The following is a 57,671-nucleotide window of genomic DNA, read 5'->3' as shown; positions in this document are numbered from 1 at the left end:
ATCTTTACGCAAGCCAATAGCGGCACCCGCATCGAATAATTCAGGATCCTGCAATGCGCCCCCCACAAAGGTAAAATCCTTACCCTGAGGTTTTTTAAGGAAACTGTATTCTGCCATTACGCCAGAAAGCACAGCGCCATCAATACGCCCGGATTCTAAATCCCGCACGACCATATCAGCGCCCTGATAAGAGACAACATTCACACCCGCACTGCGCCAGTTTTTGTTGGCGAAGGTTTCCTGGGCTGAACCTTGTTCCACACCTATCGTTTTGCCCTTCAGTTGCTCAACATTTGGCTTAATCTCAGTTTTTTTATTTGCAACGAGGAATACCGGACCATTATAAATCTTATCCGTAAAGGCAATTTGCTCTTTGCGTTTTTCCGTCATATACATTCCGGATAAAATAGCATCAAACTTTCTCGCCTGTAGCGCAGGAATAATTGCATCAAAGTTATTTTCAACCCAAATACATTTAGCCTGAAGTTTCTCGCAAATAGCATTGCCTAAATCAATATCAAAACCGACAACATTCCCATTGGCATCTTTCGATTCAAATGGAGCAAATGTTGGGTCAACACCAAAACGGATCTCTTTAATATTATTTGCCAATGCCGAACTTGTCGCCAGCAGAGCAATTAACGGCAGTAGATATTTTTTCATATTAGCTCCAGTGAATTAACGACAATAAGCCTGAACTAAACGGGAAAAGAATGATGCGCCGGTTGAAATAATATCATCATTAAAATCATAACCCGGGTTATGCACCATACAACCACCTTTATCGCCCTTTTCTCCATTACCTAATAAGAAATAACTGCCCGGTCTTTCTTGCAGCATAAACGCAAAATCTTCGCTGCCCGTTGAAGGGAGAACTTTATCGAGCACCGCATCTTTACCGAAGAAATCGATAGCCAGCTCGCGGGCAAAGGTAGTTTGTTCATCATCGTTAATCAGCACTGGATAAGAATCGTAAACTTCCACATCACAACTTGCGCCAAAGCTTTTCGTCGTAAGATCGGCTAATTCTTCAATTCTTTTAATTAATAAATCACGGATTTCTGGTTTCATGGCGCGCACGGTTAATTCCATCACTGCGCTATCCGGGATAACGTTCGATGCAATACCGGACTGGAAAGTCCCCACGGTCACAATGGCGGTTTCACCCGGTGTCACATTGCGGGAAACAATGGTTTGCAGCGCGGTAATTAATGCAGCGCCCGTCACGATAGGGTCAACGGTACGTTGCGGGTAAGCACCATGGCCGCCGTAACCTTTAATGGTTATTTTCACCGTATCCGCCGAGGCCATGAAATTACCTGCATAAAATCCTAATTTACCTACAGGTAAACCCGGCATGTTGTGCAGACCAAAAATGCGATCGCATGGGAAGCGTTCAAATAGCCCCTCTTTAATCATTAAGTCCGCACCGCCAATGGCTTCTTCGGCTGGCTGGAAAATGAGGTGCACTGTACCGTTGAACTCACAGGCTGGTGAGGCAATATATTTTGCGGCGGCTAATAGAATGGTGGTGTGTCCATCATGACCGCAGGCATGCATTTTTCCGGGAACGGTACTGGCCCACGGTAAATTGGTTTCTTCAAAGATGGGCAGTGCATCCATGTCAGCACGCAGGCCGATAGATTTAGTTGAGTCCCCTTTTTTAAACGTCCCGACAACACCTGTGGTGCCAATACCACGAGTGACTTTATAGCCCCAAGTTTCAAGCTGTTGAGCCACTAAGTCGCTGGTTTTAAACTCCTCCAGGCTTAATTCTGGATTCGCATGTAGATAATGCCGTATTGCTATCATCTCATCTTCAGATGCTTTTATTTCTGGAATAAGGAAATCCGTCATGCTGTTCTCCAGTGGAGTTTTATTGTGTTTGCACAAAATAACTTAGCTGGATAATGTTTTAATGCAAGTGGGATTACTTATGGCAGAATGAAATACATTCAGATTGCTAATAGGATCACCGTTTTTGGATATAAAAAAACCCCGCATGAGCGAGGTTTTTAATAACGTTTTATTCCAAATATCAGAATGGAATATCGTCGTCAAAGTCCATTGGTGGTTCATTGTTAGAGGGTGCTGGTGCACTCTGCTGCGGACGAGATTGCGCGCCGCCGCTGAACTGGTTTCCACCCTGCTGCGGTTGCTGAGGCTGGCCCCAACCACCTTGCTGCTGACCTGGATTACCGCCACCTGCTGGAGCACCGCCTGCTGCACGGCCACCCAACATTTGCATGGTACCGCCAACGTTAACCACGACTTCGGTGGTGTATTTTTCAACGCCAGCCTGGTCAGTCCATTTACGCGTCTGCAATGCACCTTCGATATAAACCTGGGAGCCTTTACGCAGGTATTCACCCGCCACTTCTGCCAGTTTGCCAAACAGCACTACACGGTGCCATTCAGTCTTTTCTTTGGTTTCGCCGGTTTGCTTATCGCGCCAGGACTCTGACGTGGCCAGAGTAATGTTGGCAACTGCGCCACCATTTGGCATGTAGCGTACTTCCGGGTCTTGACCCAGATTCCCGACGAGAATCACCTTGTTTACGCCTCTGCTGGCCATGATCGTGTCTCCTGAAACGTTGTATGAATAGTGTAAACCCTCGATTCTACCATGCCACCCCTAATCTTTATAGCTGCGGAATGCATTCCAGAATCTCGTCAATGTATACATTGTTGCATTAAAACACTGGATATTCATTCAGGTTTTATTGTGTCATAATTAGCCGTTTGTGATCGTCGGCGGCCTCCTGTGCGGCCTGGCAAAAAGCGTTTAAACCGGGAAAGGTGAATGGATAAGATCGAAGTTCGGGGCGCCCGCACCCACAATCTCAAAAATATTAACCTCGTGATCCCACGCGACAAGCTGATTGTCGTGACTGGGCTTTCGGGTTCTGGCAAATCCTCACTGGCTTTCGACACCTTATACGCCGAGGGGCAGCGTCGTTACGTTGAGTCCCTCTCCGCCTATGCGCGTCAGTTCCTCTCTTTGATGGAAAAGCCGGATGTCGACCACATTGAAGGTTTGTCGCCTGCCATTTCTATCGAGCAGAAATCCACGTCCCACAACCCGCGTTCAACAGTCGGTACTATCACTGAAATTCACGACTACCTGCGCCTGCTGTATGCCCGCGTGGGTGAGCCTCGTTGCCCAGACCACGATGTGACACTGGCGGCACAAACGGTTAGCCAGATGGTCGATAACGTTTTAGCGCAACCTGAAGGCAAGCGCCTGATGCTGCTCGCTCCCATCATTAAAGATAGAAAAGGCGAGCACACCAAAACGCTGGAAAACCTTGCAAGCCAGGGTTATATCCGCGCAAGGATCGACGGAGAAGTGTGCGATCTCTCCGATCCGCCAAAGCTAGAATTACAGAAAAAACATACCATTGAAGTGGTGGTTGACCGTTTCAAAGTGCGTGAAGATTTAGCACAGCGCCTGGCTGAGTCGTTTGAGACAGCGCTGGATTTATCCGGTGGTTCTGCGGTTGTTGCCGATATGGACGACGAAAAAGCCGAAGAGTTGCTGTTCTCTGCTAACTTCGCCTGCCCAATCTGCGGCTACAGCATGCGCGAACTAGAACCGCGCCTGTTTTCGTTCAACAACCCGGCCGGTGCTTGCCCAACCTGTGATGGGCTTGGTGTGCAGCAGTATTTCGACCCAGAGCGTGTGGTACAAAACGGCGAGCTTTCACTGGCTGGCGGTGCGATTCGCGGCTGGGATCGCCGTAACTTCTATTACTTCACGATGATGCGTTCGCTGGCCGAGCATTATAAATTCGATATCGAAACGCCGTGGAATGAACTGAGTGCCAGCGTGAAAAACGTGGTGCTCAACGGTTCGGGTAAAGAAAGCATTGAATTTAAATATATAAATGATCGTGGCGATACGTCAGTGCGCCGCCATCCATTTGAAGGCGTTTTGCATAATATGGAGCGCCGCTATAAAGAGACAGAATCTTCTGCAGTGCGCGAAGAGCTGGCGAAATTTATCAGCAACCGTTCATGTTCAAGCTGCGAAGGTACACGCCTGCGTCGTGAAGCACGTCATGTGTATGTCGAAAATACGCCGCTGCCGACCATCTCAGATATGAGCATCGGCCATGCGATGGAATTCTTCCAGAACATGAAGCTCAGCGGCCAGCGTGCGCAAATCGCTGAGAAAGTACTGAAAGAGATTGGCGATCGCCTGAAGTTCCTGGTTAACGTCGGTCTGAACTACCTGTCACTTTCGCGTTCCGCTGAAACCCTTTCCGGTGGTGAAGCGCAGCGTATTCGTCTGGCGAGCCAGATTGGTGCGGGTCTTGTCGGCGTGATGTACGTGCTGGATGAACCGTCTATCGGTCTGCATCAGCGTGATAACGAACGCCTGCTGGAAACCCTGATTCACCTGCGTGACCTCGGTAACACCGTGATTGTGGTTGAGCACGACGAAGATGCTATTCGCGCCGCAGACCATATTATTGATATCGGCCCTGGTGCCGGTGTTCACGGCGGCCAGGTGGTGGCGGAAGGCTCCATGCAGGACATCATGGATGTTCCTGAATCGCTGACCGGGCAGTTCCTCAGCGGCAAGCGTGAAATCGCCGTACCGAAGCAGCGTGTGCCAGCCGACCCTGAGAAAGTGTTGAAACTGGTGGGCGCGAAAGGTAACAACCTGAAAGACGTAACCCTGACGCTGCCGGTAGGTTTGTTCACTTGCGTCACCGGAGTTTCTGGTTCTGGCAAATCAACGCTGATTAACGACACGTTATTCCCCATCGCTCAGCGCCAGCTTAACGGCGCGACGATTGCTGAACCTGCGCCATACCGCGATGTTCATGGCCTCGAGCATTTCGACAAAGTGATTGATATCGACCAAAGCCCGATTGGCCGTACACCACGCTCAAACCCTGCAACCTACACCGGTGTGTTCACGCCAGTGCGTGAACTGTTTGCCGGTGTGCCTGAATCACGTGCGCGTGGTTATACGCCAGGCCGTTTCAGCTTTAACGTGCGTGGCGGGCGCTGCGAAGCGTGCCAGGGCGACGGTGTTATCAAAGTCGAGATGCACTTCTTGCCGGATATTTATGTGCCGTGCGACCAGTGCAAAGGCAAGCGCTACAACCGCGAAACGCTGGAAATTAAGTACAAAGGTAAAAGTATCCACGAAGTGCTGGATATGACCATTGAAGATGCTCGCGAGTTCTTTGATGCTGTTCCTGCGCTGGCGCGTAAGCTGCAAACGTTAATCGACGTAGGCCTGTCTTATATTCGCCTTGGGCAATCGGCTACAACACTTTCCGGTGGTGAAGCACAGCGTGTGAAACTGGCGCGTGAGCTTTCTAAGCGCGGCACCGGCCAGACGTTGTATATCCTTGATGAGCCAACCACTGGCCTGCACTTTGCCGATATCCAGCAATTGCTGGAAGTTCTGCATCAGTTGCGCGATCAGGGCAATACCATTGTGGTAATCGAGCACAATCTTGACGTGATTAAAACCGCAGACTGGATTGTCGACCTTGGCCCAGAAGGCGGCAGCGGCGGCGGGGAAATTCTCGTTTCCGGCACGCCAGAAACCGTCGCGGAATGCGAAGCCTCGCATACTGCGCGCTTCCTCAAGCCATTACTTAAATAATCAATCAAGTAATCAGTTAGAAAGCTGCTGCCGGGTCTGATCTGGCAGCAGCGATAATGCCTGCTGATAAGAGGCATCCACCAGATAGTAAATCTGCGAATCGGGTAGTGACCCATCTAAATAAACCGTGCTCCAGTGTGCTTTATTCAGATGCGCACTAGGATAAACATCGCTGTGTTGCTCACGTAATAAATCAGCAAGTGCCGGGCTGGCTTTCAATGACACCGCCGGGCGAGCTTCCACATCATGCACCATCGCATACATCACATCTGCCACTTTGATTTGTGTTGCCTTCCAGTCGCTATGAACAGTTTGTTCCGCTCCGGGTTTGTTCATGCAGTACTGCAATAGCTCCGAGTTGGTCATTTTTATTCCCCTTATGGCAACAAGATGAGTAATTTTCGCTCATCTAAGTGTGCTCGCTACTCGCCAAAAGGTAAAACCCCACAGGGGAATTTTGATGAAAAAAACGGCGATCTGCTTTCGCACATCGCCGTTTTTAGAAGTGATATTTAATTAATATTCAGAGTTAACAATAACTTCCTCACCAAAGGCTCCGGCTTTTGGCAAAGGCTGATAACTTGAGTTCGAAGCGCGTAACAGGCGAATACCGCGCGCGCCGACATCCTGAGCGGCGGTAATATCACCGTCAGAATCACCGTAATACACTTTGATTTTCTTATCTTTCAGCCACTGGGTTTTCGTGTTTTGTCCCGGCTGGTCACCCGCAAAAATAACCGGATTCATGTTAGCTTGTGGGATCAGGAAATCGTTTTTCAGCGTTTGGGTTACGGTTTCCGTTTTCGTTGGGCTACGGCCAGTAATAAAATAAATGCTGTCGCCGCGTTTGAGGTGCATGGCAATCAGACTCTTCGCGACCTCTTTCGGCATGCTGAAATCATCCCAGCCGTTGTTCATTTTTTCCCAGAAGGCAGGATTTTTCAGGTAATCCTGTTTACCCGGTGAGTACTCTTTTTGCCCGCGATAGAAGCCAGGGCTTGAAAAAAGCACCGTATCGTCAATATCGAACCCCACAGCGATAGGCGCTCGACCCAACAGGCTATTCTCAATTTGCGCGACAGAAACCCAGTGAACCGGAACTTGCTGCGCCAGTTGAGCAACGTTGACGCCAGGATTCAGTGGAGCGGGTGCAGATTCCTTCGCAATAACAGACTGATTCAACCCTAATAACAAACACGCGGCACTGAGTGCCAGGGTAATTTTACGCATCGTTTTCCCTTTAATAATCATTAGTTTTTATCGTTAGAAAGTAGACTGACTGGTCAAAAACCTACCCGACCATACTCGCAGCAGTCTTGTATTAAAAGGAGTTTCTCAGGGAATGTCATAGAAAAAGGCGATGATCACAGAATGGGAAATTGGTGGAAAACCACCCTCATCCCAACCTTCTCCCTGAGGGAGAAGGAGAAAAACCGGCCTGGATTACCTCCTTCATCTAGGGAGAAGGAGAAAACCGAACTGTTCCCTCTCCCTGAGGGAGAGGGTTAGGGTGAGGGCCCCTCAATGTTAGTAAGCACTTACATTACTGCGGCAAATGCCTGCGCCACGCGCTGTACGTTATTGCTGTTCAGCCCGGCGACACACATACGGCCGCTGGCAATCAGGTAAACACCAAACTCGTCACGCAGACGGTCAACCTGCTCAGCACTCAAACCGGTGTAGCTGAACATCCCGCGTTGTTTCAGCAGGTAGTCAAAATTACGCTCTGGCATTTCGGCCTTTAATACGGACACCAACGCCTGGCGCATATCGAGAATACGGCGACGCATGGTTTCCACTTCGCCCAGCCAGCTGGTTTTCAGCTGTTCATCATTCAAAACCGCTGCGACAACCTGCGCACCGAAGTTTGGCGGGCTGGAGTAGTTGCGGCGAACAGTGGCTTTTAGTTGGCCCAATACACGGCCTGCTGCATCGGCATCATCACAGACAATCGACAATCCGCCGACACGTTCGCCATACATTGAAAAAATCTTCGAGAACGAGTTGCTGACTAATGCAGGCAGACCCGCACTCGCAATCGCGCGAATCGCGTAGGCATCTTCTTCCATACCCGCGCCGAAGCCCTGATAGGCAATGTCGAGGAATGGAATCAGATCGCGGGCTTTCAGGATTTCGACGACGGCATCCCACTGAGCATCCGTCAGGTCAGAGCCTGTCGGGTTATGGCAGCACGGATGCAGCAACACGATACTTTGCGCAGGCAGTGTATTCAGGGTTTCCAGTAACGCTTCGAAGCGCACACCGTTGGTTTCACTATCAAACCACGGGTAGGTATTCACTTTAAAACCAGCGCCACCAAAGATTGCGACATGGTTTTCCCAGGTCGGATCGCTGACCCATACCTGCGAACTCGGGAACCAGGTTTTCAGGAAATCTGCGCCCACTTTTAGCGCGCCGGAGCCGCCAAGGGTTTGAATTGTCGCGATACGACCTTCAAGCAGTGCCGGATGATTCGCGCCAAACAGCAAAGGCGCAATTGCGCTGCGGTAGCTGTTCAGCCCTTCCATCGGAAGATAAAGCGATGCGCCATGCGGTTGAGAATTCAAACGTTCTTCAGCTTGAGCAACAGCCTGTAACTGCGGGATTACCCCATCTTCGTTGTAATAGAGACCGATGCTGAGGTTTACCTTGTCACTGCGCGGATCGACTTTGAAACGTTCCATAAGGGAGAGGATTGGGTCGCCAGCATAGGCGTCAACTTTTTGAAACACGGTGAGGTTCTCCTGGTTTACAGTGTGGCGAATGACCAATGTAAACCAGGGAAGGACAACTAGTCCAGATACTCCATCGCCACCCTTGAGGTCAGGCGTGTGATAAGTTCGTAAGCACTCACTTTTGTAATTTCAGCGATGCGCTCAACCGGAAGCTTGTCGCCCCACATCACCACGCTGTCACCGACTTTCTCCCCGGCATCGGGGCCGAGATCGACACAAATCATGTCCATCGCGACGCGCCCAACAATCGGCACTTCCCGGCCATTCACCAACACAGGTGTACCTGAAGGTGCCGCGCGCGGGTAGCCATCACCATACCCAATCGCCACCACGCCCAGGCGAGTATCGCGCTCAGCAACCCAGGTGCCGCCGTAACCTACCGCTTCACCGGCTTTGTGTTCACGAACCGCAATCAGGCTGGAGGTCAGCGACATGACCGGCTGGAAACCGAAGTCGACACCCCAGGGTTTTTGCTCCAGAGGAGAAACACCGTAAAGAATAATACCAGGGCGAACCCAGTCCATATGCGAGTCGGGCCACAGCAGGATGCCGCCAGATGCGCCAATAGAACGCATCCCCGGTTTGCCTGCGGTAAATGAATTGAAAATATCGAGCTGACGCACTGTCGCGTCGGACTCTGGCTCATCAGCACGAGCAAAATGGCTGACGATATTCACTGGCTGTGTGACATTTTTGCAGCGTGAAAGACGTTGATAGAACGCTTCCGCTTCCTGCGGCAAGATACCCAACCGGTGCATGCCGGTATCGAGCTTCATCCACACGGTAATAGGCTGGTTAAGTTCCGCTTGTTCCAGCGCTTCGAGCTGCTCGATGCAGTGAACCGCGGTCTGGAAGTTCTGTTCGGCAATAGTCGGGAGATCGCTTGCGTTGAAGAAGCCTTCGAGCAGCAGAATGGGCTGAGTGATCCCTCCCGCACGCAAGCGAACACCTTCTTCAAGTCGGGCCACGCCAAATGCATCTGCGTCAGTCAATGTTTGGGCTGTCTCCAGCAGACCATGCCCGTATGCGTTTGCTTTCACAACCGCGACCATGCGGCTGGCAGGAGCCAGTTCACGCAGGCGTTGGAGATTGTGTCGCAGAGCGCGGCGGTTAATTTTTACGGTTGCCGCTTGCATGTTCGTTCCTTGCAAAAAGTTGTTTATTCTCAGTAATCCTCTAAATCATTCGTGTCACAGCAAGGCGGCAAGGGAACTCATCCCGATGAGCTGACTAAAGTCAGTGATTCGGGTGAGTGAGTGCAGCCAACGCCGCTGTGGCGTGAAGGATGAAGAGGATTTAGTCTTCGTCGTATTGAGGGCCAGCATAATTATCAAAACGCGAGAATTGACCGTTAAACGTCAGGCGCACGGTGCCGATTGGGCCGTTACGCTGTTTACCGAGGATGATCTGCGCGATGCCTTTTTCGTCACTGTTATCGTTATAAACTTCGTCACGATAGATGAACATGATTAAGTCGGCATCCTGCTCGATGGAGCCGGACTCACGCAAATCCGAGTTAACTGGGCGTTTATCGGCACGTTGTTCCAGGGAGCGGTTAAGCTGCGAGAGCGCCACAACAGGGACCTGTAGCTCTTTGGCCAGCGCTTTTAGCGAGCGTGAAATCTCCGCGATTTCCAGCGTACGGTTGTCAGACAATGAAGGCACGCGCATCAACTGCAGGTAGTCGATCATGATCAGGCTCAGGCCGCCATGTTCGCGGTAGATACGACGGGCGCGAGAACGGACTTCCGTTGGCGTCAGGCCGGATGAGTCATCGATGTACATGTTGCGTTTTTCAAGCAAAATGCCCATGGTGCTCGAAATACGCGCCCAGTCTTCATCATCCAGTTGGCCAGTACGGATTTTGGTTTGATCGACGCGCGACAATGACGCCAGCATACGCATCATAATCTGCTCGCCGGGCATCTCGAGGCTGAAAATCAGCACCGGTTTTTCCTGCAACATCGCGGCGTTTTCGCACAAGTTCATGGCAAACGTGGTTTTACCCATCGACGGACGCGCCGCCACGATAATCAGGTCTGATTTCTGCAGACCGGCGGTTTTCTTGTTCAAATCCTGGTAGCCAGTATCCACACCCGTAACACCATCGTGAGGGGTCTGGAAGAGCGTTTCTATACGCGAGACAGTGGCTTCGAGAATTTGGTCGATACTTTTTGGCCCTTCGTCTTTATTCGCGCGGCTCTCAGCAATCTGGAACACGCGTGACTCGGCGAGGTCGAGTAAATCTTCACTGGTACGCCCTTGCGGGTCATAACCGGCATCGGCAATTTCATTCGCCACGGCAATCATTTCACGAACAACGGCGCGTTCACGCACGATGTCGGCATAAGCACTGATGTTCGCAGCACTTGGCGTATTCTTAGATAATTCGGCCAGATAGGCGAAACCACCCACGCTTTCCAGGTTGCCCTGTAATTCCAGAGATTCAGAAAGGGTGATCAGGTCGATTGGCTTGCTCATTTCGAGCAAACGCTGCATTTCGGTGAAGATCATGCGGTGTGGACGGCTGAAAAAATCGTTAGCCACGACGCGCTCGGAAACGTTATCCCAGCGTTCGTTGTCCAGCATTAAACCGCCCAACACCGACTGCTCCGCTTCCAGAGAATGTGGCGGCATTTTCAGCCCTTCCATCTGACGGTCGCGGTGTTCGTTCGGTTTGTTGAAGGGTTTATTTCCTGCCATAGTGAGGGAGTTACCAAAATTCAGATAAGAGAGACGAGAGTTTACTCTATCCCTCCGCGGAAACAGAAGGAGTTCTCATGGCAACACGCATTGAATTTAGTCAGCACGGTGGGCCAGAAGTCTTAAAAGTTGTCGATTTTACCCCGTCAGCCCCCGCAGAACATGAAGTGCAAGTTGAAAACAAAGCCATTGGTATCAACTACATTGATACCTACATTCGTAGCGGTTTGTATCCGCCGCCGATGTTGCCAAGTGGCCTCGGAACCGAAGCCGCAGGGGTGGTGAGTAAAGTGGGCAGCGCAGTCACGCATCTTAAAGTTGGCGATCGTGTTGTCTACGCACAATCCGGGCTTGGGGCATACAGCAGCGTTCATAACGTGCCGGCGGATAAAGCGGCAAAACTGCCCAACGCCATCTCATTTGAGCAAGCCGCTGCGTCATTCCTTAAAGGTCTGACGGTCTATTATTTATTGCGTAAAACCTACAATATCAAAGCCAACGAAGTTTTCTTGTTCCATGCCGCCGCCGGCGGTGTTGGGCTTATCGCTTGCCAATGGGCCAAGGCGCTGGGTGCAAAACTGATTGGTACGGTAGGGTCGGCGCAAAAAGCCGAAAGCGCCAAAAAGGCGGGAGCCTGGCAGACCATCAACTATCGCGAAGAGAATCTTGCTGAACGCGTCAAAGAACTGACCGCGGGCAAAAAAGTCGCGGTGGTTTATGACTCGGTAGGGAAAGATACCTGGGAGGCGTCATTAGATTGCCTACAACGCCAGGGATTGATGGTGAGTTTTGGTAACTCATCTGGTCCTGTGACGGGTGTGAATCTGGGGATCTTAAACCAGAAGGGCTCGCTATATGTTACGCGTCCGTCATTAAATGGTTATGTGACCACGCGTGAAGAGCTGGAAGAAGCCTGCAATGAGCTGTTCTCCCTAATTGCCAGTGGGGTTATCAAAGTGGATGTGGCTGAAAGCCAGAAGTTTGCCCTGAGCGATGCCGCTCTGGCACATCAAACGCTGGAGAGCCGAAGCACGTTAGGCTCTAGCTTACTGATTCCATAAAAGAATTTGGGCTTCCCAAGGGAAGCCCATTCTTTTTTTTGTTCGCGCTGTGTGTAGGGTACAGCACGATGAATTCTTTTTTCGCAACACGGTAATAATGTCAGGTTTGGTAAATAATTGATATGCCACACCCTGCAAACTTAGCCAGAAAGATGCGAGGTTGTGATCAACTCCGCAATACCCGAGCAATATGCCGGGTTATTACAAACGAAACCTAGCGTTTGTCGGCAACCAATGACAGAGCATGTTCCACAACATCAATTCCGGCACCCGCTTTATGCGCGTTTTCACTCAGATAACGTCGCCATTGACGCGCACCAGGGATCCCCTGGAATAAGCCCAGCATGTGGCGAGTAACATGGCCCAGGTAGGTCCCGTTAGCCAACTCGCGCTCGATGTATGGATACATGGCACGAACCGCAGCAACCGTATCGACTTCCGGCGTATTGATGCCAAAAATCTCTCGGTCAACTGCCGTCAGCAGGCCTGGATTTTGATAGGCTTCGCGCCCAACCATTACACCATCCATGTGTTCCAGATGGGCTTTTGCCTCTTCCAGTGATTTGATGCCACCGTTGATGGCCATCGTCAGATTCGGGAAATCACGCTTAAGTTGATACACGCGTGGATAATCCAGCGGCGGAATTTCACGGTTTTCTTTCGGGCTTAAACCCGAAAGCCAGGCTTTACGAGCATGGATGATAAACATCTCACATTCGCCCTTCCCGGCGACCGTGCCGATAAAATCACACAGGAATTCGTAGCTGTCCTGGTCATCAATGCCGATACGCGTTTTGACAGTAACAGGAATAGAAACCACATCGCGCATCGCTTTGATGCAATCGGCCACGCGCTGCGCATCAGCCATCAAACACGCGCCGAACATACCGTTTTGTACGCGATCGGACGGACAACCCACATTGAGGTTTATTTCATCATAGCCGCGCGCTTCAGCCAGTTTCGCGCACTGCGCCAAAGCCGCCGGATCGCTACCACCCAATTGCAACGCAACAGGATGCTCGTCTTCGCTGTAAGCCAGATAGTCCCCTTTGCCATGAATGATCGCACCGGTTGTCACCATTTCGGTGTACAGCAGTGTCTGGCTTGATAACTGGCGCAAAAAATAGCGGCAGTGGCGGTCAGTCCAGTCAAGCATCGGCGCAATGGAAAAACGATGTGGCTGGAAGGGAGTCTGGTTTATTTGTGAGGACATAGGCACTGGCGTTTTCGGGCTACGGTTAAAAAAGGGTCGCTACTATAGCATAAACCAGCGGCCAGCATGTGTTGCCCGACCGCCGGATAAAATCAGAAGGTCATACCCACCTGAACACCCGCTCCCCAGGTTTCGTCCTGGCCATACAAGCCCATGAGATCAACATGAACCAGGTCGAGCGGGGCGAAACCTACACCGCCAGTAAAGACATTACTTTCAGTGGAGCGCATATCCGCACGATAACCTGCACGCACCGCAAGCCAGGGAAGCGGCGTAATTTCCGCGCCGATGCCCGCAAATTGCGAATTATCTTCACTCTTGAAGTTTTTGGTTTCGGTGAGATCAACATCAGTGGTCAACACCAGCAAATCGCTGTGCCAGGCAACACCGGTGGTGACCAATGGGCGAATTTGCCAGGTATCTTTAAAACCATCAACCACTTTCGTATCGATATCACGAGACACCAGATTTTGCCCGCTTAACCCTACGGTCCAGGAATCACCAAAGTCTGCCGCCAACCCTGCATCGATGTTAAAACCCGTATTGGAATTGCGATAACGGCTGTCAGTGAAATCATCTTTCTTGTACTGATAAACAGAGGTGCTGTAGTTGTACAACGAGGTATATTGCAGCTTCGGCGTCACACCAACAGAGACAGGCACCCCGCCTACATCAAATTTGTGCGCCACTGCGACACCGTAATCCGAGACCATTGCCGCACGACCAAAGCCTTTTGAGGTGAGGTTTTGCAGGTCATTGGGGTTAGGGATAACAGTCCCGTTGGCGATCCCATCAAGATAATCGAGGTCGTGCTGAGTGATATCTGACGTAACTCTGGCGGTCCCATACACTTTCGCCACAAACGCAAAAGGCAAAACGCCATTCGGGATACTTACCGCCAGGGCACCACCTGCTTTTGCCCGAGCCTCTTCCCCTTTAACATCTCGCAATTGCCCGGCAAGATCGGCCGCATCATTTTGCAACTGACGGTACAACGAAGGGTTGCGGATAAGTTGTCGTAACGGAATATCCGTGTATTTCAGATAATCCTCAGCCGAGTTGCTGATGTCGTCAATATTATCCTGGAGGTTGTCGGGGTCCGTCATTTGCACACCCAACGAAGGAATGATGAGTCCGGCGTTATCACCCTCCTGGCTACTGGTGAGTAACGCTGGGTTAATCAGTACTGCACTGCTCCACCGGGATGATGCAACACCGGTGCCGCCCATCGCATCATTGCGTGATTCCGTCCATGTCCCTGCCGCATTAGCAGTATTTGCCATAAAGAAAAAGGCGACGTTTACCGCCACCAAAGTTCTGGTTTTTATCATTCACAACCCGCCCGTCTTACTTCCGATTTATAATTCACTTCTTGCCAGAACTGAGCTGACAAGAAGTGGTTAATGCCGTGAAGAAAAACTCAATCGCGGGTAGTTTCACCCAATTAAAATCCCGTACTAATCCAATGGGTTATATTATTTAATTCCTGTACCTATATTTATAGTTTACCGCTTGGTTTCCGTGAAGGATGACCGTCATGTGGGCCGAAAAATTGCGGGGGATGATCAATCCAGCGGTCCTGACGTTGTGCGGCGTAGCTCGCGTTTAGCGGGTAATAAATTCGATTTTCAGCTTTGTTGGCCTCCCCCACAATCAGCAACCTGACTTCATGCTCTGTATTGTTGATGAAAGTATGGCAAATGCCGGTTCCGGCCGGAAAGCCAACGCTATCGCCCGGCTCAAGCGGGTAAAGATGACCATTGATCCATACCTGCGGATGCCCTTCCAGAACATAAGCATATTCTTCCTCACTACTTTCCGCATGCGGATAGGACGTCCGGCGACCGGGCAGCAGGCGCTCATGATGGATCCCCAGGCGTGTTAGCCCGAGTTTGCGAGCCAGTGGCGCGCCAATAGAAAACAGTTCAGCGCTGTCTGGATAAGTTGAATCATCTTCACCTTCCAGCTCTTTCCAGTGGCGTATGCAATCAGGTTTATTCATAACAAACTCCGGGATAGTCATCTCAAAAGGATGCAGCCAGAATGGTGCACCACTCGGCGTTTTTTGCGCGTTGTGATAGAGTGTAGGGCTAATCTACAGGGGAATGCTGATGGACATCACGACTTCACAAAACGTGTTAGCGCAGGCTGAAAAACTATGCGAGCAGCGTAATGTGCGCCTGACGCCACAACGCCTGGAAGTGCTGCGTTTACTGACGCAACAAGCGGGTGCAATCAGCGCTTATGATTTGCTGGATTTATTGCGTGCCAGTGAACCACAAGCAAAACCTCCGACGGTGTATCGTGCGCTCGATTTTCTACTTGAACAAGGCTTTGTGCATCGCGTTGAGTCAACCAACAGCTATGTTTTGTGCCATCTGTTTGATCAGCCAACGCACTCGTCAGCGATGTTTATTTGCGACAGATGTGGTGCGGTGAAAGAGCATGGCGCGCAAGGCGTTGAAGATATCATGCATCAATTGGCTGCCCAGTTAGGATTTGCTCTGCATCATAATGTCATTGAGGCACATGGTTTATGCAGCGCTTGCGCAGAAGTTGAAGCCTGTAGCCACCCCGAAGCATGCGGGCATGACCACACTATTCAATCGAAGAAAAAATCACGTTGATTTGAAATCATTACCCGAAATATTTCGAGTTGCATCGCGGCGACACCAGAGCACATCTTGATGAGCTTGCTCAGCTAAGTGAAGTGAATGTAGCCAATAAACAGGCAACTTGAAGTATGAAGGGTTAGGTACATCCTTGTACCTGGGCAGGGTAGCCATTGAGAGTTAACACATCTGAGGGATGAGATTACCAGCGGTAATCGTTACGTTTTTCCCAATCAACGACTTCTTTCTCTGCCTGCTCCTGGGCGTATCCATAACGTTCCTGGATTTTACCGACTAGCTGATCGCGCTTCCCTTCAATGACGGTCATGTCATCGTCAGTCAGTTTGCCCCATTTCTCTTTTACTGTGCCTTTGAACTGTTTCCAGTTACCGCCGATTTCGTCTTTATTCATAATGATATCCTCATCGTTCGGTGAAAAACTGCTAAATGAACATCGTCCGTATGTTGCCGTTTGGCTGACATACTGTTTCTGCTGGACGTGAAAATAATTTTAGTCAAGGATATGGCAGCGAGGAGAAAACTAAGAATATTGAACCACAAGGGGAATAGAAATGATGCTGACCTGCCCCACAATTAAGTGGCAAATCAGCATACTGGGGGATGATTAAAAACGTGTCAGGAGTTGTAACTAGCTATGAGTTCCAGCGGGGAACCACGTATTGTCACGCCAGTGGCGATGCCAAATCCAACCTAAAGACAGCCCGCGCAGAGACAGAAAAACCGCCACAGATAACCACAGGCCATGATTCCCAAGATAAGGTACGGTGAAAAGCGTTAGCCCGAAGCCCAGTGCTGCAACTGCCATGCTGTTTCGCATTTCTGCACCACGCGTTGCGCCAATAAACATGCCATCAAGCAAATAGCACCAGACGCCCACCACCGGTAAAACAATCTGCCAGTGCAAATAGCGATCGGCCTGTAGCTGCAATTCAGGGATTGATGTCAGGAGCGAAACAATGTTCTCGCCAAACAGTGCGTACACTATGGCAAAAATTAACGCGACCAAACCTGCCTGGCGACAGGCTGCTCCCCACACGTCCAGCAATTGGCCTCGATTCTTCGCACCAAATGCCTGCCCCGAATGGGCTTCAACAGCGTAAGCAAACCCATCAAGTGCGTAGGCGGTGAAGGTCAGTAACGTCATCAGCACCGCGTTTACCGCAACGATTTCGCTGCCTAACCGTGCGCCGAAAATCGTCACTGAAGCAAAACACACCTGCAGCAACAGAGAGCGCAACATAATGTCCCGGTTAAGCGCCAGTAAACGCCGAACGTTTCCGCGCCAGGCTTTCATCAGCATCTCTACGCTGATTCCACGCAGACCCATCACCTTTTTCACCATCAGCAACCCGATGATAAATGTCGCATATTCTGCAGTGACCGTCGCTAACGCCGCCCCCTGCACATTCATATGCAACCCCATCACCAGCCATACATCGAGCACGATATTCAGCACGTTTCCGACGACCAGTAAGATAACCGGTGCACGCGCATACTGTACGCCTAACAGCCAACCAAGTAAGACCAGGTTAGCCAGTGAAGCCGGGGCGCTTAGCCAGCGGATCTCAAGAAAACGTTGCGCCTGCCAAAGCACATCCTGGTTACCACCAACAATGTGTAATGCCAGTGAAATTAGGGGGGCACGCAGCGCGACAATCACAACGCCTGCACCCAGCGCCAGCAATAAAGGCTGTACCAGTGCACGAGCTAACGCCGAGGGATTATTTGCGCCAAACGCTTGGGCGGTTAAGCCCGTGGTACTCATGCGCAGGAATAACAAAAGCATGAACAGGAAACTGGTTGCCGTAGCGCCAATAGCGACTCCGCCAAGATAGACAGGGCTGTCCAGATGACCAATTACTGCCGTATCGACCAGACCCAGCAAGGGGACGGTGATGTTGGAGAAGATCATGGGTAAGGCGAGGCGCCAGAGTGCTTTGTCAGCCGTTGAGAAAAATCGCATTCTACCCTTCATACTTCAAGCTGCATCTTTGTTGGCCGCGTTCACTCACCCGAATCACTTACTCAAGTAAGCTCATCGGGACTCGTTCTCTTGCCGCCTCAATGCAACTTGAATTATTTGGGTTTACAGTTTTAAGAAACTTTACAGCCAGTCGCCGTTGCGAATCACCCCAACCGCCAACCCTTCAATGGAGAAGTTATGTTCGCGCAGGTCAACCACAATAGGTTCAAACTCGCTATTTTCTGGAAGAAGATGAACAACGTTGCCCTGCTGTTTTAAGCGCTTAACGGTAACTTCATCATCAATACGCGCAACCACAACCTGGCCGTTACGCACATCCTGAGTTTTATGCACCGCGAGCAGATCACCGTCCATAATGCCGATGTCTTTCATAGACATACCGCTGACGCGCAGCAAGAAATCGGCATTAGGTTTAAACAGCGATGGATCAACCTGGTAATGGCCTTCGATATGCTGCTGTGCTAAAAGTGGCTCACCTGCAGCAACACGCCCAACCAGCGGAATACCGGTAACTTCTTCCACCAGCAAGCGGATACCGCGCGACGCACCAGAGACAATCTCAATGACGCCTTTACGAGCCAGTGCTTTTAGGTGCTCTTCAGCGGCGTTTGGAGAACGGAACCCCAGACGTTGAGCAATCTCGGCACGAGTCGGTGGCATGCCGGTCTGGCTGATATGATCCCGAATAAGATCAAACACCTCTTGCTGCCTGGTAGTTAACGCTTTCATTCCGCCCCCTGGGTGTTTATACAGTTATGCTGTGAGTATATACAGTCAAAGGCGAATTTGGAACCACAAATTAAGCAAAAAACCAGCCACTTAACTATTCTGGAAAGATCATCGCAAATGTTGCCAAAGCAGTGTGACCCAGGTAATCACTGCGAGGATAATGGCGATTAACACGGCAGCTGATCCCATGTCCTTGGCGCGTCCTGAAAGCTCGTGATAATCCGTACCCACGCGGTCGACAAGGGATTCAATCGCGCTGTTGAGGATCTCGACAATCATAACCAGCACGACAGAACCAATCAGTAGAATACGGGTGATGGGGTCGATATCTAAATAACAGGCAATGGCAATAGCGATTACGGCACAAACGCCTTCCTGACGGAACGCAGCTTCGTTGATCCAGGCTGCTTTGAGCCCTTTCCATGAATAGCCAGCGGCTTTGATGATACGGGTAAATCCGGTGACGTTACTCGCCATTTTTGGAAACCTTTTCAAATTATTTGCGTCAATTCTTATCTATACCCGTCATTCTTCAAATTGCAGCCAACACTGCTACAACTTGAAGAATGACGGGTATAAAGCGCAACGCCACAGAAATCTGAGTGAGATTCTGATATTCTTGCGGCGAAATTGCATTATTAACCTGAGGCTTTACATCGTTTATGTCAGGCTGGCCAAGAATCTACTACAAATTACTTAATTTACCATTAGGCGTTCTGGTAAAAAGCAAGTCCATTCCGGCAGATCCACAAGCCGAACTGGGCTTAGATCCCACACGCCCGATAATGTATGTGCTGCCGTATAACTCTAAGGCGGACTTATTAACGCTGCGCGCGCAATGTCTCGCGCATGGCTTACCCGATCCGCTTCAGCCGTTAGAGATTGACGGAGCGGTACTCCCGCGTTACGTCTTTATCCACGGCGGCCCACGTGTATTCACTTATTACACGCCGAAAGAAGAGTCGATCAAGTTGTTCCACGATTACCTCGACTTGCACCGCAGCAATCCAAATCTGGATGTGCAGATGGTGCCGGTTTCGGTGATGTTTGGCCGCTCTCCGGGGCGCGAAAAAGGCGAAGTTAATCCGCCATTAAAGATGCTGAACGGCATCCAGAAGTTTTTCGCCGTTACCTGGCTTGGTCGCGACAGTTTCGTGCGTTTTTCACCACCTGTCTCACTGCGCAACATGGCAACCGAGCACGGTACGGATAAAAAGATCGCTCAGAAATTGGCTCGCGTTGCGCGTATGCACTTTGCTCGCCAGCGTTTAGCGACCATCGGGCCACGTTTGCCGGTACGTCAGGATCTGTTTAATAAGCTTCTGGCATCGAAAGCTATCGCTCGCGCCGTCGAAGATGAAGCACGCAGCAAGAAAATCTCCCATGAAAAAGCACAGCAAAACGCTGTGGCGCTGATGGAAGAGATTGCCGCTAACTTCTCTTATGAAGCGATTCGGGTGAGTGACCGCGTGCTAAGTCTGACGTGGAACCGCTTGTACCAGGGGATAAACGTTCACAATGCAGAACGCGTACGCCAGTTGGCTCACGATGGTCATGAGATTGTTTATGTCCCTTGCCATCGCAGCCACATGGATTACATGCTGCTGTCCTACGTGCTTTATCACCAGGGGCTGGTTCCTCCGCACATCGCGGCGGGTATCAACCTGAACTTCTGGCCAGCGGGCCCGATTTTCCGCCGCCTCGGTGCGTTCTTTATCCGTCGTACCTTTAAAGGCAGCAAACTCTACTCCACCGTGTTCCGTGAATATCTTGGCGAGCTGTTTAGCCGTGGCTATTCCGTTGAATATTTCGTGGAAGGTGGTCGTTCTCGTACCGGGCGTTTGCTCGATCCGAAAACTGGCACCTTGTCGATGACCATTCAGGCAATGCTGCGCGGCGGTACTCGCCCTATTACATTGGTGCCGATTTACATTGGCTACGAGCATGTAATGGAAGTGGGGACTTACGCAAAAGAGTTGCGTGGTGCGACCAAAGAGAAAGAGAGTTTCATGCAGATGGTTCGTGGCCTGAGTAAGCTGCGTAACCTCGGTCAGGGCTATGTGAACTTTGGCGAACCGATGCCATTGATGGCATTCCTGAACCAGCGTGTTCCTGAGTGGCGCGACTCCATCGACCCAATCGAAGCGATCCGTCCTGCGTGGCTGACGCCGACGGTCAATGAAATTGCCACCGAACTGATGGTGCGAATTAACAACGCAGGTGCGGCGAACGCCATGAACCTGTGCTGTACCGCGCTGTTAGCCTCACGTCAGCGTTCACTCACCCGTGAGCAACTGACAGAGCAGCTCAACTGTTACCTGAGCCTGTTGCGTAATGTGCCGTATTCACCGGACGCGACCACACCAGACCAGCCAGCAGAAGCGCTGATTGAACACGCGTTGCAGATGAACAAGTTTGAAGTAGAGAAAGACACTATCGGTGACATCATCATTCTGCCGCGTGAGCAGGCGGTTCTGATGACGTATTACCGTAACAACATCCTGCATATGCTGGTGTTGCCTTCTCTGCTGGCAGCGATCATTACTCAACATCGCCGCATTGACCGTAGTGAACTGCTGCGTCAGGTCACGTTACTTTACCCGATGCTGAAGACAGAGCTGTTCCTGCGCTGGAACACCGCTGAACTTGCCGGTGAAATTGACATTATGCTCAATGAGCTGGCGCGTCAGGAACTGGTAACGCTGACAGACGACGAAGTGCAGATGAACCCTGCGCGTTCACGCACCATGCAGCTACTGGCAGCGGGTGTTCGTGAAACGCTACAGCGTTATGCGATTACGTTCTGGTTGTTGAGCGCGAATCCGTCGATTAACCGTGGGACACTGGAGCGCGAAAGCCGCACCGTTGCCCAGCGCTTGTCTGTTTTGCATGGTATTAATGCACCTGAGTTCTTTGATAAAGCGGTCTTCACCTCGCTGGTATTAACCTTGCGTGATGAAGGCTATATCAGTGACACCGGGGATGCAGAGCCAGGCGAAACGATGAAGGTCTACCAGTTGCTGGCAGATCTGATCATGCCGGATGTGCGTTTAACGATTGAAAGTGCGACGTCGCAGGCTGCGACTGAGTAATGCCCTCACCCTAACCCTCTCCCACAGGAGAGGGGATAACGGCATCTCCTTCACCTGAGGGAGATATGCCCGGTTTTCTCCTTCTCCCTGAGGGAGAAGGTCGGGATGAGGGGATTTTCTAGAAGTGTATGTAACTCAGCACCAGGCCAATAAACAACACCAGCCCAACGTAGTTATTATTCAGGAATGCGCGGAAACAGGCATCGCGGTCGCGATTCGCCGTCAACCGTTGCTGATGGATAAAGAGCGCGCCAGCCAATGCAATAGACCAATAAAAAGCGCCGCCTAAGCCGTTCAGCCAGCCAATTACCGCCAGCAATACCATTACCGCAACCTGCAAAATCCCAATGATCACATTGTCATAGCGTCCAAACAGGATCGCAGTGGATTTGATGCCTATTTTCAGATCGTCATCGCGATCAACCATCGCATACTGTGTGTCGTAGGCTACCGCCCAGCAAATATTGGTCAAAAACATCAGCCAGCAACTTAGCGGAACAGATTCACTGACCGCAGCAAATGCCATTGGGATGGACCAACCGAATGCCGCACCCAACACCACTTGTGGCAGATGGGTGTAACGCTTCATAAACGGATAGACCCAGGCTAACGCCAATCCCGCGACGGACAATAAAATCGTCATGGTATTAAGTGTCAGCACCAGTAAAAACGAGAGCAGCACCAGCACAACAAACAGGATACGCGCCTCTTTTTCACTGACAGCACCGCTCGGTAGCGGCCGATGGGCGGTCCGTTTAACGTGGCCATCAAACTTGCGATCGGCGTAGTCGTTAACCACGCAACCCGCGGCGCGCATCATCCAGACTCCGGCGATAAACACGCATAAAATAGTCAGCGGCGGGACACCCGGTGTCGCAAGCCATAACGCCCATAACGTGGGCCATAACAATAAAAGCGAGCCAATCGGCTTATCCAGCCGCATCAGGCGTTGGTAGGCCTGTAATTTGCCCTGTTTCAGACTCCACTCCATTATTTTTCCTCTGCATACAACGGCGAAGCGGGAAGGAATAACTCGGTCAGTACCAATGGCTTTCCGGCTAATCTCAGGCGGGACCGACGTCCCCACAGCTCCGCACTGCGTCCAATCTCAATAAAATCCCGCGTCAGGGATGATGCACTAAACAAATAACGCCCGAGCGGCGTGGTTCCGAGCCGCTGCAAAGCAAGCTCAGGCCCTTCAAGGGTTGATTCCGGTACGACCGTGCGCCCAAGCAACCAGGGCTCATCGTCACCGCATAGCACAACTTCACGCAACCAGTAGCGTTTGGCTACTGGCATCATCTCAGCTTCGGGAAAATCGACAGGCGAATCGAAAAAACCTTCACGCACAATACGAACAGTGACTCGCGAACAATACTGTTCAAAGCGTTTAGTCATTGAGTCTTCAAGCAACAACCAGTCAAGAAGGGATGCGCTCAGCCCCTCGGGGATCGTAGCCTCAAAACGTAAGGCGCGCAGTGCCGAAAGCGCGTCAGACATGTGAATTTCTCCGAAATAAAACCGGCAGTCATTGTAACGCAGAATGGGTAGAGCGTGGCAGGCAAAAGCACAACATTGATTTAACAACGCAGAAGCGGCTCTAAATATGACGGGCAAAAAAAAAGGTGCGCCACAAGGACGCACCAATACTCCAAACATCAGCATTGCGGGGAGACGGTTACCCCTTGCCTTTTACACTGCTGATAAAAGTTTTACGGGCAGAAGTTGATCCAAGACGCTCTGCTTCATCCAACAGTTTCAAGGCTTTATCTACATCGCCTTTGTCGACTGCTTGCTTAATAGCTTGGTTGAAGTAGCTTTCTGTATCGTTAAGCATTGGCTCTTTTTTCACCGCTGGCGCAGGGGCAGCAACGGGTGCAGGAGCAGGAGCTGAATACGTTGGCGCAGGCGCTGCGGATGTCGCTGCAACGGCTGCTACAGGTGCTGCGTAAGTCGCGGCTGGTGCAGCCGTATTTCCTACAGTGACCGGACCTGGGCCTTTTGAACCAAACAGCGGCCCAACCAAAATGCTGGAACCGGAGGAGGTTCTGACTTTAAGCGACAGTTCCCCCTCTTTGACATGGCGTGCAATCGGGTCTGGGATATCCGGAACTGCGTTACCATTTCCTTTGGCATAGGCTTTCGCCGGGTCAACCATGGTAGTGGTTTGCTGGAGGTCTTTATTGGTGGTGAAGACCAACAGATACAGTTTTTGTTGCCCCAACGCTGGGGTTAATTTCAGTACGCCTTCCAGACGGTTGGAAGACATTACGCCCGGCTCTTCATAGGGAAAGAAACTGGATGGGAAGTAAGCAGCAGGCGTCAAATTCTGATCAAGTACCAGCACGTTTGGCGCAAATACTGACTCTTTATTCACCAGGCTGGTGAGCGTAATTGTCAACTCACCGATGCTTGCCGGTACGCTGTAGGCAGCCACTGGTCCCACAATATCACCGGCATTCAACGTCTGCCCGGTGTTAGCGAGATTCGTTTTTTGGGTATTCGTTTGATCAACCGGAGTCCATTGCAGTTGTTGCAATGCAGAGGCCGGAATTGCAGGTGCGGCAGAGAGATCCTGAGGCACGATGTTCACATCCGCCAGGCTTACGCCGGGCAGGCTGGCGAGCAACCCTGCGGATAGGCAGAGTGCGATGAGACTTTTTTTCATTTTCATTGTTATAAACCTCGGCTGGGAAGTCGGTGGAAAGTTAGCCAGGCAATAGCGCTTTCCATCGAAACAGGCATTGGCATACAAGGGTAATAACGAGGGGCTCAGTGACGAACCCCTCATCGTTTCATAACATCAGGTTAAAGCTGAATTACCACCAGATTTCCATCTGGGCACCGAAGGTGAACTCGTCGTTATCGCCACGGCTGGTAGAGAATGTACCGTTACCGGTATTGTCTGCGATGGCAAAGCGAGTGGTATCACCGCTAGCATTTTTCGCATAACCCCATTGCTCATCCCAACGTGCGTAAGTTGCAAACAGACGCAGTGCTGGACGAGACCAGATGCTGTCGCCTGCTTGCCATTGTTGTGCCAGCGTAATTTTGTACTGACCGTTGTGATCGCCCGTTTCCTGGGATTTCACGTTGTCGTAGCCAAGTTCCAGCAAGGTGCTCATGATTGGCGTCCATTTGAACATTGGACGCACACCGACGGTGTACCACTCAGTCCCCTGGTTATCATCCATATCCAGGTTCTGGTACATAGCGACATACATCAGGTCCCAACGGTCGGCCAGAGTAATTGCACCGTGGTCGAGGACACGAATCATGCTGCCGTCGTTGTTGATGCTACCGCCCTGCGCCTGACCTTTACCATTGGAGGTCATAGAGTCAGTTGCGTACTGGACAACGAATTTGTTGAAGCCTTTCATCATGCTTTGGGTGTGTTCAAGAGTCCCCATCCAGCCGTCTTTAGACGCGCCTGGTTGCAGATAATAGTCATCAGGAATGTTGGTGTGGCCGTAATCTACGCCCAGCTCCAGGGTACCGCCTGGGTTGGTTTCAATACCCGCCCAACGCACGTCAAACACGTCGTTTGGTACTTTGTTGTTATAAGTACGCTCACCCGTCACTGGATCGAACTCAGCAGCACCGGAAGAACCACCAGATTCAGCGGAACGAGTCGCAGCAAAGGAGAGTTTACCTACGCCGACATCGATGTTTTCCAGACCTGCACCAGGACCAGAAATATCCCAGTAGTAGAAGTCGATCATGTGAACGTCATGACGTTGATAGAAGCGCTTACCAGCCCACATGTTGGCGCCTGGCAGCGAGTCGATGAGGTTTTTACCCTGCACGTTAAATTCACGGATTGCTGGAGTATTGCCATCTTCCCAGTCGTTTAACTGTGGAGAGTTATAGGCAATGTTGGAGTCGAAATAGAAGCTCTTATCGCCTTCTTTCCAGACTTCTTGTCCTAATTTAATTTCCGCATAGGTTTCACATTCGTTACCAAGACGGTATTTAGATTGAGCACCTGTTGCCTGGAAACATTCTTGAGGTCCGCCGCTACCAGTCCAGCCGATACCAGAACGGGCATAACCGTGGAAATCCACAGCCAGAGCCTGAACAGACATAACGCCTGCTGCTACGGCGACTGCCAGTGGAAGTTTGCGCAGAGTAATCATCGATCTATCTCCTGAATCATTGCTTTTCTTTTTTATGGGAATGCTTAAACACCTGGCTCTTGATGCAGCCGACGACATGCAGTGCCATCCTCACGGAACAGATGGCAACGCTCTGGCGGCAAGCCAATAGCGAATGTGGCACCCTCTTTTACCAACACCACGTCATTCTGGCGGTACACCAGGTTCTGACGGATGGCGGGGATTTGGATATGAATCTGAGTTTCATGGCCGAGTTGCTCAACCACCTGGACTTCACCTTCCAGAGTGACGTCTGCGATCTCGCTTGGTAGAAGATGTTCCGGGCGAATACCAAGAGACATATTGGCGCCGACCTGAACTTCTTTGCTTTCAACCGGCAGCCAAACTTGCTGACGGTTAGGTAATTCAACCTGCACTTGATCGATTGCGGTTGCGGTCACTTTCACTGGCAGGAAGTTCATTTTTGGTGAGCCAATAAAGCCCGCAACAAAACGATCTGCCGGATAGTGGTACAACTCGAGTGGTTTACCGACTTGTGCGACACGACCTGCGTCCAGCACCACAATCTTGTCGGCAAGCGTCATCGCTTCGACCTGATCGTGAGTCACGTAAATCATGGTGCGCCCAAGGCGCTTATGCAGTCGGGAGATCTCAATGCGCATCTGTACACGCAGCGCCGCATCAAGGTTTGAAAGAGGTTCATCAAGCAGGAATACACGTGGTTCAGCCACCAGCGTACGGCCAATCGCGACACGCTGACGTTGCCCACCAGAAAGCGCTTTCGGGCGACGTTCTAACAAATGCGCCAATTGCAGCGTTTCCGAAACCTGAGTGACTCGCTGATTAATTTCGCTTTTCTTAGCGCCGGCCAACTTCAGGCCGAAAGACATATTTTCTGCAACGGAGAGATGGGGATATAAAGCATAAGACTGGAACACCATACCAACACCACGTTCAGCGGGTGGAATGTCATTCATACGTGCTTCGCCAATGAATAAATCACCGCTAGTGATAGTTTCCAGCCCCGCGATCATACGCAACAGTGTGGATTTTCCGCAGCCCGACGGACCAACAAAAACCACGAACTCACCTTCCTGGATGTCCAGATTGATATCTTTCGATACCACCACATCACCCCAGGCTTTTGTTACGTTCCGTAGCTGTACGCTTGCCATGTACTTCTCCCTTCATTCCGTCACGATGCTAATTGGCAGGTGATTCAATATGTGTCGGACTATGACGGATCTATACATTTGGTAACTCCTCCACCCTGATGTTTTTTATGGGGGAGGAGGCGGGAGGATGAGATGTGGGTTTGTGCAACCGGTTACAGTGCACACAAGAGATTTTCGTGATCGTGGTTTCAAATTTCCGGGGGGTTTTGTGTGCGCCAGGACACATAACTGGCAGTTATGGAATGGGGATCACAGATAATCGGGGTGGGGCGTAGGGCTAAGGAGGATGAGAAGCACTTGCCATCTGAGCAAACTGGCAACCGTAACGCCACTACCTTGACCTTGATGTATCCACGCGCAAACAACCATTCAAAGGATGGGACACATGAAAATTAAAACTGGCGCCCGCATCCTCGCTCTGTCTGCCCTGACAACGATGATGTTTTCCGCCTCTGCACTGGCAAAAATAGAAGAAGGCAAACTGGTTATCTGGATTAACGGTGATAAAGGCTATAACGGCCTGGCCGAAGTGGGTAAAAAGTTTGAGAAAGACACTGGCATTAAAGTCACCATCGAACACCCGGACAAACTGGAAGAGAAATTCCCACAAGTCGCAGCCACTGGCGATGGCCCGGATATTATCTTCTGGGCGCACGACCGTTTCGGGGGTTACGCGCAATCTGGCCTACTGGCCGAAATCACTCCAGATAAAGCATTCCAGGACAAACTGTATCCGTTTACCTGGGACGCGGTACGTTACAACGGCAAAATTATCGCTTACCCAGTCGCGGTTGAAGCGCTCTCTCTGATTTACAACAAAGACCTGGTACCCAATCCGCCAAAAACCTGGGAAGAAATCCCTGCGCTGGATAAGCAGTTGAAAGCGAAAGGTAAGAGCGCGTTGATGTTCAACCTGCAAGAACCGTACTTCACCTGGCCGCTGATTGCTGCCGACGGTGGCTATGCGTTCAAACTCGAAAACGGCAAATATGACGTGAAAGATGTCGGCGTGGACAGCGCAGGCGCGAAAGCGGGCCTGACCTTCCTGGTCGACATGATTAAAAACAAAAACATGAACGCGGATACCGATTATTCCATCGCCGAAGCGGCCTTTAACAAAGGCGAAACCGCGATGACCATTAACGGCCCGTGGGCATGGTCCAACATTGAGAAGAGCAAGGTCAATTACGGCGTGGCGCTGCTGCCAACCTTCAAAGGCAAAGCTTCCAAGCCGTTCGTCGGTGTTCTAAGTGCCGGTATCAATGCCGCCAGCCCGAACAAAGAGCTGGCGAAAGAGTTCCTGGAAAACTACCTGATGACCGACCAGGGCCTGGCTGAAGTCAACAAAGACAAGCCATTAGGCGCTGTTGCTCTGAAATCTTACCAGGATCAACTGGCGAAAGACCCACGCATCGCTGCAACCATGGATAACGCCCAGAAAGGCGAAATCATGCCAAACATCCCGCAAATGGCTGCTTTCTGGTACGCCACTCGCACCGCGGTGATTAACGCAGTTAGCGGCCGTCAGACTGTTGATGAAGCGCTGAAAGACGCTCAGGGACGTATTACTAAGTAATTATCTGACCATTTCCCTCTCCCTCAGGGAGAGGGTTAGGGTGAGGGTTGTTTTGCCAAATTCGCCCTCACCCCGACCCTCTCCCCCAGGAGAGGGAGAAAAAATCATGATGTAGAGGAAGACCCCATGGATGTTGTTAAAAAGAGCCACTGGTGGCAAAGCGATGTACTGAAATGGTCAGTCATCGGCCTGCTGGGCCTGCTGGTGGGTTATCTTATTGTAATAATGTACGCCCAGGGGGAGTACCTGTTCGCCATTATGACGCTGATTTTAAGCTCACTTGGCCTCTATATTTTCGCTAATCGCAAGGCGTATGCCTGGCGCTATGTTTACCCTGGTATGGCCGGTATGGGGCTGTTCGTGCTGTTCCCATTGGTGTGTACCATTGCGATTGCCTTCACCAACTACAGCAGCACCAACCAACTTACGCAAGAACGTGCCCAGCAGGTGCTGATGGACCGCCAGTATCAGGCGGGCAAAACCTTTAATTTCGGCCTTTATCCGGCGGGCGATGAGTGGCAACTGGCCCTCACCGATGGCGAAACCGGCAAGAATTTCATCTCCGACGCCTTTAAATTTGGCGGCGAACAACATCTGAAACTGAAAGAAGCGGAAGCGCTGCCTGAAGGCGAAAAAGCAAATCTGCGTGTGATTACGCAAAACCGTACGGCGCTGACGCAAATTACCGCTCAAATGCCTGATGAAACCACGCTGACCATGAGTTCTCTGCGCCAGTTTTCCGGCACGCGCCCACTGTATACGCAGGCCGAGGATGGCGAGCTGACGAACAACCAAAGCGGCGTTAAGTACCGTCCGAATAACAAAATTGGTTTTTATCAGTCTGTTAATGCCGACGGCAACTGGGGCAATGAGCAATTAAGCCCGGGCTACACCGTAACTATCGGGTGGAAAAACTTCTTACGTGTCTTCCATGATGAAGGCATCCAGAAACCGTTTATGGAGATTTTCGTCTGGACGATTATCTTCTCAATCCTGACGGTGATTCTGACCGTGGCGGTCGGCATGATTCTGGCGTGCGTCGTGCAGTGGGAATCCTTGAAAGGCAAAGCGATTTATCGCGTGCTGCTGATACTGCCCTACGCGGTGCCGTCGTTTATTTCCATCTTGATTTTCAAAGGGTTGTTCAACCAAAGCTTCGGTGAAATCAACATGCTGTTGGGATCGCTATTTGGTATCAAACCCGAGTGGTTTAACGACCCAACGACCGCGCGTTCAATGATAATTATCGTGAATACCTGGCTCGGTTATCCATACATGATGATCTTGTGCATGGGCTTGTTGAAAGCGATTCCAGACGACTTGTACGAAGCCTCGGCGATGGATGGCGCAGGTCCGTTCCAGAACTTCTTTAAGATTACGCTGCCTCTGCTGATTAAACCTTTAACGCCGCTGATGATCGCAAGCTTTGCCTTTAACTTTAACAACTTCGTACTGATTCAACTGTTAACCAACGGTAGGCCAGACCGCCTCGGCACTACGACACCTGCCGGATACACGGACTTGCTGGTGAGCTACACCTACCGTATCGCCTTTGAAGGCGGCGGTGGTCAGGACTTTGGTTTAGCCGCGGCTATCGCGACGCTTATCTTCATTCTGGTTGGCGCGCTGGCGATTGTTAACCTGAAAGCCACCCGCATGAAGTTTGATTAAGGAGCGACACTCATGGCCATGGTTCAACCCAAATCTCAAAAACTGCGACTACTCACGACGCACCTGTTACTGCTGCTGTTTATCGCGGCAATTATGTTCCCGCTGCTGATGGTCATTGCGATTTCACTGCGTCCGGGTAACTTCGCGACGGGCAGCCTTATCCCGGATCAAATCTCCTGGGAACACTGGAAGCTGGCGCTGGGCTTTAGCGTGCAACATGCCGATGGCAGCGTAACGCCTCCGCCGTTCCCGGTGCTGTTATGGCTGTGGAACTCCGTCAAAATTGCGGCCATTACTGCGCTGGGGATTGTGACGCTCTCGACAACGTGTGCTTATGCCTTTGCCCGTATGCGTTTCTCAGGTAAGGCGACGTTGCTCAAAGGGATGCTGATTTTCCAGATGTTCCCGGCAGTGCTGTCACTGGTCGCGTTATACGCCTTGTTTGACCGCCTCGGTCAGTACATTCCGTTTATCGGTCTGAATACGCATGGTGGGGTGATCTTCGCCTATCTTGGCGGCATCGCGCTGCACGTTTGGACGATTAAAGGTTACTTCGAAACGATTGATAACTCGCTGGAAGAAGCGGCGGCAATAGATGGCGCAACCCCATGGCAAGCTTTCCGCCTGGTGCTGCTGCCACTGTCTGTTCCGATTCTGGCGGTGGTATTTATCCTGTCGTTTATTGCCGCGATTACCGAAGTGCCTGTCGCCTCGTTGTTGCTGCGTGATGTCAACAGCTACACCCTGGCGGTAGGTATGCAGCAATACCTCAACCCACAAAACTATTTGTGGGGCGACTTTGCTGCGGCAGCGGTACTTTCTGCCATCCCAATTACCGTGGTGTTCTTACTGGCGCAACGCTGGCTGGTGAGCGGCCTGACGGCCGGTGGGGTGAAAGGCTAAGATTACCTGTAAGTTATTGCTTCACATTATGTAATGCCACTGCAAACCCTCAATTTGACCTTATTATCATTTCCGGCGGCCTTAGGGCCGCCATTTTTTTCTTTTATTTCAGTCACTCGCGTTTTAAGCGGCTGCTGTTACATAACCACAGCGTGATCACCAGCAACAGAATGGCTCCAGAGTAAATCAGCACATCCAGCGGCTCTTTATGGTCGATGATGATGAGCCGCACTATCGCGGTTATGCCGATATAGACAAAGTAACGCAGCGGGAAGTGATAACCAGACTGAAAGTACTTAACGATCAACGCGATAAATTCGAAATACAGGAAGTAAACCACCAGCCCTTCGATCAGCAGATATTTGCTGGCCTGTTCGCTGGGCGTGAATAGCACATTGGCTAAGTGCAGGGTTTCTTTACCGAGGAAGATAATGAGGATCAGGCCGAGGGTGAGCAGGGCCAGATTAAGTACCGTTTGCAGAACGGTGGCGATCAACTCAACGCGGGTGGTAGTCGTCATAGCAGCACCTGATGGATTATGTTTCCGAGGGCTGTTATACGTTGAAAGTGTGATCTGGATCTAGATTATTTACTTATATATGCACCCTCACCCCGACCCTCTCCCTAAGGGAGAGGGAGAAAACAAAGTGCGCTCTCCTGATCGCGAGGTAGGAAAAGAACGTCCCCTCTCCTGGGGGAGAGGGTTAGGGTGAGGGCAAACACATCACTAGCGGAAATTAATATCCCGATCGCTCGTCATCCCATACAACTCAAACTTACGTCCCAACATCTGCCCACCGTCACGCGTTAACGGCGTCCAGCCAATCTGCGCACGGCTACGTGTTGGTGACGACGAGAAGATATCCAGCGGGACATTCACGTAGAAACCTTTGGTGAAGTCCCCTTCCCCGTATTCTTCTTTGGAAACGTTAGTAATCGTGGCGTAAGTTCCGACGACCACACCGCTGTCGAAGCGTTTGGAGATTTCCAGCGTACCGCCTTTATCTTTCGCCAGATACTGGCCAATGCTCAGCTTCACCAGAACATCGTCGGCAAACGGCGGCGTCCAGTAGCCCGTAATATGGCCGGTGGGTGCGCTGTAATCAGTGAACTTCATCATGTCTAACGAGCTGGTCCAGTCACGCTGTTTGACGTAGTTGGCGTTGGCACCAATCGCCCAATTGCTGTCGACCGGGCGATACAGAACTTCCGCCCCCACCCCGCCATACATGGTTTCGAGATAACCACCGTACACCTGCCCATACCAGCTGTTACCCAGATACTGGAAGTAGTTGGCTTGCAGATTGTTGACGTAGACATCGTTCTCGACGTAGTCGCGAACGTGTGTACGCACGCGCGGCAGCGTTGAGTCATTCGGTGGATTGGTGTAGTTAAATTTGTCGTAGTTATTGGCAATGTTGGCAAACAGGCTGCCGGTCGTCAGCAAATGATCCGTGACCCACCAGTCGGCGGTTCCCATAACGCCGATCTGGTACATATAGAAGCTTTCCGGCCCGCCAATCGACTGATTCAGCACCGGGTTAATCGAGAAATTCACGCTGGATTTATCGATGAAATACCCTTGTTCCGTTTTCTCAGGCACCACTGGCTCAACACGTTTCTGCACCTGCGGTGTTTCATGACCAAGTGGCTCGCCTTCCAGATGATGACGTAAGCTCGACACATCCGTTTCGGTCGTCACCTGCGGCATATTCAAACGCGTTTCAGTAATACGAATGGTGCGGATATTCTCCGGCAGGTCGTTCATGATGATGCGGTTGGCGCGTTCAATTCCTTCGCGGGAATCGCGGTATTTCACCTGCTCCCCCGTCACATACAAAGTCTCGCCTTTCACCTGAATATTCGGATTGGCGAAGCCCGCATTGTATTTGAGTTGCGTCAGTTGGTTGGCGACCACCGTTGGCTGCAAAATTTCGTCTTGCGGCTGCGGTTGGTATTGCGGGCGACGGCTATCGTTATAACCTGGGCGTAAATCGTTGAAGTTAGTCCGCAACGTTACGCCAAACATGAAGGTATTGCCGCGCTCATAGCTGAGATTAACGTCTGCCCAGTCGGCGACACGGTAGATAGCACCGACATTAACGTTGCTACGCTGCTCGATTTTCCCGGCAAAATCTTGCGTGTAATTATTGCCTTCATATTCCAGCTTGAGGCGCAGCGGTTGCCACGGCGTTTGGTATTCGATACCGCCGAACAATGACGCGGGGCCATGAAACATGCCGCTGAAATCAAATGAACCCGCCTGGTTGTAACTGTTGTCGCGATAGCAAAAGCTGTTGCTCACTTCGCAAAACGGGTTCTTTACGTTACCGCTCGTGCCCATGTAACCCCAGCCCAGCCCAAGGGTGAAATCGAATGGTCCCCAGGCTTTGCTCGCAACCACATATTCACTGTCGAACAGCCCGGTACCGCCCAAGTCACGGACTCCCACCGCGACTTGCGGCAAGTAATACCCCTCTTCCCAAAGACGGATTTTCATGTCGAAAGCTTTATCTTTGTAGGTCTGATCCCCCGAAAAAGCATCGACATTGCTGTACTGTTTCGTGCGCACGTCGGTATAGCGCAGCGTCGTTTCCAGCCAGGGGAAAAGCTGCACCGAAGCCGAGTAAAAGCGGTACTGATCGTTATCGCGATAATTGAGGCTAAACTCCCCTTCGCGAGCCATGCGTGCCGTGGGGGTTTGCAGCAAACCGACACCGCCGAAATCCGATTGAGACGGGCCGACAGGTGCAGGGAAGGTTTCTGCCTGGCAGGCAGAAGAAACAGCCAGAGCAAGCAGGCTGTAGAGCGTTTTTTTCTTCATCAATCCGGTCTCCGATGAGTCAGAGAGTTAAGGATTTGCTGATTCATAGCGTTGAAATCAGAATTAAAAAGTCGGTCCTTAAAACCAACAAACAGGATGCTTCCCGGTGTGAGTTCGACATGGCGGTTATTCCAGTACGCCACCGGCGCTTTTTGTGTTTTCCCGTCCGGATAAATCACCCATGCATAGCTGCGATCGGCGCCACTGAGTTTGTCGATGCCCTCCAGATATTCATCCGCACTGCGCCCCGCAACAAACGGCCTCGCGCCCGGCGTGCTCACCAACCCCATGACAGTGACCGTGGAAGGCTGCGGCCCTGCCCACAGGCTGTATTCACCATGCAAGGGAACATTGGCGCGAGGATGGACGCGAACCCAGTCGGGATCGAGGTCAACAAACTGCCGTCCGGTGACGTGAATAGCCTGCATCTGCTGGCGCAACCCATTGATTGCGGCAGCATCATCACCGTTTTCCTGTGCTGATAATTCGCTCAGTGCGGCCAGTAACTTTTGATGTTGTTGTTCTGCAATCGCCGTTGCTTGCCGCTCGCTGATGACAGCACCTGGCCACCATGTGTGAGCAACTGAAGGTTGGGAGACTAAATCTGCCAGGCGTTCGACGTGGGTGAGTTGCTGATTGCCAGGATAAACAGTGACCGTACCTGCGGCGTAGGTGGCAGCACTACTGGCCAGGCCGGATAAGCAAAGTGCGGCCCACCAAAGTGAAGCTTTTATTTTCATTGTTTTGCCGCCTTCAACAGGATCGTAGTGACAGGCCAATAATCGGGGCCAAGATATTGTGTTGACTGGCGCACCTGCCCTTCGCTGTCTATCCAGAAACGGTTATGCCAGGTTTTACCCGAGGCCGTCACTTCTTCATCGAGGACGCGAACAGGCGTGGTGCTGATAGCCACTTTCAGCGTGTCGGTGCCTTCCCAGGTGAAGGTTGAATGCGCAGTCGCCATGCGCACCTGCTGGTGTTCGGTCCAGGCCATTTGCCGTGTCCAACGGGTGCCGTCCACAATCTGGTTCACTTTTGCCAGCGGGTCGCTTGCCAGGTTTGTCACTTGCTGGAGGTTGTCGCCAAGACCTGTGGTTTTTACGATGCGTCCATTTTCCGTGACGATCATCGCCCGGTCCTGAGTGACCCACTTTTGCTGGCCATTTTCGTCATAGGCCAACACCACAAATATTTGCGGGCCGTGATTAATGCGCATGTACTGGCTGGCGTAGCGTATATTCTGGATCTCGTCATGAGTGAGCTGAATACCGTCATCACCAACAATGCTGTGCCAAAGCGACGTGCCAAGGCCTTTGGTGGAGTCAGAACAAGCCTGAAGTAATAAGCAGACAAGAAGGATTGCGAGTCGCTGCACAAGGTTTCCCTAAGATCAATAAATAACCACACCGAAGTGTGGTTAGGATTAAATCACCCTTGAAATTACCGGGTGCTGGTCGTCGTCGTGGTTGTCGTTCCAGTGTTGGAACCGTCGCCACCACCGGTTGCAGCAAGTGCGACACCCACTGCCGACCCGACAGTGCTGGCGCTGGTCGCAGTAGAACTGCCTGCGGACACAGAAGTCGCTTGTGCGCCGGCTGCTTCACCCACTGATATCGGATCTGCAATCGAAACACCTGACGCTGCCAGCGTGAATATGGCCAAAGCGCCATAAAGAACTTTCTTCATAACAATTTCCCTTCATTGAATGAATGGAGATGTGCCCAAAAGAATTTCAGGCGTTTTGGAGTATACACAACAAGGAATAATGACAGGCCGAAAGGGAAAATATGAAAGACGCTTTAAGAAAAAGGGAAATAGAATATATTCAGGCTTACTTAATTTAAATTTAATTCATTAAAAACAATAAATTAAAATACATTCAGGTGATATAGACATCCAATTAATCCGAAAATAATCCCGCTGCATCATCAGCGTATATTCATTTTTAGGATTAACCTCACGGAGGTGTATCGGGGATGTTATTCAGCAAGGGGATTAATCTTATAATGTCCTACATGAATAAGCCGACATAATGTCGGCTTATATTTAACTACGATTCCTATACCCTAAATAATTCGAGTTGCAGCCAACACCACCACAACTTGAAGTATGACCGGTATTATCCGCGCCAGGATTTGTAACGGTTAATCAGGCCGTTGGTGGAGCTATCGTGGCTATTAATCGCTTTATCATCGCCCAGCTCTGGAAGAATACGGTTCGCCAGTTGCTTACCTAATTCAACGCCCCACTGATCGAAGGTGAAGATGTTCAGAATTGCACCCTGAGTGAAGATCTTGTGCTCATAGAGCGCAATCAGTGCACCAAGGCTGAACGGAGTGATTTCACGCAGCAGGATGGAGTTGGTTGGGCGGTTGCCTTCGAAGACTTTAAACGGCACAACGTGATCCAGCGTTTTAGGGTCAAGACCCTGCGCTGCGTATTCTTGCTCAACCACTTCACGAGCTTTACCGAACGCCAGTGCTTCTGTCTGTGCAAAGAAGTTAGACAGCAGTTTAGGATGGTGATCAGAAAGCGGGTTGTGGCTGGTTGCTGGGGCGATGAAATCGCAAGGAACCATTTTGGTGCCCTGGTGAATCAGCTGGTAGAACGCGTGCTGACCGTTGGTGCCAGGCTCGCCCCAGATGATTGGGCCAGTCTGGTAATCCACAGCATTGCCGTTACGGTCAACATACTTACCGTTGGATTCCATGTTGCCCTGCTGGAAGTAAGCGGCAAAACGGTGCATATACTGGTCGTATGGCAGAATCGCTTCGGTTTCAGCACCGAAGAAATTGTTATACCAGATACCGATCAGCGCCAGCAGCACTGGTAGGTTCTGTTCTGCTGGTGTATTCGCGAAATGCTGGTCCATTGCGTGAGCACCGCTTAGCAATTCCACGAAGTTTTCGTAACCAACAGACAAGATGATGGACAAGCCAATGGCTGACCACAGGGAGTAACGGCCACCGACCCAGTCCCAGAACTCAAACATGTTGGCAGTATCAATACCGAACTCACCGACGGCTTTCGCGTTGGTAGACAGTGCAGCAAAGTGTTTCGCCACGTGCTTGTCATCGCCAGCGGTTGCCAGGAACCAGTCGCGCGCGCTGTGGGCGTTAGTCATGGTTTCTTGAGTGGTGAAGGTTTTAGACGCCACCAGGAACAGCGTGGTTTCTGGGTCAACATTCTTCAGCACTTCAGCGATATGCGTACCATCAACGTTGGACACAAAGTGCATGTTGAGGTGGTTTTTGTAAGGACGCAGCGCTTCAGTCACCATGAATGGGCCAAGGTCTGAACCGCCGATACCGATATTCACAACATCAGTGATCGCTTTGCCGGTGTAGCCTTTCCAGTTACCGCTGATAATGCTTTCAGAGAAGGTTTTCATCTTCTCAAGCACGGCGTTCACTTCCGGCATCACATCTTTGCCATCAACGATAATTGGCGTGTTGCTGCGGTTACGCAGTGCAACATGCAGAACAGCACGGTCTTCAGTACGGTTAATTTTCTCACCAGAGAACATGGACTTGATTGCGCCCTGCAAATCCGTCTCTTTCGCCAGCGCCTGCAGCTTAGACAGGGTTTCTTCCGTGATGCGGTTTTTTGAATAATCCACCAGCATTAAATCATCGAAAGTGGCGGAGAACTTAGCAAAACGGTCGGCATCCTGCGCAAAAAGCTCAGCGATAGTGACATCTTTCATTTCGTCAAAATGCGCTTGCAAAGCCTGCCATGCAGCGGTCTGCGTTGGGTTGATATTCTTCATAGCGATACCCTTTTGATTTGAGAACTGTGACTGCGGTCAATTGTATATCCACAAAACGGGATTTGTGATGATTTTTCTCCCCTTGCTCAGGGAATACCGTTTCAGATTATGTGCCAGCGAATAAATCGTCGGGCCGTTTTCCGCCCATGGAGAGCCCGTCTACACTGAGAAAAACAGTATGGCCTCGTAAACCCGGTAAGGTAAAAGTTTATGGAACTATCCGTTCCCATTTTATTGGTGATTATCACCATCAGCTCACTGGCCGCGCAATGGCTGGCGTGGGCGATTCGGCTTCCAGCCATTTTGCCTTTGTTGTTATTCGGCTTGATTCTTGGCCCGTTTACCCATGTGCTCAATCCCGACCTTCTGTTTGGCGAGCTGCTCTTTCCGATTGTTTCCTTATCGGTTGCCATTATCTTGTTCGAAGGCGCGTTGACGCTGCGTATTGATGAGATTCGTGGGCTGGGTGGGGTTGTGCGTAACCTGGTCAGTATCGGCATGTTGGCGACCTTTGCCGTCATCAGCCTCGCCTGTTGGGGTCTTCTGGGTTTAGATCCTGCGCTGGCGGCATTAGTGGGCGCAGTGACGGTTGTTACCGGCCCGACCGTTATCGCCCCACTTATGCGCGTGGTACGTCCCAATGCGGCGATTAATCAGGTATTGCGCTGGGAAGGGATTGTCATCGACCCGGTAGGCGCGATTTTCACCCTGTTGGTATTCGAATTTATTACCCTGCGCCATGACGCGGGCTCGAATTTGCACCTGCTGATAACCTTCGCGCAAACCGTCGTGGTCGGCTTAGCCTGCGGCGGGCTGTTTGGCTGGCTGCTTGGGACAGCGTTAAAGCGCGTTTGGTTTCCGGGCTATCTGCAAAACTTTGCGGTGCTGGCGGTGGTATTACTGACATTCGGCCTCTCTAACTCGCTGGCCGATGAGTCTGGGTTGTTGGCAGTGACGGTTCTGGGTATTTGGCTGGCGAATATGCGCGATGTTGACGTCAGCGATATCGTCGCTTTCAAAGAGGAGCTCTCCGCTATTCTTATCTCGGCGCTATTTATTATTCTGGCTGCGCGATTAGATATCTATGGCGTGATTGCGATGGGCTGGCCGCTGATAGCGTTGCTGCTGGTGATTCAGTTCGTCGCCCGTCCGTTATGCATTGCGATTTCAACCTTCGGTTCGACGCTAACCTGGCGGGACAAATTGCTGCTGAGCTGGATTTCTCCACGCGGTATTGTCGCTGCGGCGGTCAGTTCATTGTTCGCCCTGACATTGCAAAAAAATGGCTACGAAGGTGCGGATAAACTGGTGAGTGTGGTGTTTGCCATCATCATTGGTACTGTCGTCCTGCAAAGCCTGACCAGTGGCCCGCTTGCCCGGTGGTTGGGGGTGCAACAGCGCAAGCCCCGCGGCGTACTCATTATTGGCGCTAACACGGTGGCGCGTACGCTGGCTCATGCGCTGGTAAAACAAAATGTACCGGTGCTGCTCACCGATAACAGTTGGGAATATTATCGTCTGGCGCGCATGGAGGGATTACCGGCCTATTACGGTAACGCCTGGTCTGAACATGCAGAAAACTACCTCGATTTAAGCAATATTGCACAAGTGCTGGCACTTTCGCCCAATCGCCATCAAAACGCACTGGCGGTTTATCATTTCAGCCACATTTTCGGCAGTGAAAAAGTTTTTTCTATCCGCTCAGGTTCCGCATTAAAAGGTCGAACCAGCAACGAAAGTGCTCGTTTTCGCCGTCATGAAAAACTTTTTCCTGAAGATGTCACCTGGAGCAGTTTGAGTAGTCAGTTGGCCAAAGGTGCAACCATCAAAGCGACGCGACTAAATGAAAATTTTGGTTGGCTGGATTATTTGGAGAAAAATCGCGGCGTAGTGCCACTATTTTCACGTCTGGAAGAAGGAAAAACTACCGCGATAAATGGACGCACTCCTCCGACCTTACCCTGCACCCTGATTGCACTGGTGCAGAATGAAAACTCTGCATCTTCCAGGCGTTGACATCTGTCGCGTTACCTTTTATTTCTATACGGCTACTTGCTCACTTGTGAGTAAGCCAGAAGAGGCGCGTCGCCCAGGTATCGTGTCTGAGGAGCCAATCCGCAGACGACACAGGAGGGGGAGCGGCGCCGAGATAATGTGCGTATGGCAGCGTATGTTATCGACTACAAGGGCTGAATCCCTTGGGTTGTCACCGAAGCATTCGGCAGTTGGATGCTTATACCCGGATAGCACACACTCTGGGTAGACAAGGTGGGGCGCTTCTGGGTGTATCCGTAGTTCAGGTTTTCTTTTCTACGTCTGCCCCTTTCCCGCTCCCCCCTTGTGCCAAGGCTGAAAATTTACTGCTATTACCCCGGAATTATTCGAGCGCATCCTACAATCATGCGGCCTGAAGAATGACGGATTGGTCCCTGACACGAGGTTGTAATGTCTTACCCACAAACCGTTATCGCCAAATTTGGCGGCACCAGCGTTGCTGATTACGACGCAATGAATCGCAGCGCTGATGTTGTGCTGGCCGATGAAAACGTTCGCGTAGTGGTACTGTCCGCTTCTGCGGGTATTACCAATTTACTGGTTGCGCTGGCGCAAGGCCTGGAAGCGACGCAGCGTTTCGTTAAGCTCGATGCTATTCGCAAAATTCAATATGACATCGTCGAGCGTTTGGCGAATCCGCAGATCATCCGCGAAGAAATTGAACGCCTGCTTGAAAATATCACCACGCTTGCTGAAGCGGCATCTCTGGCGACGTCTGCTGCGTTAACTGACGAATTGGTCAGCCACGGCGAATTAATGTCGACACTGCTGTTTGTCGAGATCCTGCGTGAGCGCAAAGTCGATGCGCAATGGTTCGATATCCGTAAAATCATGCGCACCAATGACCGTTTTGGCCGTGCTGAGCCTGATGTGGCGACATTAGCAGAGCTGGCAAGCCAGCAGCTTCAACCGCGTCTGGCGCAATCCCTGGTGATCACTCAAGGTTTTATCGGAAGCGAAGCCAAAGGCCGCACCACCACGCTTGGCCGTGGCGGCAGCGACTATACTGCGGCATTGTTGGGTGAAGCGCTGAAAGCCATCCGTGTTGATATCTGGACCGACGTCCCGGGCATTTACACCACCGACCCGCGCATGGTGCCAGCAGCAAAACGTATCGACAGAATCGCGTTTGAAGAAGCCGCTGAAATGGCGACATTCGGTGCTAAAGTCCTGCACCCGGCGACATTACTGCCTGCGGTTCGTTGTGATATTCCGGTGTTTGTGGGTTCAAGCAAAGATCCAAAAGCAGGCGGAACGCTGGTCTGCAACCAAACCGACAATCCGCCATTATTCCGTGCTCTGGCCGTCCGTCGTAAACAAACGCTGGTGACACTGAACAGCTTGAGCATGCTGCATGCTCACGGTTTCCTCGCGGAAGTGTTCAATATTCTGGCGCATCACAATATTTCCGTAGACTTGATTACTACGTCCGAAGTCAGCATCGCGCTGACACTGGATACCACGGGTTCTACGTCAACGGATGAAAGCCTGCTGACTACCTCACTGCTGACTGAGCTTTCCTCGCTATGCCGTGTGGAAGTGGAAGAAAACCTCGCCCTGGTCGCGATCATCGGTAACAACCTGTCCAAAGCGTGTGGCGTGGGCAAAGAGGTCTTCGGCGTACTCGAACCATTCAACATTCGCATGATTTGCTACGGCGCATCCAGCTATAACCTGTGCTTCCTGGTACCTGGCGATGACGTTGAACAAGTGGTGCAAAAACTTCATCATAATTTGTTTGAATAAGTTTTAATCTCATGCAATGAATACCAAATGCCGGGCTCGATCCCGGCATTTTTATAACCATAAAACAACACAACACTTGCAAGGATCTCAATATGCTCGCTGTATTCACCCGGCTGTTTCCGCTGTGGGCGGTACTGCTGTCTGTACTCGCCTATTATACTCCCGGCACGTTCACCCCCATTGGCCCGTGGGTTAGCACCCTTTTGATGCTGATTATGTTTGGGATGGGCGTGCATCTCCGGATAGATGACTTTAAACGGGTGCTATCACGCCCGGCTCCTGTCGCGGCGGGGACGTTTCTGCATTATCTCATCATGCCGCTGGCAGCCTGGGTGCTGGCGAAACTGTTCCATATGCCTCCTGACCTTTCCGCTGGCATGGTGCTGGTAGGCAGCGTGGCAAGCGGTACGGCGTCAAACGTGATGATTTATCTGGCAAAAGGCGACGTGGCACTCTCGGTGACCATTTCTTCTGTTTCCACGCTGGTTGGGGTTTTTGCCACGCCATTGTTGACGCGTTTGTATGTCGATGCGGATATCAAAGTGGATGTGATGGGTATGCTTCTGAGCATCCTGCAAATCGTGGTGATTCCAATTGGCCTCGGTTTGATTGTGCACCACCTATTCCCGCGCCTTGTAAAGCGTGTAGAGCCCTATCTGCCGGCATTTTCGATGCTCTGCATTCTGGCGATTATCAGCGCTGTGGTGGCCGGTTCGGCTTCGCATATCGCATCGGTTGGGCTGATGGTCATCATTGCGGTCATTCTGCATAACGGTATTGGGTTACTGAGCGGATATTGGGGCGGGAAGCTGTTTGGTTTTGATGAGTCCACTTGTCGCACACTGGCAATCGAAGTGGGTATGCAGAACTCAGGCCTTGCTGCCACGCTCGGCAAGATCTACTTCTCTCCGTTAGCGGCACTGCCTGGCGCACTGTTCTCGGTATGGCATAACCTGTCCGGCTCGATTCTGGCGGGTTACTGGTCTGGCAAACCGATTGATGAAAACGAAGGCAAGCGTTTGAAAAAACGCCGCGCGTGATTTACCGCTGATTAAGCAAAAAGCTCGGGAAACCGGGCTTTTTGCTTTTAACTCAACAAAACATCGGCAAATCTGCCAATACAACTCAGCGTTTTTACCAACATTTTAGGGGAACTTTGCGACCAGAAGCTGATTTTTACTGAGCCGGCGAGCAGTTTGCTTTACACTGGAGGTCACTTCTTAAGAGGCCGCAACAATGTCCACATCAAGACTGACACAACAAGATATGACCGAAGCCGAGCAGCGCGAACTGAAAACGCGGCTAGACCGCGCACGCATCGCCCATGGTCGTCCCCTGACAAACTCAGAAATCAACCACGTTAAAAAAACCTATATCGACCAATTAATGGAAGCGCGTGAACAGGCGGCTAAAAAAGTTCGCCAGATCAAAAAGCAAAAAGCTGCAAAACCAGATACCTCTGCAACCTATTCCTGGTCTGCCAACAGCCATTCACGCGGAAAGCGCTAATCTAGCGCCCTTTCTTTTTACGCCCTGGCTGGGCAAAGCGTTTGCGTGAAGCAAGCTCTGCCGGGGTTTTCGCGCTGCTCTTTGGCCCCGCACTTACCGGTTTTTTTGCAACGGCGGGTTTAGCCTTTGGTTTTTTCGCAGGCTTCGCCTCTGAAGAAGAATTCTCAATCAGCTTAAACAATTCAACCAACTCATCGTCAGTTAAATCACGCCATTCACCCAGCGGCAGCCCTTTCATGCTGACGTTCATAATGCGAGTACGTTCCAGCTTCGTCACTTCATAACCAAAGTGTTCGCACATACGGCGAATCTGGCGGTTAAGGCCTTGAACCAGGGTGATGCGAAACACGAACGGCGCTTCTTTCTTCACTTTGCATTTTTTGGTTACCGTTCCCAACATCGGAACGCCTGCGCCCATGCCACGAATAAATTCGTCAGTGACCGGTTTATTGACCGTGACGACATACTCTTTTTCATGGTCGTTCCCGGCGCGCAGGATTTTATTCACCAGATCGCCATGGTTGGTGAGGAAAATCAGCCCCTGGGAATCTTTGTCTAAACGCCCAATAGGGAAAACGCGTTTGCTGTGGTTAACGAAATCGACAATGTTGTCCTTTTCGCCATCTTCGGTGGTACTCACGATACCCACAGGCTTGTTTAGCGCGATAAGAACCAGATCGTCTTCATCACGGGGTTCTATTAACTGGCCGTTGACCTTCACCACATCTCCGGCAAATACCTGATCGCCAATCGCGGCGCGTTTGCCGTTGATAAAAACATTTCCCTGTTCGATGTAACGGTCGGCGTCACGGCGGGAGCAGATACCGCTCTCGCTAATGTATTTGTTCAGACGTGTTGATGAGTTGGGCAGCATGGTTCCTCCGTAAAACCTGGAATATACCCTACCTGAGGAGCGATGCGAACAGGCAGCGCGCACTTTGTCTATTTATCTCGAGGGATCTCGCAGAGCGAAAAAATGAGGCTGGGGAACAGTAGGTGTCAGAACTGAAAGTCAAAAGTTCGGGCAACAAACACGACGTTCATTGCCCAGAGTTGTGGCTCTACTTAGGTGTCGCAGCAATCACCGCTAATTTTTTCTGGATATCTTTATCCAGATTATTCACCCAATGGTTATATGAACGGTGTATTTCACCGCCTGATGCCAGCAAATTAACGCTGCTGACATAATTAATGGAGTAATCCCTTTCGCTGTAGTTAATGCGGACAGTGACGCTGTGCTTACGAATATTTTGTGTCGCATTAATCACACCTGGACCTACCACGGACATGACCCAGTCACGCCCTTGCCCGGCATTAATAATCGCATCCTTGACCTGCTCAGTGGTCACATGTTGGGTAATAATCGTGCGTGGTGTGCGCACGGGTTCTGTACGGTCAAGTGCCGAGCATCCCGCCAATGCAGCAACACAAAGTACCCCTGCCAATAATTTTTTTAAATTCACTGTCGAATCCCTTTGGTTTTATGAAGTTAAGCGACAGGAGTATAAACGGCGTGGTGACCAACCCGAAGAAAAAACAGGCAATAAATAGCAAAGCACCTTCATTTCAGAATGTGCTTTGTTGGTTAATATTCGTCGCGTTCATCATCGTCAGGTTGCTCGAGCACACTGTACGCGACGGCGCAGAATAACGAGTTCAGACGCTTCATGTCCCCGAGCAAACCGAGGTGCAGCGAGCTGGTTTCGATACTCTGCACGTTTTGTTGATGCAGGCGATCAACGTGCGCATGTGAGAAACGACGATTCAGAATACGGAAGCGATGTTTATTACGGCGTAAACGGCGTGCGCTGTTTACATCCGCTGAGAAGAACACGGATAAGCTGAGTTTCAGGTTGCTGGTGAGTTGCTCAAGCAGAATATCCAGTTCCTTCAGGCCATCAGGCGAGAACGCCCGACGCGCGGCCAACGATTTATCTGCGACTTCACTCCCCATACGTTCGAGAATATCCGCCGCCTGCTCGAGGTTTAGCGACATCTCAATAATTTCCGCCCATCGACGCGACTCGACTTCCGCCAGCTCCTCTTTTTGCATCTGTGCCATATACAGTTTGATGGCGGTGTACAGCACATCAACATCATCAGCGAGCTTACGCAGCTCTTTTTCCTGGCGCGGTTCACCGTGCATCACCTTGCTCCAGGTTTCGAGCATTTGCTCGAGCACGTCCCCCATGCGTAAGGTCTCACGCGCTGCGTTGGATAGCCCAAGCGCCGGGGTATCGATGGCAGTAGGGTCGAGATGTTTGGGTTTCATGCGCGCATCGATTTCGGGCTCTTCGCTAATCACTTTTCGGCAGAAATTCGCCATTGGGCCGGCAAATGGCACCATCGCCAGGCAGCGAATCAGGTTGTAGAAGACGTGGAAATAGATAACCAGTTCAGAGGCAGGAAGCGGCAGTTTGTGCATTTTATCAGCGAGAATATGCACAAAGGGCAGCACAATTAAACTCCCCACCAGCTTAAATAACAGGCTGCCCAGCGCAACGCGACGAGCGGCCGCATTAGACGCGCTGTTATTAATCATGGCCAACAGACCAGAGCCAAGATTGGCACCGATGACAAGGCATAGCCCTACATCAAGCGAAATAGCGCCGGACGCGGTGAGAGTTGCGGTGAGCAATACGGCGGCAAGACTGGAGTAGCTGATAATGGCAAAAAGTGCACCAATAATGGCGTTCAGCATGATATCGCCAGTCAGCGAGGTGAAAATATCCTTTATGGCTGGAGCCATCGTGATAGGAGCCGTTGCAATAACAATCAGCTCCAGTGCCATCAGAATCAGCCCTAACCCAATGCTGACACGCCCCAGTTGCCCTGCTCTTGTTTGTTTGCGCCCCAGAAAGAAAATCACGCCAAGGAAGATGAGTAACGGTGATAGCCAGGAGAGATCAAATGTCAGAATTCGCGACATCAATGCGGTACCGACATCGGCTCCCAGCACAATCACCAAAGCAGGCGTCAGCGCCACCAAATCCTGCGCAACAAACGAAGCCACCAACATCGTGGTCGCATTACTACTTTGGACCAATGCGGTGACGCCAATACCGGCGCAGAAGGCAAACGGTTTTTTTTCAACACTGCGGCTAAGCACGTTACGGAGATTTGCGCCGTATACGCGCATGATACCGGTACGCACAATGTGCGTGCCCCATACCAGTAAAGCAATCGCAGAGAGCAGATGCAGAAGAGTTAGCACACTTTCTCCAGAGTATTGTAATTATTAGAAACGCCTTATTTTGAGAGTATATCGCGTTTGAAGGTAAGCGAATGTTATCAGGCGTAAACGTTGAGCAGAGCGGCAAATACTGAGGATCTTAATTTTCGACCGTCGGTGTCGCAGCCAGTTTGAACTCGGACAGCGCACAGCCCCCGGAGCGTACACGTAGTACGTGACGGGGGCGAGCACTGCCCAGGTTCAAAATGGCAAGTAAACCAGGTCGAGGCGGATCAGTCCGCGTCGTAGCCCAAATTCGGTGCTAACCAGCGTTCCACATCGGTCACTGACATCCCTTTGCGACGCGCATAATCTTCCACCTGATCGCGTTGAATCTGCGCTACGGCGTAGTATTTGCTGTCTGGATGGCTGAAGTACCAACCGGAAACCGACGCACCCGGCCACATGGCGTAGGATTCGGTAAGTTTCATTCCGACGACGTTTTCTACATCCAGCAGTTCCCAGATGGTCGCTTTTTCGGTGTGCTCCGGGCAGGCCGGATAGCCTGGTGCCGGGCGAATCCCCTGATAGTTTTCGCGGATAAGATCTTCGTTGCTGAGGTTTTCTGTCGGCGCGTAGCCCCAGTAAACTTTGCGCACGCGCTCATGCAGATATTCAGCAAATGCTTCGGCCAGACGGTCAGCAAGCGCCTTCACCATGATTTTGTTGTAATCATCGTGTTGTGCTTCGTAACCCTCTGCCAACGCGTCTTCTTCCATGCCACCAGTTACCGCAAATGCGCCGATGTAATCCGCTTTGCCACTGTGTTTCGGGGCTACAAAATCAGCAAGGCAGTAGTTAGCAAAACCGACTTTTTCGGTTTGCTGGCGCAAGTGGTGCGCGACAGTCTGCACACGAGTACGAGATTCATCACGATAGATTTCGATGTCATCATCGACACGGTTTGCCGGGAATAACCCTACCACGCCACGCGGCGTCAGCAGTTTCTCCGCATGGAGTTTGTCGAGCATATCGTTGGCATCTTTAAACAAGCGCTGCGCTTCTTCGCCCACCACTTCATCTTCGAGAATGCGCGGATATTTCCCGGCCAGCGACCAGGTCATAAAGAACGGCGTCCAGTCGATATAATTACGCAGCGTTTCAATACTGGCCGTGACTTCCTGCACACCGGGACGATGTGGAACGGGAGGCGTATAGTTTTCCCAGTCAAATGCCAGATCGTTTTCACGTGCGGCGGCAAGCGTAACGGGCGGAGTGCGAGGTTTTTTACGGCCATGTTGGGTGCGCACGGTGACATATTCTTTGCGGGTGCGCGCAACAAAATCGTCGTGTTGAGTCGGCGAAAGCAGTGCCGAAACCACGCCTACGGTACGCGAGGCGTTTTGCACATAAACCGTTGGGCCGCTGTAGTTCTGCTCGATTTTTACTGCCGTGTGCGCTTTAGAGGTGGTCGCCCCGCCAATCAGCAGCGGTAGCGTAAAGCCCTGGCGTTCCATCTCTTTAGCGACGTTCACCATTTCGTCCAGCGAAGGCGTAATCAGACCAGAAAGACCGATAATATCCGCTCCCACTTCGCGCGCGGTTTTCAAAATTTTCTCGGTGGGCACCATCACGCCAAGGTCTATAATTTCGTAGTTGTTACATTGCAGCACCACGCCGACGATGTTTTTGCCGATGTCGTGGACGTCGCCTTTCACCGTGGCGAGCACGATTTTGCCGTTGGTCGAGCCTTTTTCTTTGCTGGCTTCAATGTACGGTTCGAGATACGCCACCGCTTGTTTCATGACGCGGGCTGATTTCACTACTTGCGGAAGGAACATCTTCCCTTCGCCAAACAGGTCGCCAACCACGTTCATGCCGTCCATCAACGGGCCTTCAATGACCTGAATCGGGCGTTCAGATTGCTGGCGTGCTTCTTCCGTATCAAGTTCAATAAACTCGGTGATACCTTTCACCAGCGAATATTCGAGGCGTTTTTTTACATCCCAACTGCGCCATTCGGCTTGCTGGGCATTCGCGCCGTCATCGCTTTTGCTACCCCGATATTTTTCTGCCAGATCCAGCAAACGCTCAGTGCTGTCGTCGCGACGGTTCAAAATCACGTCTTCAACGGCATCACGTAGTTCATCAGAAAGATCGTCGTAAATGGCCAGTTGCCCGGCGTTGACGATACCCATGTCCATACCGTTACGGATGGCGTAATACAGGAACACGGCGTGAATCGCTTCGCGCACCGGATCGTTACCCCGGAAGGAGAACGACACGTTCGACACGCCGCCGGAAATCATCGCATGAGGCAGTTCGCGTTTGATGTCTTCGCACGCGCCGATAAAGTCCTGGGCGTAGTTGTTGTGTTCTTCGATACCCGTTGCGACGGCAAAGATATTCGGGTCGAAAATAATATCTTCCGGCGGGAAGCCGACTTCTTCAGTCAGAATTTTGTAGGCGCGGCGGCAGATTTCAATTTTGCGCTCGCGGGTGTCAGCCTGCCCGACTTCGTCAAACGCCATCACCACCATGGCGGCACCGTAGCGACGTACCAGTTTTGCGTGATGAATAAACGGCTCAACCCCCTCTTTCATGGAAATTGAGTTCACGATGCCTTTACCCTGAATACACTTCAGGCCTTTTTCGATGACGTCCCATTTCGAGGAATCAATCATGATCGGGACGCGGGCGATATCCGGTTCACCGGCAATCAGATTCAGGAAACGTACCATCGCCGCTTCGGCGTCGAGCATCCCTTCATCCATGTTGATGTCGATGATTTGCGCACCGCTTTCAACCTGCTGAAGTGCCACTTCCAGTGCTTCGTTGTATTTTTCTTCTTTAATCAGACGCTTAAATTTGGCGGAACCGGTGACGTTAGTACGTTCACCGACGTTAACAAACAGGCTATCCGCACCAATGTTCAGCGGCTCAAGGCCCGCTAAACGACAGGCAACCGGCAGCTCTGGCAGTTTACGCGGTGCAACGCCTTCAACCGCTTTGCTCATTGCAGCTATGTGGGCTGGAGTTGTGCCACAACAGCCACCGATGATGTTCAGGAAACCGGCCTGCGCCCACTCGCCAATCTGACGCGCCATTTCGTCCGCGTCGAGATCGTATTCACCAAAGGCATTTGGCAGCCCGGCGTTCGGGTGCGCGGTGACATAGCATTCTGCAATACGCGAAAGTTCTGCGACGTACTGGCGCAGCTCGTCTGGCCCCAGCGCACAGTTCAGGCCAAAGGTCAGCGCATCCGCATGGCGTAGTGAGTTGTAGAAGGCTTCGGTGGTTTGCCCGGACAACGTGCGGCCTGATGCGTCGGTAATGGTGCCGGAGATCATGATTGGCAGATCCACACCCAACGCTTCAAATTCAGTTTTAACAGCAAAAATAGCCGCTTTGGCGTTCAACGTATCGAACACCGTTTCAATCATTATCAGGTCTGCCCCGCCTTCCACCAACGCACGGGTGGATTCACGGTAAGCATCCACCAGCTGATCAAAGGTGACGTTACGAAACGCGGGGTCGTTGACGTCCGGAGAAATAGACGCTGTACGGTTGGTTGGTCCGAGAACACCGGCCACATAGCGTGGTTTTTCAGGCGTGCGAGCTGTCCATTCGTCGGCGCAGGCGCGGGCCAGTTTGGCAGCTTCGTAGTTAATTTCTGCCGACAGGGATTCCATTTGGTAATCCGCCATCGCGATGGTCGTTGAGTTGAAGGTGTTGGTTTCGACGATGTCGGCACCGGCTTCAAAGTAGGCGTAGTGAATCGCGGCAATGATTTCCGGTTTGCTTAGCACCAGCAAGTCATTGTTCCCTTTCAGGTCACACGGCCAGTCCGCAAAGCGTTCACCTCGGAAATCGCTCTCGTCAAGACGGTAGCTCTGGATCATGGTTCCCATACCACCATCCAGTACCAAAATGCGTTGTTGCAACTGCTGATGCAGTTTTTCTAAATTATTGTTCACTCTAACTCCCACCTGTTTACCCAAGCCTGTCAGCCTAACAAGTCATACTGTCATAAGTTGTAATAGTCGCAAAGGAATGGAACATGAGACATGTTCACCTGACTGCTCCGATGAGTCCGATGCAGGTTGCATTATCATCAAATAAAACGAAAATGATTTCCACGATACGAAAACAGGAGTCAGTCATGGTCGCTGCCGTTCCCGCCAAACGTGGAAAAAAACCGCGCGCTGCTACAGTGGCCGCACCACAGCCCACCGGGCAGGTTCAGTCGCTTACTCGCGGTCTGAAACTACTTGAATGGATTGCAGAATCGCATGGGAGCGTTGCGCTCACGGAGCTTGCACAGCAGGCTGGCTTACCAAACTCCACAACGCATCGTCTGTTGACCACCATGCAGCAGCTTGGCTTTGTTCGCCAGATTGGTGATTTAGGGCACTGGACGATTGGGGCGCACGCGTTCGTCGTCGGCAGTAGCTTCCTGCAAAGCCGTAATCTGCTGGCGATTGTGCATCCGATGCTGCGCAAGCTGATGGAAGACTCCGGCGAAACGGTGAATCTGGCGGTGCTGGATCATAGCGATCACCAGGCGATTATTATCGACCAAGTACAGTGTGCCCAACTGATGCGTATGTCCGCCCCGATTGGCGGCAAACTGCCCATGCATGCGTCGGGCGCAGGAAAGGTATTTCTCGCCAATCTGAGCGACGATCAAGTTGCGACTTTGCTGCATCGCAAAGGGCTGCACAGTTACACCCCAGCGACCCTCACTTCTCCGCTGCATCTGAAAGAAGATTTAGCGCAAACCCGCAAACGTGGTTATTCGTTTGATGATGAAGAACATGCGCTGGGCCTGCGTTGTGTCGCCGCGTGTATATACGACGAGCATCATGAAGCCTTTGCCGCGATTTCGATTTCCGGTCCAATTTCACGTGTGACGGATGACCGCGTTACTGAGTTAGGCGCGTTAGTCATCAAAGCGGCAAAAGAGATTACTCAGGCATACGGCGGCGGGCGCTAACCCGCCATTATCTGGATATTTCCTCTAAATAATTCAAGTCGTAGGTAGGCGGCAAGTGCAGCCAACACCCCTACGACTTGAAGAATGACGAGGAAAAACGCTGGCAGAAGCGCTGGCGTTTGCGATAGGCAAACACATCTTCTACGTGTCCGTTACGGATACGCTCCTGCAACGCACGCCAATAATCTGCGCGAAACAGGTCACTGTGCATCTCATCAAAAAGCTGACGAATTCGTGGATCGGCACATAAATAGTGACGAAACTCTTCCGGGAAAACATCGCCCGTCGCCACGCTGTACCACGGCTCAGCGGAGAGTTCGTCTTCCGGGTAACGCGGTGGCGGTACGTTACGAAAGTTCACTTCCGTCATGTAGCAAATTTCATCGTAATCATAGAACACGACGCGGCCATGCCGGGTGACACCAAAGTTTTTAAATAGCATGTCACCGGGGAAAATATTCGCCGCCGCTAGCTGGCGGATGGCGTTACCATATTCCTCAACGGCGTCGCGCAGTTGCTGCCCCTCTGCCTGTTCCAGCCACAAATTCAACGGCACCATTCTGCGTTCAATATAGAGATGGCTGATGGCAATACGGTCGCCCAGATCGGTTAATTTTTCCGGAACCTCCTGGCACAACAGCTCCAGCAGCGGTTGGCTAATCTGATGTTTTGATAGCACAAAGTTTTCAAACTCTTGCGTATCGGCCATGCGACCCACGCGATCGTGCTCCTTAACCAGCTGATAGCATTCTCGCACGCGCTCGGCCGTCACCTCTTTTTGTGGCGCAAACTTGTCTTTAATGACCTTAAAGACCCGGTCAAAACCCGGAAGCGTGAACACCAGCATCACCATGCCACGGATACCTGGCGCCTCAATAAACTGTTCGTCAGTGGCCGAGATATAGGTCAAATACTCTCGATAGCTTTCGGTCTTACCGTGTTTCTGGCAGCCAATCGCCATGTACAGTTCGGCGGTCGTTTTTCCCGGTAATAACTCTCGTAGCCATTCAACCAAAGCGGCGGGCTGCGGGGCATAAACCATGAAATACGAACGCGCAAAGCCGAAGACAATACTCGCCTCGGAGGTGCTGGTCAGGCAGGTATCAATCACCAAAAACCCATCATCTGTGCGATGAATCGGAAGCAAGAACGGCACTTTACCGGTCGGTAAGACCAGCTTGCCTACCAGCCAGGCAGCTTTATTGCGATAAAAGAGTTCGTTGGCAATGTCGAGGGAAGCATGTTGTAAAACATCCTCGCCAAAGGTTTCTGTCAGATGTGCAATGATGTAACCCGCATCCCGCGCTAAATCTTGCCATGGCAGGCGTAAGGGCAAGTCTCTGAGCAACGTGCGTAAAAGAGGTTGCCATCCTAAAGCTGGGGTAAATGTTTTTGACAGCGGACGAGGGATCTCACGAAAGCGTTTTTCATCCTGGGAACTGAAGATAAAAAGCCGCTCGGGAGATAACGAGCGGTGATCGAAGAGGCGACAATAAACGGAATTGAAAAAGCTTTCTGCAATTTCAAAACGGGGGTAGTCGGGCAACAACTGCGTGTACTGCGCTTTGACGCGCAATAAAAACTCGTCGTCAGTATTCTGGCCCCCCGTGATACAGCGCAATTGCTCAACCACCAGGCCAACGTGGTGATCATAAAGATGGATGCGGCTTTTCATCGCCCGCTGAACCGCATGCCAGTCTGCTTGCTCAAAGCGCTGCTGCGCTCCGGCAGTTATCTCCAGAAAGCGGCCGTACTGCGCATCAAAGCCTTGCAAGATAGTGTGTGCAATTAGCCACTCAAGCCTGGGTGTCATGGGCTTCTCCGTCATGATTTCCCCTCACCCTAACCCTCTCCCAAGGGAGAGGGAACTGGACTGGTTTTCTCCTTCTCCCATTGGGAGAAGGTCGGGATGAGGGTGGTTTTAAAACTGCTCTTCTTCCGTTGAGCCGGTCAGTGCGGTAACGGAAGAAGCTCCACCCTGAATAATCGTCGTCACGCGGTCGAAATAGCCAGTCCCCACTTCCTGCTGATGGGAAACGAAAGTGTAGCCTTCAGGCGCAGCGGCAAACTCCGGCTGTTGCACTTTCTCAACGTAATGCCTCATTCCCTCACCTTGTGCGTAGGCATGAGCCAGGTCGAACATGTTGAACCACATGCTATGGATGCCCGCCAGCGTAATAAACTGGTACTTGTAGCCCATCGCTGAAAGCTCCTCCTGGAACGAAGCAATGGTTTTATCATCCAGGTTTTTCTTCCAGTTAAACGATGGGGAACAGTTGTAAGCCAGCAGTTTTCCAGGGAAACGAGCGTGAATGGCATCAGCAAAACGACGGGCCTGCTCAAGGTCAGGTTTCGACGTCTCACACCACACCAAATCAGCGTAAGGTGCGTAAGCAAGACCACGACTAATTGCCTGTTCGATACCTGCACGGGTACGGTAGAACCCTTCTTGCGTGCGTTCGCCAGTGATGAATTCGCGATCGTATTCATCACAATCAGACGTGATGAGATCAGCCGCATCAGCGTCAGTACGAGCAATCACAAGCGTTGGCACGCCCATAACATCAGCAGCAAGACGCGCAGCGACTAATTTCTGAATGGCTTCCTGAGTCGGCACCAGTACTTTGCCACCCATGTGCCCACACTTTTTCACCGAGGCCAGTTGGTCTTCAAAGTGAACGGCCGCGGCACCGGCCTGTATCATCGATTTCATTAGCTCGAATGCGTTCAGTACGCCACCAAAACCCGCTTCAGCATCGGCAACAATCGGCAGGTAATAATCAACATAACGCGGATCGCCTTGCTCAATGTTCGATGCCCACTGGATTTGATCGGCGCGACGGAAGGTGTTGTTGATCCGATCTACCACTGCTGGAACGGAGTTCGCTGGATACAGCGATTGATCCGGGTACATGCTGGAGGCCAGGTTGGCATCTGCCGCAACCTGCCATCCTGAAAGATAAATGGCTTCTATGCCCGCTTTCGCCTGCTGTAAAGCCTGCCCACCCGTTAACGCGCCGAGGCTATTGATATAACCTTTTTTCGATTCACCGTGCAGTAAGCGCCACATTCTGGCCGCACCGTTTTGCGCCAGGGTACATTCTGGATTCACCGAGCCGCGCAGCTTGATGACGTCTTCTGCGCTATACGGGCGCTTAATACCTTCCCAACGTGGTTGCGTCCAATCTTGTTGTAATTGTTGGATTTGTTGAGTGCGTGAGGTTTTCATTGCAGGTGCTCCATATTTTTATTTAGGTAAGGTTCAGGCAAGCAGGCGGTAGCCCGGCAGTGTCAGGAAGTCGATTAACGTATCGGAAGTGGTGATTTGCTCCATCAGTCGAGCCGCTTCATCAAAGCGCCCCTGGCTGAAACGCTTGTCCCCTAACTCCTCCTGAATAACGAACATCTCTTCGGCCAGCATTTGGCGGAACAGCGCCTTAGTGACCGTCTCGCCGTTACTCAACGTTTTTTCATGGTGGATCCACTGCCAGATTGAGGTGCGTGAGATTTCTGCAGTGGCGGCATCTTCCATCAAGCCATAAATTGGCACGCAACCATTGCCAGAAATCCAGGCTTCGATGTATTGCACTGCAACGCGGATATTGGCGCGCATCCCTGTTTCTGTACGCTCGCCAGGACAAGGTTCCAGCAGTTGTGCTGCGGTGATCGGCGCATCTTCTTCACGCAAAATCTGCAGTTGGTTTTTATCGTCGCCCAACACTTTGCTAAAGACTTCCATCACCGTGTCGGCGAGACCGGGGTGCGCAATCCATGTGCCATCGTGGCCATTAGTCGCTTCCATTTGCTTATCGGCTTTCACTTTATTGAGTACCCAGTCGTTACGCTGGCTATCTTTGCTAGGAATGAACGCCGCCATGCCCCCCATGGCGAAAGCACCACGGCGATGACAGGTTTTAATCAGCAAACGCGAATATGCATTCAGGAATGGTTTGTCCATGGTGACAGATTGACGATCTGGCAAGACGCGATCCGGATGATTCTTCAGCGTCTTGATGTAGCTGAAGATGTAATCCCAGCGCCCGCAATTCAGGCCGACGATGTGATCGCGCAGCGCATGCAGGATCTCATCCATCTGGAATACCGCAGGGAGCGTTTCAATCAGCAGCGTCGCTTTAATGGTGCCACGTGGTAAGGAGAAATGATCTTCGGTAAAGCTGAACACTTCGCTCCACCAGGCCGCTTCCTGCCAGGATTGCGTTTTTGGCAGGTAGAAATACGGGCCACTCCCTTTTGCCAGCAGAGCATCCACGTTGTGGAAAAAGTAGAGCGCGAAATCAAACAGGCTGCCAGGAATAGGTTCATCACGCCAGATGACATGCTTTTCCGGTAAATGCAGCCCGCGCACGCGGCAGACTAATACAGCCGGATCAGGCTTCAACTGGTAGATTTTCCCAGCTTCGTTGGTCCAGCTGATCGTCCCACGGATAGCATCGCGCAGGTTGATTTGCCCGTCGATAACCTTGTTCCAGCTCGGCGCCAGGGAGTCTTCAAAGTCTGCCATGAACACTTTGACGTTAGCATTCAGCGCGTTAATCACCATTTTGCGCTCGACTGGCCCGGTAATCTCAACACGGCGGTCGAGGAGATCGGCAGGAATTCCGCGGATAGTCCATTCAGATTCACGAATGGAACTGGTTTCCGAAATGAAATCTGGAAGTTTGCCTGCATCAATCTCAGCCTGCTGAACGGTGCGTGCCGCCAGCAGCTTATTACGCTGCGGTGTAAAGCGGGTGACGAGCTCACTGAGAAACTCTACTGCATCAGGCGTCAGGATCTGCCGCTCTGCTTCACCAAACGGCTGGCTAAAGGCCAACTCTTCGCTAACTGTCTGTTGTGTCATTGGATATTCCCCTCGTCTTATCCCGTCGGTAATGCCAAATATAACTGGTCCGTCCAGCGTCCTGTTTTCACTCAACAGGATTAAGACTACTTCATGATTTTTTAAAATCAAAAACAATTTCCATTTTTGAAATGAAAATCATTTATCGCATTGATATATATGAGATTAAAATTTATTCAGGTAAAGAATGCGTTTTTAGAAAATAAAAAAGGCACCCGTAGGTGCCTTGATCTTAGAGCTGGCGGGATGCTGAAACGCTTAGTCGAGCGTTGGGTTCATATGGCGCAGATCGAACGGAGTGATCTGGTAGACATAGTAATTCAACCAATTGGTGAAGAGTAAATTCCCGTGGCTACGCCATGTAGCATGGGGTTTTTTCTGCGGATCGTTATTAGGGAAATAGTTATACGGCACATCAGGGTTCAGCCCCGCTTCAACGTCACGGAAATATTCACCTGAAAGAGTATGCGCATCATATTCTGGATGGCCCGTAACAAAGGCAATACGCTTGTCTTTGCTGCCAAATAAGTACGCATCACCCTCTTCTGATTCAGCCAAAATTTCAAGATCGGTGTAATCCCGAATCAATGATGCGGGGAAATCGGCATAGCGTGAGTGTGGTGCCAGGAAGGTATCATCGAAACCGCGGGTTAACAGTGCGTGCGGATAAGTGAGGTTATGCGCATAAACACCAGACAGCTTCTCTTTACGCGTTTGTTTAGGGATGCCATAGAGAATATTGAGCGCAGCCTGCACGGCCCAACAGACAAAGAGCGTTGAGGTAACGTGATCTTTTGCCCAGTGAAGCACTTGTTCTATCTGCGGCCAGTAGGCGACATCGTTAAATTCAACCAGGCCAAGTGGAGCACCGGTGACGATCAGCCCATCAAAATTTTCATCCTGAATATCGTCGAAATTACAGTAGAAATTATTGAGGTGCTCTGTCGGTGTATTACGAGATTCACGGGAATCGATGCGCAATAGCTGGACGTCAACTTGCAGAGGAGAATTAGATAGCAGACGCAAAAACTGGTTTTCGGTCTCAATCTTTTTCGGCATCAGATTAAGTATAAGTACCTTTAGCGGACGGATCTCCTGGTTGCTGGCACGCGATGATGTCATGACAAAGACATTCTCATCCCGCAGGAAATTGACGGCTGGTAACTCATCCTGTACCCGAATTGGCATAAAATTACATCCTCACAGCATACGTTTAAACGTTTAGACATCCAGATAGCTGAAGATAACGCGACCTTTGTCAAATGTCGAGTATTCATAAGATAGTTGAAAATGTTTCACTTAAGAACGAATTTTTGATTCAGTGAATTACGCTGGGTAATAGCATAATTTATAGAGGATTATCATGAGGATGCAGAGTTGAATTTCATAAATCGCAGACAGCAAAAAGCCCTGTACGTCAGTACAGGGCTTTCCACTTATTTGGAGCCTGGCAGTTCCCTACTCTCGCATGGGGAGACCCCACACTACCATCGGCGCTACGGCGTTTCACTTCTGAGTTC

General features: G+C 51.2%; 46 protein-coding genes and 1 riboswitch (1 of these 47 running past the window's edge). Of the genes, 12 read left to right on the top strand and 34 right to left on the bottom strand.

The annotated features are described in order from the left end of the window. The 3 genes from BSPA111_RS17375 to ssb1 all read right to left on the bottom strand — a co-directional run. Positions 1–663: the 5' portion of an ABC transporter substrate-binding protein gene (locus BSPA111_RS17375; RefSeq protein ID WP_183272411.1), read on the bottom strand. 114 nt of this gene lie to the left of the window's left edge; 663 of the gene's 777 nt are visible here — the first part of the coding sequence; its start codon is at positions 661–663; the stop codon falls past the left edge of the window. Positions 664–678: 15 nt separating this feature from the next. Continuing rightward, entirely contained in the window at positions 679–1,857 is a 1,179-nt protein-coding gene (locus BSPA111_RS17370; RefSeq protein WP_183272410.1) for a M20 aminoacylase family protein, read from the bottom strand. A gap of 181 nt (positions 1,858–2,038) precedes the next feature. Continuing rightward, entirely contained in the window at positions 2,039–2,575 is a 537-nt protein-coding gene (gene ssb1 / locus BSPA111_RS17365) for a single-stranded DNA-binding protein SSB1 (protein WP_183272409.1), read from the bottom strand. 228 nt (positions 2,576–2,803) lie between these two features. Here ssb1 and uvrA point away from each other — a divergent pair, with 228 nt between their 5' ends. Then, positions 2,804–5,629 (top strand): excinuclease ABC subunit UvrA, encoded by a 2,826-nt coding sequence (gene uvrA / locus BSPA111_RS17360; protein ID WP_183272408.1) that lies wholly within the window; start codon positions 2,804–2,806, stop codon positions 5,627–5,629. Between the two features lie 12 nt (positions 5,630–5,641). Here uvrA and BSPA111_RS17355 read toward each other — a convergent pair whose 3' ends face one another. The 5 genes from BSPA111_RS17355 to dnaB form a co-directional block, all read right to left on the bottom strand. Continuing rightward, entirely contained in the window at positions 5,642–5,995 is a 354-nt protein-coding gene (locus BSPA111_RS17355) for an MmcQ/YjbR family DNA-binding protein (RefSeq protein ID WP_183272407.1), read from the bottom strand. A 150-nt stretch (positions 5,996–6,145) separates the two neighbouring features. Continuing rightward, positions 6,146–6,859, bottom strand: coding sequence for an acid phosphatase AphA (gene aphA, locus BSPA111_RS17350; protein ID WP_183272406.1), 714 nt, complete (start codon positions 6,857–6,859; stop codon positions 6,146–6,148). A gap of 308 nt (positions 6,860–7,167) precedes the next feature. Then, positions 7,168–8,361: an aromatic amino acid transaminase gene (tyrB, locus tag BSPA111_RS17345; protein WP_183272405.1), complete on the bottom strand. Its 1,194-nt coding sequence runs from the start codon at positions 8,359–8,361 to the stop codon at positions 7,168–7,170. 59 nt (positions 8,362–8,420) lie between these two features. Further along, entirely contained in the window at positions 8,421–9,500 is a 1,080-nt protein-coding gene (gene alr, locus BSPA111_RS17340; protein ID WP_183272404.1) for an alanine racemase, read from the bottom strand. A 160-nt stretch (positions 9,501–9,660) separates the two neighbouring features. Further along, entirely contained in the window at positions 9,661–11,067 is a 1,407-nt protein-coding gene (gene dnaB, locus BSPA111_RS17335; RefSeq protein WP_183272403.1) for a replicative DNA helicase, read from the bottom strand. Positions 11,068–11,144: 77 nt separating this feature from the next. Here dnaB and BSPA111_RS17330 point away from each other — a divergent pair, with 77 nt between their 5' ends. Continuing rightward, entirely contained in the window at positions 11,145–12,128 is a 984-nt protein-coding gene (locus tag BSPA111_RS17330) for a quinone oxidoreductase (protein ID WP_183272402.1), read from the top strand. Between the two features lie 214 nt (positions 12,129–12,342). Here the strand turns inward: BSPA111_RS17330 and dusA are convergent, their stop codons facing one another. The 3 genes from dusA to BSPA111_RS17315 all read right to left on the bottom strand — a co-directional run bounded on the left by dusA (position 12,343) and on the right by BSPA111_RS17315 (position 15,343). Continuing rightward, positions 12,343–13,341: a tRNA dihydrouridine(20/20a) synthase DusA gene (dusA, locus tag BSPA111_RS17325; protein WP_183272401.1), complete on the bottom strand. Its 999-nt coding sequence runs from the start codon at positions 13,339–13,341 to the stop codon at positions 12,343–12,345. 92 nt (positions 13,342–13,433) lie between these two features. Beyond that, positions 13,434–14,672, bottom strand: a complete 1,239-nt coding sequence (locus tag BSPA111_RS17320) for a conjugal transfer protein TraF (protein ID WP_183272400.1) — start codon at positions 14,670–14,672, stop codon at positions 13,434–13,436. 167 nt (positions 14,673–14,839) lie between these two features. Beyond that, entirely contained in the window at positions 14,840–15,343 is a 504-nt protein-coding gene (locus BSPA111_RS17315; RefSeq protein WP_183272399.1) for a cupin domain-containing protein, read from the bottom strand. Between the two features lie 109 nt (positions 15,344–15,452). Here BSPA111_RS17315 and zur point away from each other — a divergent pair, with 109 nt between their 5' ends. Continuing rightward, positions 15,453–15,968 carry a zinc uptake transcriptional repressor Zur gene (gene zur / locus BSPA111_RS17310; protein ID WP_183272398.1) on the top strand — a complete coding sequence of 172 codons (516 nt, stop codon included), beginning with the start codon at positions 15,453–15,455 and terminating at the stop codon, positions 15,966–15,968. Positions 15,969–16,155: 187 nt separating this feature from the next. On the opposite strand, the gene BSPA111_RS17305 is transcribed toward zur, so the two are convergent. From BSPA111_RS17305 to BSPA111_RS17290, 4 genes are all read right to left on the bottom strand, one after another. Then, the gene (locus tag BSPA111_RS17305) at positions 16,156–16,365 is read right to left on the bottom strand and encodes a CsbD family protein (protein WP_183272397.1); all 210 of its coding nucleotides are present in this window, start codon (positions 16,363–16,365) and stop codon (positions 16,156–16,158) included. Between the two features lie 237 nt (positions 16,366–16,602). Then, on the bottom strand, positions 16,603–17,937 hold the full coding sequence (dinF, locus tag BSPA111_RS17300) for an MATE family efflux transporter DinF (protein ID WP_183272396.1): 1,335 nt from the start codon (positions 17,935–17,937) through the stop codon (positions 16,603–16,605). A gap of 141 nt (positions 17,938–18,078) precedes the next feature. Next, a complete protein-coding gene (gene lexA, locus BSPA111_RS17295; RefSeq protein ID WP_183272395.1) occupies positions 18,079–18,687 on the bottom strand; it encodes a transcriptional repressor LexA in 609 nt (202 codons plus the stop codon). Between the two features lie 108 nt (positions 18,688–18,795). Then, the gene (locus tag BSPA111_RS17290) at positions 18,796–19,164 is read right to left on the bottom strand and encodes a diacylglycerol kinase (protein WP_183272394.1); all 369 of its coding nucleotides are present in this window, start codon (positions 19,162–19,164) and stop codon (positions 18,796–18,798) included. 185 nt (positions 19,165–19,349) lie between these two features. Here BSPA111_RS17290 and plsB point away from each other — a divergent pair, with 185 nt between their 5' ends. Continuing rightward, positions 19,350–21,779, top strand: coding sequence for a glycerol-3-phosphate 1-O-acyltransferase PlsB (gene plsB, locus BSPA111_RS17285; RefSeq protein WP_183272393.1), 2,430 nt, complete (start codon positions 19,350–19,352; stop codon positions 21,777–21,779). Positions 21,780–21,897: 118 nt separating this feature from the next. On the opposite strand, the gene ubiA is transcribed toward plsB, so the two are convergent. The 5 genes from ubiA to malK all read right to left on the bottom strand — a co-directional run bounded on the left by ubiA (position 21,898) and on the right by malK (position 27,069). Next, entirely contained in the window at positions 21,898–22,770 is an 873-nt protein-coding gene (ubiA, locus tag BSPA111_RS17280) for a 4-hydroxybenzoate octaprenyltransferase (RefSeq protein ID WP_183272392.1), read from the bottom strand. After that, positions 22,770–23,279 (bottom strand): chorismate lyase, encoded by a 510-nt coding sequence (gene ubiC / locus BSPA111_RS17275; RefSeq protein ID WP_183272391.1) that lies wholly within the window; start codon positions 23,277–23,279, stop codon positions 22,770–22,772. Before ubiC ends, ubiA begins: the two co-directional genes overlap by 1 nt. A gap of 178 nt (positions 23,280–23,457) precedes the next feature. Beyond that, a complete protein-coding gene (gene malM, locus BSPA111_RS17270) occupies positions 23,458–24,453 on the bottom strand; it encodes a maltose operon protein MalM (protein WP_183272390.1) in 996 nt (331 codons plus the stop codon). A gap of 145 nt (positions 24,454–24,598) precedes the next feature. Further along, positions 24,599–25,915 carry a maltoporin gene (locus BSPA111_RS17265; RefSeq protein ID WP_183272389.1) on the bottom strand — a complete coding sequence of 439 codons (1,317 nt, stop codon included), beginning with the start codon at positions 25,913–25,915 and terminating at the stop codon, positions 24,599–24,601. 44 nt (positions 25,916–25,959) lie between these two features. Continuing rightward, the gene (gene malK / locus BSPA111_RS17260) at positions 25,960–27,069 is read right to left on the bottom strand and encodes a maltose/maltodextrin ABC transporter ATP-binding protein MalK (protein ID WP_183272388.1); all 1,110 of its coding nucleotides are present in this window, start codon (positions 27,067–27,069) and stop codon (positions 25,960–25,962) included. A gap of 385 nt (positions 27,070–27,454) precedes the next feature. On the opposite strand from malK, the gene malE reads away from it, so the two are divergent. The 3 genes from malE to malG all read left to right on the top strand — a co-directional run bounded on the left by malE (position 27,455) and on the right by malG (position 31,219). Continuing rightward, positions 27,455–28,645, top strand: coding sequence for a maltose/maltodextrin ABC transporter substrate-binding protein MalE (malE, locus tag BSPA111_RS17255; protein WP_183272387.1), 1,191 nt, complete (start codon positions 27,455–27,457; stop codon positions 28,643–28,645). Between the two features lie 126 nt (positions 28,646–28,771). Next, positions 28,772–30,316: a maltose ABC transporter permease MalF gene (gene malF, locus BSPA111_RS17250; RefSeq protein WP_183272386.1), complete on the top strand. Its 1,545-nt coding sequence runs from the start codon at positions 28,772–28,774 to the stop codon at positions 30,314–30,316. 12 nt (positions 30,317–30,328) lie between these two features. Beyond that, complete coding sequence (malG, locus tag BSPA111_RS17245) at positions 30,329–31,219, top strand: maltose ABC transporter permease MalG (RefSeq protein WP_183272385.1); 891 nt, start codon at positions 30,329–30,331, stop codon at positions 31,217–31,219. Positions 31,220–31,331: 112 nt separating this feature from the next. Here the strand turns inward: malG and psiE are convergent, their stop codons facing one another. From psiE to pgi, 6 genes are all read right to left on the bottom strand, one after another. Next, positions 31,332–31,739 carry a phosphate-starvation-inducible protein PsiE gene (gene psiE / locus BSPA111_RS17240; protein WP_183272384.1) on the bottom strand — a complete coding sequence of 136 codons (408 nt, stop codon included), beginning with the start codon at positions 31,737–31,739 and terminating at the stop codon, positions 31,332–31,334. 207 nt (positions 31,740–31,946) lie between these two features. Continuing rightward, complete coding sequence (locus BSPA111_RS17235; protein WP_183272383.1) at positions 31,947–34,043, bottom strand: YjbH domain-containing protein; 2,097 nt, start codon at positions 34,041–34,043, stop codon at positions 31,947–31,949. Further along, positions 34,043–34,783 (bottom strand): capsule biosynthesis GfcC D2 domain-containing protein, encoded by a 741-nt coding sequence (locus BSPA111_RS17230; RefSeq protein WP_183272382.1) that lies wholly within the window; start codon positions 34,781–34,783, stop codon positions 34,043–34,045. The genes BSPA111_RS17235 and BSPA111_RS17230 overlap by 1 nt, the downstream gene beginning before the upstream one ends. Beyond that, positions 34,780–35,418 carry a YjbF family lipoprotein gene (locus tag BSPA111_RS17225; RefSeq protein WP_183272381.1) on the bottom strand — a complete coding sequence of 213 codons (639 nt, stop codon included), beginning with the start codon at positions 35,416–35,418 and terminating at the stop codon, positions 34,780–34,782. Before BSPA111_RS17225 ends, BSPA111_RS17230 begins: the two co-directional genes overlap by 4 nt. 65 nt (positions 35,419–35,483) lie before the next feature. After that, positions 35,484–35,729 (bottom strand): exopolysaccharide production protein YjbE, encoded by a 246-nt coding sequence (yjbE, locus tag BSPA111_RS17220; protein WP_183272380.1) that lies wholly within the window; start codon positions 35,727–35,729, stop codon positions 35,484–35,486. Between the two features lie 433 nt (positions 35,730–36,162). Then, positions 36,163–37,812: a glucose-6-phosphate isomerase gene (gene pgi / locus BSPA111_RS17215; protein WP_183272379.1), complete on the bottom strand. Its 1,650-nt coding sequence runs from the start codon at positions 37,810–37,812 to the stop codon at positions 36,163–36,165. A 210-nt stretch (positions 37,813–38,022) separates the two neighbouring features. Here pgi and BSPA111_RS17210 point away from each other — a divergent pair, with 210 nt between their 5' ends. The 4 genes from BSPA111_RS17210 to BSPA111_RS17195 all read left to right on the top strand — a co-directional run bounded on the left by BSPA111_RS17210 (position 38,023) and on the right by BSPA111_RS17195 (position 43,122). After that, entirely contained in the window at positions 38,023–39,828 is a 1,806-nt protein-coding gene (locus BSPA111_RS17210) for a sodium:proton antiporter (RefSeq protein ID WP_183272378.1), read from the top strand. A 51-nt stretch (positions 39,829–39,879) separates the two neighbouring features. After that, a riboswitch (Lysine riboswitch) is annotated at positions 39,880–40,099 on the top strand. A 158-nt stretch (positions 40,100–40,257) separates the two neighbouring features. After that, positions 40,258–41,613, top strand: a complete 1,356-nt coding sequence (lysC, locus tag BSPA111_RS17205) for a lysine-sensitive aspartokinase 3 (protein ID WP_183272377.1) — start codon at positions 40,258–40,260, stop codon at positions 41,611–41,613. A 92-nt stretch (positions 41,614–41,705) separates the two neighbouring features. Next, positions 41,706–42,653 carry a ketopantoate/pantoate/pantothenate transporter PanS gene (panS, locus tag BSPA111_RS17200; RefSeq protein ID WP_183272376.1) on the top strand — a complete coding sequence of 316 codons (948 nt, stop codon included), beginning with the start codon at positions 41,706–41,708 and terminating at the stop codon, positions 42,651–42,653. 196 nt (positions 42,654–42,849) lie between these two features. Further along, on the top strand, positions 42,850–43,122 hold the full coding sequence (locus BSPA111_RS17195; protein WP_064541291.1) for a DUF3811 domain-containing protein: 273 nt from the start codon (positions 42,850–42,852) through the stop codon (positions 43,120–43,122). Between the two features lies 1 nt (position 43,123). On the opposite strand, the gene rluF is transcribed toward BSPA111_RS17195, so the two are convergent. From rluF to metH, 4 genes are all read right to left on the bottom strand, one after another. Continuing rightward, positions 43,124–43,996, bottom strand: coding sequence for a 23S rRNA pseudouridine(2604) synthase RluF (gene rluF / locus BSPA111_RS17190; protein WP_183272375.1), 873 nt, complete (start codon positions 43,994–43,996; stop codon positions 43,124–43,126). Between the two features lie 187 nt (positions 43,997–44,183). Further along, the gene (locus tag BSPA111_RS17185) at positions 44,184–44,585 is read right to left on the bottom strand and encodes a hypothetical protein (RefSeq protein ID WP_183272374.1); all 402 of its coding nucleotides are present in this window, start codon (positions 44,583–44,585) and stop codon (positions 44,184–44,186) included. A 122-nt stretch (positions 44,586–44,707) separates the two neighbouring features. Beyond that, positions 44,708–46,336, bottom strand: coding sequence for a Na/Pi cotransporter family protein (locus BSPA111_RS17180; RefSeq protein WP_183272373.1), 1,629 nt, complete (start codon positions 46,334–46,336; stop codon positions 44,708–44,710). Between the two features lie 251 nt (positions 46,337–46,587). Then, positions 46,588–50,271 (bottom strand): methionine synthase, encoded by a 3,684-nt coding sequence (gene metH / locus BSPA111_RS17175; RefSeq protein WP_183272372.1) that lies wholly within the window; start codon positions 50,269–50,271, stop codon positions 46,588–46,590. Between the two features lie 185 nt (positions 50,272–50,456). Between metH and iclR the strand changes: the two genes are divergently transcribed. Further along, positions 50,457–51,290, top strand: coding sequence for a glyoxylate bypass operon transcriptional repressor IclR (gene iclR / locus BSPA111_RS17170; protein ID WP_151994243.1), 834 nt, complete (start codon positions 50,457–50,459; stop codon positions 51,288–51,290). A 70-nt stretch (positions 51,291–51,360) separates the two neighbouring features. Here iclR and aceK read toward each other — a convergent pair whose 3' ends face one another. From aceK to metA, 4 genes are all read right to left on the bottom strand, one after another. Further along, positions 51,361–53,103 carry a bifunctional isocitrate dehydrogenase kinase/phosphatase gene (gene aceK / locus BSPA111_RS17165; RefSeq protein WP_183272690.1) on the bottom strand — a complete coding sequence of 581 codons (1,743 nt, stop codon included), beginning with the start codon at positions 53,101–53,103 and terminating at the stop codon, positions 51,361–51,363. 108 nt (positions 53,104–53,211) lie between these two features. Next, positions 53,212–54,519: an isocitrate lyase gene (aceA, locus tag BSPA111_RS17160; RefSeq protein ID WP_183272371.1), complete on the bottom strand. Its 1,308-nt coding sequence runs from the start codon at positions 54,517–54,519 to the stop codon at positions 53,212–53,214. A gap of 33 nt (positions 54,520–54,552) precedes the next feature. Continuing rightward, entirely contained in the window at positions 54,553–56,151 is a 1,599-nt protein-coding gene (aceB, locus tag BSPA111_RS17155; protein WP_183272370.1) for a malate synthase A, read from the bottom strand. Positions 56,152–56,409: 258 nt separating this feature from the next. Beyond that, a complete protein-coding gene (metA, locus tag BSPA111_RS17150) occupies positions 56,410–57,339 on the bottom strand; it encodes a homoserine O-succinyltransferase (RefSeq protein WP_183272369.1) in 930 nt (309 codons plus the stop codon). Positions 57,340–57,671: the final 332 nt, after the last annotated feature.

Source organism: Buttiauxella sp. A111 (genome assembly GCF_014189855.1).
GTDB classification, from domain to species: Bacteria; Pseudomonadota; Gammaproteobacteria; order Enterobacterales; family Enterobacteriaceae; genus Buttiauxella; species Buttiauxella selenatireducens.
The sequence above is the reverse complement of the archived record's forward strand: the minus strand, read 5'-3'. Positions and strand labels throughout refer to the sequence as shown.

Bases quoted from the DNA above. Each gene is read 5' to 3' on its own strand.
- metA (WP_183272369.1), bottom strand. From the start codon at position 57,339: ATGCCAATTCGGGTACAGGATGAGTTACCAGCCGTCAATTTCCTGCGG.
- BSPA111_RS17230 (WP_183272382.1), bottom strand. From the start codon at position 34,783: ATGAAAATAAAAGCTTCACTTTGGTGGGCCGCACTTTGCTTATCCGGC.
- dnaB (WP_183272403.1), bottom strand. From the start codon at position 11,067: ATGGCAGGAAATAAACCCTTCAACAAACCGAACGAACACCGCGACCGT.
- aceB (WP_183272370.1), bottom strand. From the start codon at position 56,151: ATGACACAACAGACAGTTAGCGAAGAGTTGGCCTTTAGCCAGCCGTTT.
- BSPA111_RS17265 (WP_183272389.1), bottom strand. From the start codon at position 25,915: ATGATTACTCTGCGCAAACTTCCACTGGCAGTCGCCGTAGCAGCAGGC.
- zur (WP_183272398.1), top strand. From the start codon at position 15,453: ATGGACATCACGACTTCACAAAACGTGTTAGCGCAGGCTGAAAAACTA.
- BSPA111_RS17235 (WP_183272383.1), bottom strand. From the start codon at position 34,043: ATGAAGAAAAAAACGCTCTACAGCCTGCTTGCTCTGGCTGTTTCTTCT.
- ubiA (WP_183272392.1), bottom strand. From the start codon at position 22,770: ATGGAGTGGAGTCTGAAACAGGGCAAATTACAGGCCTACCAACGCCTG.
- ubiC (WP_183272391.1), bottom strand. From the start codon at position 23,279: ATGTCTGACGCGCTTTCGGCACTGCGCGCCTTACGTTTTGAGGCTACG.
- lysC (WP_183272377.1), top strand. From the start codon at position 40,258: ATGTCTTACCCACAAACCGTTATCGCCAAATTTGGCGGCACCAGCGTT.
- pgi (WP_183272379.1), bottom strand. From the start codon at position 37,812: ATGAAGAATATCAACCCAACGCAGACCGCTGCATGGCAGGCTTTGCAA.
- BSPA111_RS17305 (WP_183272397.1), bottom strand. From the start codon at position 16,365: ATGAATAAAGACGAAATCGGCGGTAACTGGAAACAGTTCAAAGGCACA.
- malG (WP_183272385.1), top strand. From the start codon at position 30,329: ATGGCCATGGTTCAACCCAAATCTCAAAAACTGCGACTACTCACGACG.
- malE (WP_183272387.1), top strand. From the start codon at position 27,455: ATGAAAATTAAAACTGGCGCCCGCATCCTCGCTCTGTCTGCCCTGACA.
- BSPA111_RS17370 (WP_183272410.1), bottom strand. From the start codon at position 1,857: ATGACGGATTTCCTTATTCCAGAAATAAAAGCATCTGAAGATGAGATG.
- rluF (WP_183272375.1), bottom strand. From the start codon at position 43,996: ATGCTGCCCAACTCATCAACACGTCTGAACAAATACATTAGCGAGAGC.
- yjbE (WP_183272380.1), bottom strand. From the start codon at position 35,729: ATGAAGAAAGTTCTTTATGGCGCTTTGGCCATATTCACGCTGGCAGCG.
- aphA (WP_183272406.1), bottom strand. From the start codon at position 6,859: ATGCGTAAAATTACCCTGGCACTCAGTGCCGCGTGTTTGTTATTAGGG.
- ssb1 (WP_183272409.1), bottom strand. From the start codon at position 2,575: ATGGCCAGCAGAGGCGTAAACAAGGTGATTCTCGTCGGGAATCTGGGT.
- aceK (WP_183272690.1), bottom strand. From the start codon at position 53,103: ATGACACCCAGGCTTGAGTGGCTAATTGCACACACTATCTTGCAAGGC.
- uvrA (WP_183272408.1), top strand. From the start codon at position 2,804: ATGGATAAGATCGAAGTTCGGGGCGCCCGCACCCACAATCTCAAAAAT.
- malK (WP_183272388.1), bottom strand. From the start codon at position 27,069: ATGGCAAGCGTACAGCTACGGAACGTAACAAAAGCCTGGGGTGATGTG.
- alr (WP_183272404.1), bottom strand. From the start codon at position 9,500: ATGCAAGCGGCAACCGTAAAAATTAACCGCCGCGCTCTGCGACACAAT.
- malM (WP_183272390.1), bottom strand. From the start codon at position 24,453: ATGAAAATGAAAAAAAGTCTCATCGCACTCTGCCTATCCGCAGGGTTG.
- iclR (WP_151994243.1), top strand. From the start codon at position 50,457: ATGGTCGCTGCCGTTCCCGCCAAACGTGGAAAAAAACCGCGCGCTGCT.
- BSPA111_RS17290 (WP_183272394.1), bottom strand. From the start codon at position 19,164: ATGGCGAGTAACGTCACCGGATTTACCCGTATCATCAAAGCCGCTGGC.
- malF (WP_183272386.1), top strand. From the start codon at position 28,772: ATGGATGTTGTTAAAAAGAGCCACTGGTGGCAAAGCGATGTACTGAAA.
- BSPA111_RS17355 (WP_183272407.1), bottom strand. From the start codon at position 5,995: ATGACCAACTCGGAGCTATTGCAGTACTGCATGAACAAACCCGGAGCG.
- lexA (WP_183272395.1), bottom strand. From the start codon at position 18,687: ATGAAAGCGTTAACTACCAGGCAGCAAGAGGTGTTTGATCTTATTCGG.
- panS (WP_183272376.1), top strand. From the start codon at position 41,706: ATGCTCGCTGTATTCACCCGGCTGTTTCCGCTGTGGGCGGTACTGCTG.
- BSPA111_RS17320 (WP_183272400.1), bottom strand. From the start codon at position 14,672: ATGATAAAAACCAGAACTTTGGTGGCGGTAAACGTCGCCTTTTTCTTT.
- dusA (WP_183272401.1), bottom strand. From the start codon at position 13,341: ATGTCCTCACAAATAAACCAGACTCCCTTCCAGCCACATCGTTTTTCC.
- BSPA111_RS17315 (WP_183272399.1), bottom strand. From the start codon at position 15,343: ATGAATAAACCTGATTGCATACGCCACTGGAAAGAGCTGGAAGGTGAA.
- plsB (WP_183272393.1), top strand. From the start codon at position 19,350: ATGTCAGGCTGGCCAAGAATCTACTACAAATTACTTAATTTACCATTA.
- BSPA111_RS17195 (WP_064541291.1), top strand. From the start codon at position 42,850: ATGTCCACATCAAGACTGACACAACAAGATATGACCGAAGCCGAGCAG.
- psiE (WP_183272384.1), bottom strand. From the start codon at position 31,739: ATGACGACTACCACCCGCGTTGAGTTGATCGCCACCGTTCTGCAAACG.
- aceA (WP_183272371.1), bottom strand. From the start codon at position 54,519: ATGAAAACCTCACGCACTCAACAAATCCAACAATTACAACAAGATTGG.
- dinF (WP_183272396.1), bottom strand. From the start codon at position 17,937: ATGCGATTTTTCTCAACGGCTGACAAAGCACTCTGGCGCCTCGCCTTA.
- BSPA111_RS17210 (WP_183272378.1), top strand. From the start codon at position 38,023: ATGGAACTATCCGTTCCCATTTTATTGGTGATTATCACCATCAGCTCA.
- BSPA111_RS17330 (WP_183272402.1), top strand. From the start codon at position 11,145: ATGGCAACACGCATTGAATTTAGTCAGCACGGTGGGCCAGAAGTCTTA.